At 60.8% G+C, this 40,509-nt stretch carries 29 protein-coding genes and 1 pseudogene (1 of these 30 only partly in view); 10 read left to right on the top strand and 20 right to left on the bottom strand.

Translation table 11 applies throughout. The features are described from left to right. Window positions 1-29 precede the first annotated feature (29 nt). Both ccmI and MM194_RS08735 read left to right on the top strand, forming a co-directional pair. The gene (gene ccmI / locus MM194_RS08740) at window positions 30-1,310 is read left to right on the top strand and encodes a c-type cytochrome biogenesis protein CcmI (RefSeq protein ID WP_241343349.1); all 1,281 of its coding nucleotides are present in this window, start codon (window positions 30-32) and stop codon (window positions 1,308-1,310) included. Between the two features lie 81 nt (window positions 1,311-1,391). Continuing rightward, window positions 1,392-2,201: a VacJ family lipoprotein gene (locus tag MM194_RS08735; protein ID WP_033130845.1), complete on the top strand. Its 810-nt coding sequence runs from the start codon at window positions 1,392-1,394 to the stop codon at window positions 2,199-2,201. A gap of 103 nt (window positions 2,202-2,304) precedes the next feature. On the opposite strand, the gene sodB is transcribed toward MM194_RS08735, so the two are convergent. Beyond that, window positions 2,305-2,889, bottom strand: a complete 585-nt coding sequence (sodB, locus tag MM194_RS08730; protein WP_033130846.1) for a superoxide dismutase [Fe] — start codon at window positions 2,887-2,889, stop codon at window positions 2,305-2,307. Window positions 2,890-3,175: 286 nt separating this feature from the next. Between sodB and MM194_RS08725 the strand changes: the two genes are divergently transcribed. Beyond that, window positions 3,176-3,520, top strand: a complete 345-nt coding sequence (locus MM194_RS08725; protein ID WP_033130847.1) for a Grx4 family monothiol glutaredoxin — start codon at window positions 3,176-3,178, stop codon at window positions 3,518-3,520. 100 nt (window positions 3,521-3,620) lie between these two features. Here MM194_RS08725 and MM194_RS08720 read toward each other — a convergent pair whose 3' ends face one another. Beyond that, a complete protein-coding gene (locus MM194_RS08720; RefSeq protein WP_241343348.1) occupies window positions 3,621-4,649 on the bottom strand; it encodes a hypothetical protein in 1,029 nt (342 codons plus the stop codon). Window positions 4,650-4,956: 307 nt separating this feature from the next. On the opposite strand from MM194_RS08720, the gene MM194_RS08715 reads away from it, so the two are divergent. From MM194_RS08715 to MM194_RS08705, 3 genes are all read left to right on the top strand, one after another. Next, window positions 4,957-6,195, top strand: a complete 1,239-nt coding sequence (locus MM194_RS08715; RefSeq protein ID WP_241343347.1) for a uracil-xanthine permease family protein — start codon at window positions 4,957-4,959, stop codon at window positions 6,193-6,195. A gap of 191 nt (window positions 6,196-6,386) precedes the next feature. Further along, a complete protein-coding gene (locus tag MM194_RS08710; RefSeq protein ID WP_241343346.1) occupies window positions 6,387-7,124 on the top strand; it encodes a dienelactone hydrolase family protein in 738 nt (245 codons plus the stop codon). A 276-nt stretch (window positions 7,125-7,400) separates the two neighbouring features. Continuing rightward, window positions 7,401-7,979, top strand: a complete 579-nt coding sequence (locus MM194_RS08705; RefSeq protein ID WP_238566407.1) for a hypothetical protein — start codon at window positions 7,401-7,403, stop codon at window positions 7,977-7,979. A 118-nt stretch (window positions 7,980-8,097) separates the two neighbouring features. Here MM194_RS08705 and MM194_RS08700 read toward each other — a convergent pair whose 3' ends face one another. The 17 genes and pseudogenes from MM194_RS08700 to MM194_RS08620 form a co-directional block, all read right to left on the bottom strand. Further along, window positions 8,098-9,099, bottom strand: a complete 1,002-nt coding sequence (locus tag MM194_RS08700; protein ID WP_241343345.1) for a beta-propeller fold lactonase family protein — start codon at window positions 9,097-9,099, stop codon at window positions 8,098-8,100. 150 nt (window positions 9,100-9,249) lie between these two features. Further along, window positions 9,250-9,861 (bottom strand): LysE family translocator, encoded by a 612-nt coding sequence (locus MM194_RS08695; protein WP_241343344.1) that lies wholly within the window; start codon window positions 9,859-9,861, stop codon window positions 9,250-9,252. Between the two features lie 129 nt (window positions 9,862-9,990). Next, the gene (gene mscK / locus MM194_RS08690) at window positions 9,991-13,311 is read right to left on the bottom strand and encodes a mechanosensitive channel MscK (protein WP_241343343.1); all 3,321 of its coding nucleotides are present in this window, start codon (window positions 13,309-13,311) and stop codon (window positions 9,991-9,993) included. Between the two features lie 148 nt (window positions 13,312-13,459). After that, on the bottom strand, window positions 13,460-14,872 hold the full coding sequence (gene pykF / locus MM194_RS08685) for a pyruvate kinase PykF (protein WP_241343342.1): 1,413 nt from the start codon (window positions 14,870-14,872) through the stop codon (window positions 13,460-13,462). A gap of 417 nt (window positions 14,873-15,289) precedes the next feature. Further along, the gene (locus tag MM194_RS08680; protein WP_241343341.1) at window positions 15,290-16,420 is read right to left on the bottom strand and encodes a cupin domain-containing protein; all 1,131 of its coding nucleotides are present in this window, start codon (window positions 16,418-16,420) and stop codon (window positions 15,290-15,292) included. A 152-nt stretch (window positions 16,421-16,572) separates the two neighbouring features. Next, window positions 16,573-17,943, bottom strand: a complete 1,371-nt coding sequence (purB, locus tag MM194_RS08675; protein ID WP_241343340.1) for an adenylosuccinate lyase — start codon at window positions 17,941-17,943, stop codon at window positions 16,573-16,575. Window positions 17,944-17,979: 36 nt separating this feature from the next. Next, a pseudogene (gene hflD / locus MM194_RS08670) lies at window positions 17,980-18,588 on the bottom strand (high frequency lysogenization protein HflD); the annotation flags it as partial. Between the two features lie 23 nt (window positions 18,589-18,611). After that, window positions 18,612-19,718, bottom strand: a complete 1,107-nt coding sequence (mnmA, locus tag MM194_RS08665; RefSeq protein ID WP_241343339.1) for a tRNA 2-thiouridine(34) synthase MnmA — start codon at window positions 19,716-19,718, stop codon at window positions 18,612-18,614. Window positions 19,719-20,036: 318 nt separating this feature from the next. Further along, entirely contained in the window at window positions 20,037-20,504 is a 468-nt protein-coding gene (locus MM194_RS08660; protein ID WP_241343338.1) for an NUDIX hydrolase, read from the bottom strand. Between the two features lie 26 nt (window positions 20,505-20,530). Beyond that, entirely contained in the window at window positions 20,531-21,511 is a 981-nt protein-coding gene (locus tag MM194_RS08655; RefSeq protein WP_241343337.1) for a pseudouridine synthase, read from the bottom strand. Between the two features lie 105 nt (window positions 21,512-21,616). Continuing rightward, window positions 21,617-22,384, bottom strand: coding sequence for a PTS sugar transporter subunit IIA (locus MM194_RS08650; RefSeq protein WP_033130332.1), 768 nt, complete (start codon window positions 22,382-22,384; stop codon window positions 21,617-21,619). Continuing rightward, window positions 22,385-22,690: a PTS fructose transporter subunit IIB gene (locus MM194_RS08645; protein WP_033130333.1), complete on the bottom strand. Its 306-nt coding sequence runs from the start codon at window positions 22,688-22,690 to the stop codon at window positions 22,385-22,387. A gap of 222 nt (window positions 22,691-22,912) precedes the next feature. Then, complete coding sequence (uhpT, locus tag MM194_RS08640; protein WP_241343336.1) at window positions 22,913-24,319, bottom strand: hexose-6-phosphate:phosphate antiporter; 1,407 nt, start codon at window positions 24,317-24,319, stop codon at window positions 22,913-22,915. A 449-nt stretch (window positions 24,320-24,768) separates the two neighbouring features. Then, entirely contained in the window at window positions 24,769-26,673 is a 1,905-nt protein-coding gene (locus MM194_RS08635) for a fructose-specific PTS transporter subunit EIIC (RefSeq protein WP_241343335.1), read from the bottom strand. Between the two features lie 601 nt (window positions 26,674-27,274). Further along, the gene (locus MM194_RS08630) at window positions 27,275-29,071 is read right to left on the bottom strand and encodes a DUF262 domain-containing protein (protein WP_241343334.1); all 1,797 of its coding nucleotides are present in this window, start codon (window positions 29,069-29,071) and stop codon (window positions 27,275-27,277) included. A 566-nt stretch (window positions 29,072-29,637) separates the two neighbouring features. After that, entirely contained in the window at window positions 29,638-29,919 is a 282-nt protein-coding gene (locus MM194_RS08625; protein ID WP_241343333.1) for a hypothetical protein, read from the bottom strand. A gap of 185 nt (window positions 29,920-30,104) precedes the next feature. Then, window positions 30,105-31,319 carry an ROK family protein gene (locus MM194_RS08620; protein WP_241343332.1) on the bottom strand — a complete coding sequence of 405 codons (1,215 nt, stop codon included), beginning with the start codon at window positions 31,317-31,319 and terminating at the stop codon, window positions 30,105-30,107. A gap of 119 nt (window positions 31,320-31,438) precedes the next feature. Here MM194_RS08620 and MM194_RS08615 point away from each other — a divergent pair, with 119 nt between their 5' ends. From MM194_RS08615 to MM194_RS08600, 4 genes are all read left to right on the top strand, one after another. Next, window positions 31,439-34,717 (top strand): DUF5107 domain-containing protein, encoded by a 3,279-nt coding sequence (locus MM194_RS08615; RefSeq protein ID WP_241343331.1) that lies wholly within the window; start codon window positions 31,439-31,441, stop codon window positions 34,715-34,717. A gap of 71 nt (window positions 34,718-34,788) precedes the next feature. After that, entirely contained in the window at window positions 34,789-36,240 is a 1,452-nt protein-coding gene (locus MM194_RS08610; RefSeq protein WP_277605081.1) for a sugar porter family MFS transporter, read from the top strand. Further along, the gene (locus MM194_RS08605) at window positions 36,237-37,094 is read left to right on the top strand and encodes an aldose 1-epimerase (protein ID WP_241343329.1); all 858 of its coding nucleotides are present in this window, start codon (window positions 36,237-36,239) and stop codon (window positions 37,092-37,094) included. Before MM194_RS08610 ends, MM194_RS08605 begins: the two co-directional genes overlap by 4 nt. Window positions 37,095-37,457: 363 nt before the next feature. Beyond that, window positions 37,458-39,743 carry an Ig-like domain-containing protein gene (locus MM194_RS08600; protein WP_241343328.1) on the top strand — a complete coding sequence of 762 codons (2,286 nt, stop codon included), beginning with the start codon at window positions 37,458-37,460 and terminating at the stop codon, window positions 39,741-39,743. A gap of 163 nt (window positions 39,744-39,906) precedes the next feature. Here MM194_RS08600 and MM194_RS08595 read toward each other — a convergent pair whose 3' ends face one another. Then, window positions 39,907-40,509 carry the 3' portion of a hypothetical protein gene (locus tag MM194_RS08595; protein ID WP_241343327.1) on the bottom strand. Its footprint extends 195 nt past the window's final position, so 603 of the gene's 798 nt are visible here — the last part of the coding sequence; its start codon lies beyond the right edge, outside the window — the gene reads right to left on this strand; it ends in the stop codon at window positions 39,907-39,909.

Genomic DNA, 40,509 nt, shown 5'->3' with positions numbered 1-40,509 from the left:
GCCGCCCTGCTCAAAGAGGAAGAGAAACCATGACCGCTTTTTGGATTGTGACTGCGGCCCTGCTGGCGCTGGTGAGCCTGGCGCTGATCCTGCCGCTGTGGCGCGGTGAGGGCAGCCAGAGCATCAGTCGCTCGGCGCTCAACAAACAGCTCTATCGCCAGCGTGTGCTGGAGATCGGTGAGGAGCGTGACCAGGGCGTGCTGGCGGAGGAGTCGGAATCCCTGGTGGAGCTGCAGCGCAGCCTGCTTGACGACATCCCCGACGTGGAGCAGAGCGCCCGCAGCGGCAAGAGCCTGGTGTGGATCCCGGGGGTGCTGGTGTTGGTGGTGGTGAGCCTCGGCCTCTACTACCAGCTGGGTGCCTGGCAAGAGGTGAGCCGCTGGCAGGATGCCAACAGCCGGCTCGGGGAGCTGAGTAACCGCATCCTGGTGGAGCGCGATGCCGAGGTGACCGAGCAGGATCTGCTGGACTTCACCCTGGGGCTGCGCACCCGCCTCAAGGATGAACCGAACGATTACCGTGGCTGGCTGCTGCTGGGTCGGCTGACCCTGGATGGCAACGATCCCGAGATGGCCCGCGAGGCGCTGGAGCGGGCCTATGGCCTGGCCCCGCAAAAAGCCATGGTGGCGGTGCCCTATGCTCAGGCGCTGATGATGACGGGGGAGGAGGCGCAGGCGGCACAGCTGCTGCAGGCCGCCATCGCCCAGGATCCGAAAAACATCGAGGCGCGCTCCGTCTATGCCTTCATGGCGCTGCAGAAAGAGGACTTCCAGACCGCGCTCGACCGCTGGCGGGCCATGTTGCCGCTGCTTGAGAAAGGCTCGACCCGCCATGCCATGGTGGAGCGCTCCATCGAGTATGCCGAGCAACAGCTGCGCCAGCGCGGCATAGCCCCGACCGCCGCCCCGGCCACCCTGAGTGAACAGGCTGTATCGCAGGCACCGGCTCAGATGCTGGCGGTGAAGGAAGGGGAATTCCCGCTGCACATCACCCTGGCACCGGGCATTCAGTTGCCGGAAGACGCTCACCTGTTCGTGTTTGCGGTGATCCCCAACGGTCCGCCCATGCCGATCGCGGTCAAGCGTATTCCGGGTCCCGGCTTCCCGCTGACCCTGTCCCTCGGTGATGGGGATGCCATGATGGAGGGCAGCAAGTTGGCTGCCTATCCTGAGTTGCAGTTCAAGGCCCGTTTGTCCCGTGGCGGCAACGTCATGAACAAGGAAGGGGCCTTCGAAGGGGTCTCCGTCACAGTACCGACGACCTCAATTCCTACAGCGCCGATTGACATCCGCATCGATCACGCCCTCTAATACCCTCTTGGCCCGACCCCGGGATGGGGCGGGCCGCCTATAATTCAGACTGATTCAAAATAAAAAGCTTAGGACTTTCATATGTATCTGCGTTCAGGAGCATTGGCAGTGGCACTGCTATTGGGGGGCTGTGCGGGTGGCCCTCCCAAGCCGGGCCCAGAGAGCCTGGATCTCGAAGAAACCCCAAACCGTCCCGAGGCCAGCAGCACGGCCAGCGATCCCCGTGACCCCTTTCAGGGCGCCAACCGGGCCATGTGGGCGGTCAACTACGATGTGCTTGAACCCTATGTGGCCCGTCCTGTGGTGCACGGCTATGCCCGCTACGTGCCGCAGGGGGTGAAGGACGGCATCGACAATTTCGTGGATAACTTCGACGAGCCGAGCAGCATGGTCAACCACCTGCTCACCGGTGACTTGAAAGGCGCGGGTACCAACTTTGGCCGCTTTACCCTCAACACCACAGTGGGTCTGCTCGGGATCTTCGATGTGGCCAAGCATGCCGGCCTCGAGCGCAACATGCTGGAGATGGATACCGTGCTCGGCAAGGCCGACATCGGCGATGGCGCCTACATCATGGTACCTGTCTACGGCCCGACCACTACCCGGGAGCTGGTCGGCGATACCATAGATACCATCTACTTCCCCTATGCCCTGCTGACCTTCCCGCTGCGGGTGGTGCACTGGGCGCTAGACGGGGTGGGGACGCGAGCCAAGCTGATCGATCAGGAGCGGATCATCGACAACGCGCTCGACCCTTATGCGCTCACCAAGGACTTCTACCTGCAGTACAACGATGGCAAAGTGAGTGGTCGCCAGCCTGAGCTCAAGCAGCAGAAGGGCCAGGAAGATGACAGCAACCTGGACGAGTATCTGGACGAGATAGACCAGTAACCCTTCCTGAAGCACAAGAGAGGCGTCCGTGGGCGCCTCTCTTGTTTTATTGCTACCATAAAAAACGCCCCGCGATGCGGGGCGTTTTGGTAAGAGCGGGCTATCAGGCAGCCAGATTCTTGGCCACGAATTCCCAGTTGACCAGGGTCCAGAAGGTTTCCATGTACTTCGGACGCAGGTTGCGGAAATCGATGTAGTAGGCGTGCTCCCACAGGTCGACGGTCAGCAGCGGGGTTGTCCCGGCTTCGGTCAGCGGGCAGCCGGCGTTGGAGGTGTTGACGATGGCCAGGGAGCCATCGGCTTTCTTCACCAACCAGGTCCAGCTAGAGCCGAAGTTGCCGATGGCAGACTTGGTGAACGCATCCTTGAACTCGGCGAAGGAGCCGAAGGCCTTGATGATGGCATCGGCCAAGGCGCCGGTAGGCTCGCCACCGCCGTTCGGGGAGAGGCAGTGCCAGTAGAAGGTGTGGTTCCAGATCTGGGCGGCGTTGTTGAAGATGCCGCCAGTGGAGGTCTTGATGATCTCTTCCAGAGACTTGCCTTCAAACTCGGTACCCGGCACCAGGTTGTTCAGGTTGACCACGTAGGTGTTGTGGTGCTTGCCGTGATGGTATTCCAGGGTCTCCTGGGAGATGTGCGGTTCCAGAGCATTGATTGCATAGGGCAGAGCGGGAAGTTCGAAAGCCATTTTCTACTCTCCATTGGCTGGGCCGTGCGAAGGCGACGGTTGCAAGACATTGCGTATTCTTTTCTATTTTGAAAAGAATTGTTGTTAAAATAGGGGGCCGGAAGGCCCAAAGCCAAGGGATTGTAGCAGTATCAAAGATGGGCTAACAACTCTTGATTCTCGCCATGACTTGGATCAAGCTGCCGCTTATTGACCCATATCTTCTTGCACTTCGCATGGTTTGCCAGTTTGTGGTCTGCCCGGTTTGCAGTAGAATGGCCGCCGAAATCGCTCTAGTGAGGCACCTATGGAAACTATCGAAAAGATCAAACAGCAACTGGCTGACAACCCCATCATCCTCTACATGAAGGGATCCCCCAAGCTGCCCAGCTGCGGTTTCTCTGCCCAGGCTTCCCAGGCCATGATGTCCTGCGGTGAGCCCTTTGCTTACGTCGACATCCTGCAAAACCCGGACATCCGTGCCGAGTTGCCGAAGTTCGCCAACTGGCCCACCTTCCCCCAGCTGTGGGTGGAAGGGGAGCTGGTCGGTGGCTGCGACATCATGATCGAGATGTTCCAGGCCGGTGAGCTGCAGACCCTGATCAAGGAAGTGGCCGCCAAGCACAAGCAAGATGAGACCGCCGCCGAATAAGGTCGCATCCGGATCATGCAAAATGGGGAGCTAATGGCTCCCCATTTTCTATCATGGTGTTATCTACTGCTGGCCACACAAGCCGGCCACTCGCGGTTTGTTACTGTTTTTTAGGTGGCAGCAGCAGGCTGTCGTCGAGGGTGCCATCCCCCCTGAGCTTGTTGCCGTTGGCATCGACCGCATCCACCCCGTTGTCGTCGAGGGTGCCATCCCCCCTGAGCTTGTTGCCGTTGGCATCGACCGCATCCATCCCGTTGTCGTCGAGGGTGCCGTCCCCCCTGAGCTTGTTGCCGTTGGCATCGACGGCGTCTACGCCGTTGTCGTCCACTCGGCCACCGGCGTGACGCTCTCCGCCCGCATGTTTGTCACCACCGGCATGGCGATCGCCCCCGGCGTGCTCGCCCTTGCCATTGTCATTACTGCCATGGCTGCTGTCGTTGCCGCTGCTTCCACTGTTGTTTCCACCACCTCCGCTGCTGCCACTGCCACCGCTTTCTCCGCCGCTACCCCCGTCCCCCCCTTTGTTGTGAACGATCAGCGAGTTGGCGATATAGCTGTGGCTGCCATCCAGGATCAGGTTGAACAGCGCCGTGGTGGGGGGGCACTCGACGGAGTACAGCGACTCGACCAACAGTTCGCACGATTGGGGGGCCAGCGCCAGATTGCCGGTGATAGCGCCCGTCGTCGGCCCGCACAGGATGCGCATGCCGGTGAACAGCGGCAGCACGGTCAGGGTCGGCAGCTCGGTGCGGGTCATGGCCGGGGAGATGGCCGCCCAGCCGCGGGAGCTCAGGAAGGGGTGCTCCGCCGTGAAGAAGGGAGGCAGATGGTTGAGGCCGTAGAGCTTCCTGTTGCCCAGCATGACCCGCTCTATGGTCAGGATCCGGTTGACCTGGCCGTACTGGTCTTGCACCCGCTCTCCCGCCTGCAGGCTATCGATGGGCCGCTCGCTCCCGTCGGCCATCAGGATGCGGGTGCCGGCGATGAAGCAGGACTTGGCATGGGCCTGGCTCAACTGCCATTCGTGGTGGGCGAAGTCATAGCTGAACGGGCTGGCAAACAGGGCGAGTGCGATGGCCGATCCCAGTAGCAGTTTGCGCTGGCTGGGTTTGAAGGGGGGCTGTGGCATGGGGGACTCCTTGTCCGGCTGGGTTGACGGAATCAAGTATAGAGCGACCCTCCTCCGAGACCCGGATCGACTGTTGACAAAACGATCTCGCTGGAAAAACGTTTTGCGTTGGCCATAAAAGTGCGTAAAATCGCGTATTCGATGCTTGTAGCAACGAATCCCGCCTAAAAAGCCAGTTTCATGCCCTCCCCAAGCAGTAAAAGGTAACAAATGACGCCTTGTTGCGCATTTCACGCCTTGAAAATGTGTTGTGATGACTGAAAAGTGTCAATTATTCCTGTCAGTCATCAAAAAATTAAGGACACCCATGTTTTCCTTGGTCAAGCAAAGTGTCGCCGGGCTGCAAATTCTATTTGTCGCCTTCGGTGCCATGGTTCTGGTGCCCCTGCTCACCGGATTGAACCCCTCCATGGCCCTGCTTGGCGCCGGTGTAGGCACCCTGCTGTTCCAGCTCTGCACCCGTCGTCAGGTGCCGATCTTCCTCGGCTCCAGCTTCGCCTTCATCGCCCCCATCATCTACGCCACCCAGACCTGGGGACTGCCGTCCACCATGTTCGGTCTGTTTGCCGCCGGCTTCATGTACTTCATCCTGGCGGCGCTGATCCGCGTGCGGGGCATGGGCTTCGTGCACAAGCTGCTGCCACCCGTGGTGATTGGCCCGGTGATCATGGTGATCGGTCTGTCGGTCGCCCAGGTCGCCTGCAACATGGCGATGGGTCGGGCCGGAGGTGAGCAGGTGGTGGCGCCTGCCACCGCGCTGACCTTGGCGGGGATCTCCCTGGCGGTGACCCTGATCGCGGCCGTGTTCTGCAAGGGCTGGATCAAGCTTATCCCCATCCTCTCCGGCGTCATCGCCGGTTATGTGGCCGCGGTGCTGATGGGCCAGGTGAGCTTCGAGGGCATGGCCAACGCCCCCTGGCTGGCGCTGCCTCACTTCGAGACCCCGGAGATCAACTGGGCTGCTGCCCTGTTCATGCTACCGGTGGCCATAGCCCCCTGCATCGAACACATTGGTGGCGTGCTCGCCATCGGTGGCGTGACCGGGCAGGACTACACCAAGAACCCGGGTCTGCACCGCACCCTGGCCGGTGACGGCATCGGGGTCTGCTTCGCCGGCTTCATCGGTGGTCCCCCCGTCACCACCTACGCCGAAGTGACAGGCGCCGTGATGATCACCCGCAACTTCAACCCGGTCACCATGACCTGGGCCGCGGTGTTCGCCGTCATCCTGGCTTTCTTCGGCAAGTTCAATGCGCTGCTCACCTCCATCCCCATGCCGGTGATGGGCGGTATCATGCTGCTGCTGTTCGGATCCATCGCCGCCATCGGTCTCAAGACCCTGGTGGAGTCCAAGGTGGATCTGGGCCTGTCCCGTAACATCGCCATCGTCGCCGTGACCCTGACCGTGGGTGTCGGCGCGCTGGAGATGAAGATAGGTGACTTCGCCCTGGCGGGCGTGGGTCTGGCCTCGGTGGCCGCCATCCTGCTGAACCTGATCCTGCCTGCGCACTCCGAGACTGGCGCCATGGATGCCGCCAAGGATTAAGGCGCTGCCCATCCTCCATCCGTGTTCGCCAAGAGGCCACCTTAGGGTGGCCTCTCTTATTTTTGGCTCAGCCTCATCTAGCCCGGTTTCCCCCGGTTCGGTGGCCTGTCGCAGGAGCCGGCGTCCCGACACACGGCCCTAGAGCCTGGCGACTACAATCATGGGCGTCGTTCACGATCGAGGAGATGGCGATGAAGAAGGTATGGATCCTGGCCCTGCTGGGGCTGATATGGGGTGGAGCGGCCCAGGCTGGCGCGGTGCGCTACGCGGTCGATGGGCAGCCGTTTGAGGGCTACTACCTGGCGGCCGGCAAGCAGGCCCCGCTGGTGCTGCTGGTACACGACTGGGACGGCCTGACTGAGTACGAGATCAAGCGGGCCGAGATGCTGGCGGCGCTCGGTTACAGCGTGTTCGCGGTGGATCTGTTCGGGGCAGGGGTTAGGCCGACCGCCGTGGAGGAGAAGAAGAAGCTCACCGGCGCTCTTTATCAGGACAGACCCAGGATGCGCAAGCTGCTCGCCGGGGCCCTGGCCGAGGCGGGCAAACTCGGTGGCCGCCTCGACAACGCGGTGGCGCTCGGGTACTGCTTCGGCGGGGCCGCCGTGTTGGAGCTGGCTCGCAGCGGCGCCGATCTCAAGGGCGTGGTGAGCGTGCACGGTGGGCTTGAGACCCCAGCTGGGCAGGATTACAAGCAGACCAAGGCCAGCCTGCTGATCCAGCATGGCAGCGCGGATCAGGCGGTGTCGCTTGATCAGTTCGCTGGGCTTATCTCCGAGCTGGAGAGCGCGGGCATCAAGCATGAGGCGATCAGTTACAGCGGCGCCCCCCATGCGTTTAGCGTCTTTGGCTCCGAGAATTACCGCGCCGATGCCGATGCCAAATCCTGGCGGCGCTTCACCGAGTTTCTCGGCGAGGTGACCAAGGGGTAGGGCCACCTTTGGTGGCTGCCATGACCAAGCCGCTAATGCCTTGTATCTGCACCTGTTTAGGATGCAGCTGGCGGGAGGGCCCGCAGAAGTTCAGTGGAAGCTGGTTATACTCATTCAATGAGGTATTCGTATCTGGTGAGAGTCGATGAGGCACCGGACTCTGATCACTGATAGTGGGTCACTGGAATTGCCTCAGACTTGTCCTGGATAAGGAGATGGGCTGTCCATACAGGATGAAAGCCTTATCCCTGTGGTTATATGCGAAGGAGTAATGACATGCGTGACTTGCGTCTATGGAGTCCGATTTTGATCATGGTGCTGCTGCTGGGTTGTGCCTCCAAGGGAGACACCCCTACCGAGCAGCGCAACCACATTCAGCAGATGCGTCAACAGACGCTGTCCACGCTGTATGGACAGAATCCGAACATCAGGCAGGAAGTGGCAAGATCCAAGGGTTATGCCGTCTTTGCCAATGTTAACAACAACCTGCTACTGATCAGTGCGGGCAGCGGCTATGGCGTGCTGCGTGACAACCGGACCGGCCGTGATACCTATATGAAGATGGCAACCGCCGGGATGGGGGTGGGTATGGGGATCAAGAAATTCCAGGCCTTGATCATCTTCAACGATGCCACCGCCCTGGACAGATTCATCACCAGCGGCTTCGATGCCAGTGCCCAGGCGGATGTGGCGGCGAAATCCGCCGACGATGGCAAGGTGGTGGTCAGCGAGGCGGCCAACGCCGACTTCCAGAAGGTGAAGATGTATCAGCTCACCGAGAAGGGTGTCGCGGTGCAAGCCACCATGCAGGGTTACAAGTACTGGCCGGATGACGAACTCAACGGCACCAAATAATACCCGTATTGCTTGCAACCTCTGAAGACGCGGTGCTCTGGTGAGCACCGCGTCTTGTTATTCAAGGCACTCATTCCCCTGCTGGCACATGGACCCGATGGGGCATGCCGCCGGTACCTCACTCCAGCGCCAACACCCTCACCCACATGGCCCCTCTCCCAACTGGCTGGCGGGATAACAGCGTCAGAGACCCCGTCTCGGGGGCGATGCTGTGCAGGGCCAGATCCTGGGATTCCTGCCCGGTGACCACCAGATAGTGGCCGCTGTGGTCGATGGCAAAACCGCGGGGGCAGGGCTCGGTCGGGAAGTGGGCGAGGGCGGTCAGCTTGCCATCTTCTTCATCGACTTCAAACAAGGTCAGCAGGCTGCTGGCCCGCTCACAGGTATAGAGATAACGGCCGTTCGGGGTGAGGTGAATGTCCGCCCCCCAACGTTCCCCCTCATAGCCTGCCGGCATGATGTCCAGACTCTCCCGCGCGCTGATGCATCCATCCGCCGCCCTGTGGTAGCGATTGAGAGTGCAATCGAGTTCGTTGAGGCAGTAGAGATCGCCATTGGTCGGGTGCAGCGCCAGATGACGGGGCCCGGCGCCAGTGGCGGTGTGAATGTCCCCCAGGGGATGGGGCTCCAGCCGGTTTTGTTCATTCAAGGTGAAGCGGCGAATGACATCCTCCTTGAGGCAGGCGACCAGCAGCTCCTGATGGCCTTGCTTATCGTGCAGCAGGGTCACCGAATGGGCGGCCATCAGCTTATCGATGCGCTGATGTGGCGCCAGCACCCGACCGGCGGCATCCATGGGCGAGACGCTGACGTGGTTGAAGGCGTAGGAGGCGGCGAAGAACAGCTTGCCCCGTGCGTCGGTGCAGGTGTGGGAAGCACTGCCCGCGAGCGGGGCCGATACCGGCGTCCCGAGCCGACCGTCCGCCGCTATGGGGTAGCTCAGCACCTTGAAGTCGGGCCGCACGCCTGCGTAGAGCCAGCGTTTGTCCGGGCTGATGACCAGCGGCTGCACCTCCCCCCCGGTCTGTACTTCTTGCAGCGGGACCAGCTCATGGTCCTTCAGTTGAAAGACATGAATAAACCCGCTCACCGGGTTGGCGACATAAACCACTTGCTGCATGGCAGGCTCCTGATAGTGACGGGGGCGATGATGGGGTTGCCGCCATGTCACTGGGAAAAGGGATAAGGATCTGACGGGATGGTCGCATGGATAGGACCTGGTATCCAACAAGCCTTGCACCACGCTATGGACCTTCCTCTACGGAGATGGTCAGCCTAACTGCCCCCAGATCTCGTGGATGACGGGCAGCACCGACAGGGCCAGCAGCGCCGCCATGGCGTGGTTGAAGTAGCGGCGGGCGCGGGGGCTCGTCAGCCAGCGCTTGAGCAGGGTGCCAAACAGCAGCCAGGCGCCGACGCTGGGGAAGGAGACGATGAAGAAGGTCAGGGCTATGGTCAGATTCTGCTGGTAGAAGCCGGCACCGGCACTGGTGAAGGCGGCGATGGCACCGGTGGCGACCACCCAGGCCTTGGCATTGACCCATTGGAACAGGGCGCCCTTGAGGAACCCCAGGGGGCGGGCAGAGGCGTCTCCCGTCACCTCGTCGGCGGAGCGGGCAATCAGCCAGGCCAGGTAGAGCAGATAGAGGGTGCCCACACACTTGATGACGAGGTGCAGGCTGGGGAAGAGGCTGAACAGCTGGCCGAAGCCCAGTCCTACCAGCAACAGCATCAGGGTGAAGCCGACGCAGATCCCCATGAGCAGCGGCAGGCTGCGCCTGATCCCGAAGTTGGCACCGGCGCTCATCACCATGATGTTGTTTGGGCCTGGAGTGACCGATGCCGAGATGGCAAAGAGCACCACGGCGTAGAGATAGTCCATTGCGATCCTCGTGGGTGACATTCCGTTGTCTTCCCTATATTGGGGGCTTGCTCCCGCTTTCAAGTCCGGCTGCCCGGGTAAAAAACAGGCTCCAATGAGGAGCCTGTTTGCATGGGCAGGAGGTCGGGATCAGGCCGGCTTGCCACCATTGGGCGGCGGCAGGGCCGGGCGGGACTCTATCTTCTGCTCATCCCCTTGTCTGTTTTTGATGTGGACATCCATCTGGTTGAACGCGATGTCGATGTTGTGTTCACGGAACAGCACATCTATCCGGCGGTTCAGCTCATCGATGGCCGGGTTGCGATCACCGAGCTCGCTCACGAAGAAGCGCAGCTCGTGATCCAGGGTGCTGGCGCCGAAGGTGAGGAAGTAGACGATGGGGGCAGGATCCTTCAAGACCCGGCTGTTCTCCGTGGCGGCCTGCATCAACAGCTTGCGGGTCAGCTCCAGATCCGAGCCATAGGCCACCCCGACCCGGGCGATGACCCGGGTGACGGTGTCGGACAGGGACCAGTTGACCAGTCGCTCTATCATCAGCTGCTGGTTCGGGATGATCACCTCCTTGCGGTCGAAGTCGGTGAGGGTAGTCGAGCGGATGCGGATCTTGTTGACCGTCCCCGAGATGGTGCCGATGGTGACTGTGTCGCCGATCCGCACCGGACGCTCGAACAGTATGATGATGCCGGAGATGAAGTTGGAGACGATCTGCTGCATGCCAAAACCGATGCCCACCGAGAGACCGGCGGCCAGCCATTGCAGTTTCTCCCACTGGACTCCCAGCATGGCCAGCGCCGTCAGGCTGCCTATCCCGATCAACGCATAGTTGAGCATGGTGGTGAAGGCGTAGGCGGTGCCCTGGGCGAGGCGCAGCTTGGAGAGCACCAGCACCTCGAGCAGGCCTGGCAAGTTGCGGGCAAGGGACAAGGCCGCGCCGAACAGGAACAGGCCGGTCAGCACATCGCTCAGGCTGATGGGATAGAGCACCGCATTGGCGCCGGTGCCCTCACTCTTGTGCCAGAGCACCACGCTGTCGAGATAGGTAAATACGGCGACCAGATCGGACCAGAGCCAGTAGAAGGCGACGCCGAACACCAGCAGCAGCATGATCCGGGTCAGGCGCAGGGACTGCTGGCTGGCATCCTCCAGATCCATGGGCTGCTCTTCGATGGCCTCGCCCCCTTCCGCATCCTCCTGGGACCTGTGCTCCCGCTTGGCGACGGCGCGGCGATAGGCCAGGCGGCGGGCCGCCAGCTCAAGACCCCGCAGGGCGGTGCGGTAGACCAGGCCCCAGATGATGATGAGGTAGAAGGATTCGATCAGCCGGCCGGTCAGCTTCAGGGCCGTGTAGTAGTACCCCAGCGCCGCCAGCACCATGAGCGCCAATGGGGCCAGCGCCAGGGCGACCGCCGTCAGGGTCTGCACCATGCTGGCCTCGCCCTTGATGCGGGCGCGGGAGATGGGCAGCACCAGGTAGGCGGTCAGGCCGAGCAACAACAGGGTCAGGGCCTGCCCGATCACGTCGTTGCCAAGAGACGAAGGTTCTACCACGGCCTTGGTCGACAGCATGATGAGCGGCAGCAGGGGGAACCAGAGGTAGCGCATGCTGTTGCGCTTGGCTTGCAGCTCGGCTCGTGGCAGGCGGAAGTGAGACTCGCCAATGCCGCCGGGACGCATCACCGACAGGTAGACGCTGAACACCAGATAGCCCATAGCCAGGTTCAGGGTGATCTGGAAGATGAGCTTGGGGCTCAGCAGACCACAGTACGTCAGCCAAAGGCCGGCGGCCAGGATGAAGAGGCTGCCGGGCAGGCGCTGCAGCACGGTGTAGAGCAGGGCGCGCGGGGTGTGCCACTGGCTGTCCTGGCGGAAACGGCCGAGATCCTTGGTGATCGCCTGCTGGCGCTTGAGGAAGGTCGGCCGCTTCCACAGCAGCAGACCACCCACCAGCAGCAGCGGGAAGGCGAGCAGGGAGACCGGCAACAGCACCTCGCCCCAACCGCTCCAGTCGGGTTTGAGCACCCAGTCGGAGGCTTGCTTGTAGGCCTGGGCAGGCCAGTTGATGAACCACTTGCCATCGATGGGCTTGTTGCTGCTGACCCAGAAGATGTGTTGTTGCAGGGTGAACTCGATGGAGGCATAGACCCGGGTCAACTGCTGCTGGGTCAGCTGCAAGCTGATGGCATTGGTCAGCTGGCTGTCGAGCTGGCGGTTGAGCTGATCGAGCAGGCTGATGCGGGTGTCGAGCAGCTTGGCGAGGCTGGCCTTGTCTTCCTCGCTGACCGGCTCGCTGCTGCTGGCTACCAGGTTGTCCAGGTATTGGGTCTTCTGAAACAGCTGATCCCGCTGTTGGCTCAGTTCGAACTGGGCCAGGTGCAGGTCGGCTATCTGCTCCTCCAGGTTCTTCACCAGGGTGGAGGGCGCGGCCTCCAGCTGTTGGTAGAGCTGGTAGAGGATGCGCGACAGCAGCAGGTTGCCCTTGAGCATCTGCACCTGTTCGTTGAGGTTGCGCTCGGTCTGGGTGCCGCGCTCCAGCCAGCTCTTGGCCTGCAGGTTTTTCTGTGCGAGCGAGTTCAGGTTGGTGGTGGCCGCGATCAACTGCTGGCTGAGCTGGTAGTTGATCTCCTGCTCTTTTTGCACCAGCGGGTTGTCTGCGATGGCCACCAGCTCACCGGTCTGTTCGGCGGCCTTCTCGGTGTCGCCGAGGCGTTTGGCGCTGCTCTGCTCCTGCAGCGCCAGCAGCTTATGCTCCTCGCTGGCGAGGCGCGCGCTCTGGTAGTCGCGCTGCTTGACCGCGAGATCCTGCATGCTGGTGCGGTTATCCAGCTCCTTTTGCAGGTTCGCCAGTTGCAAGTCCAGCAACACCAGCTCGGTATTGAGCTTCATCTTCTCGGCGCTGCTGATGCTGTCACCGGAGTTCAGGCGGGAGCGGATCTCCTGGCTGCGCTGATAGGCGCGGCTCATGTTGGCCTGGGCCCGCTCGGGCAGGGTCTGCAGGCTGGTGATCTGACTGCCGATGGTGCCGAGGGCCTCCTGGGCCTCCTGCAGGTTGGCCATGATCTCGGTCTGGCGACTCTCCAGCTCTGCCAGGCTCATGCTGGCGTATTCGCTCTTGAGCTGTTCCGGGCTCTTGTCCTGGCTGAGGCCATCGAGCTTGGCGCCGATCTCTTTGAGCTCGGTGGGCAGGGTGCGCAGTCGCTGGGTCTGGGCCTTGGCCTTGGCCTGCTCCTTCTCGATGTTGTCGAGCAGACTCAGGGTGTCGGTCAGCAGCTTCTGATCGGCCTGCTGGTTGACGGTGAGGGTCTCCGACTTGCCGAGGGCATCGAGCGCTCGTTGTACCGTGGCGCGTTGGGGCAGATCCTGCGCCATGGCTTGCGGGACGCAGAGGCTGATGAGTAAACAGAGCAGCGGCAACAGGGTGGCCGAGACTCTTCTGAACTGTGTTGAGGGCATATAACTTCCGGGTTATTACGCGAAATTTGGGAGGTTTCCCTCGAGGGGGGAAATCCGCGTGAATTCTAACACCGGCCGGGAAGGGGAAGCAGAGGGCAACATAAAAAAAACGGCGCCCGAAGGCGCCGTTTCATCGGTTCAGTACGAATTAGAGTACGTGAACGGAGGCGGTGTTGGTCGTGCCGCTCGGCACCAGGGCACCGGAAACCATGACGACGACGTCACCCTTCAGACCCATGCCGCTGGCCAGCGCCGCTTCTTTACCGATGCGATAGAAATCGTCGGTAGAGGCGATGCTGTCAACCACGTGAGCCATCACACCCTTGGTCAGGACCAGCTGGGCGGCGGTTTTCTGGTTGGTGGTGACGGCCAGGATCCAGGCTTTCGGGAAGTACTTGCGAATGGCCTTGGCAGACTTGCCGCCTTCGGTGGCAACCACGATCAGCGGGGCATCCAGCTTCTCGGAGGTCTCTACCGCGCCTTTGCAGACGGCTTCGGTGATGCGCAGCTTGTTGCTGTCGTTGGCAGCAGACAGGTTGGACGGCATCACGGCGTCGGTGCGCTCGCAGATGGTGGCCATGATGGTCACGGCTTCCAGCGGGTATTTACCCTTGGCGGACTCACCGGACAGCATGACGGCATCGGTGCCATCCAGCACGGCGTTCGCCACGTCGCCAGCTTCGGCGCGGGTCGGACGCGGGTTCTTGATCATGGAATCCAGCATCTGGGTGGCGGTGATGACCACTTTACGTGCCTTGTTGCACTTGGTGATGATCATCTTCTGGGCGAAGATCACCTCTTCAACCGGGATTTCCACACCCATGTCGCCACGGGCGACCATGATGCCGTCGGATACGGCCAGGATCTCGTCGAAGTTGTCCAGGCCTTCCTGGTTTTCGATCTTGGAGATGATCTGGATGGCTTCGCCACCGTGGGCCTTCAGGTGCTCACGGATTTCCAGCACGTCTTCTTTCTTGCGGATGAAGGACGCAGCAACGAAATCAACGCCTTGCTCGCAACCGAAGATGAGATCGCGCTTGTCTTTCTCGGCCAGGGCCGGCAGCTTGATGGAGACGCCCGGCAGGTTGACGCCCTTGTTCTCGCCCAGGTCACCGTTGTTCAGCACCTTGCAGATGACTTCACGTTCGGTGATTTCGATGACGTCCAGACCGATCAGGCCGTCATCCACCAGGATGCGGTTGCCGACGCGCAGGTCGCTGGCGAAGCCGGCGTAGGTCACGGCGACCTTGTCTTTGTTGCCAACCACGGTCTGGTCGGTGGTGAAGGTGAAGGTCTGGCCAGCGACCAGAGAGACATCGTTGCCACCTTCCAGCTTCATGGTACGGATTTCCGGACCCTTGGTATCCAGCAGAATGGCTGCGCGGGTGCCGGTTTCGGCCATGACTTCACGCAGGTTGCTGATACGGGTGCCGTGCTCGGCGTAATCACCGTGGGAGAAGTTCAGACGCATGACGTTCATGCCGGCATCCAGCATCTTGGTCAGCATTTCTTTGGATTCGGTCTTGGGACCGATGGTGCAGACGATTTTGGTCTTTTTCATGGGAGTCTTCATGGTTAAGGAGTTTCCGCCGAGCAATATACACCAGTTTTTGGATACTTTTTATGATCCAGAAACAACGTTTTGAGCTAAAACCGCCTCATTTCACAAGATAACGTTTTCGCTCACTGTTGATTTTAGGGGCTAAAATAATTGGTTTCCCAGATCTCAGCCCATTTGGTTCCCCTTCCTCGAGCGTATCGGCTTCGAACGGATGTTGTTAAATAACCAACAACGACGTCAGGGCTGAGGGGGAGATCGGCGGTTTATGGCCGAGCCGCCACCAAGTGTAGTGAGGAGGCCGTCGGTTGCCAGCGGGAGGGGCATAAAGGAAGCTCGTTGAGGGAAAATAAGGCGCCGTTGTCACCAGCGGCGCCTCTCATTTATATGATCAGCAGCGGATGATCCCGTGGCTTGGGATCAGCCGAAGAACCAGTAGCCGCGGTTGACCAACCGGGTCAGCAGTTGCAGGAAGCCGGCCTGATCGGCGAGCTCCACCATGTCGACCTGGGTGATGATGTCCTTGTCACACAGCAGCGAAATGGCGGCAGCGTCTTCGCTCTGCAGGGTCCAGGCTTCGCCGTCGATGTAGCACTGCTGGTTGTCGCCGCTGAACCAGACGGAGCGCAGGCCCGGCACCTTGATGGCGGGCTCGCCCTGAGTCAGCAGATCGGCGATTTCCTCGGCGCTGTAGTCAGGCTCGACCGGGTTCACGTCCAGATCGTGCTTGGCCTCGGAGATCATGGTGCCGAACCACTCCTTGAACAGGGTCTCGTCGTCCAGCGCCTGTTGCATCAATTCGCGCAGGCGGTGCATCTCGTGGGGCAGGATCTCGCCGTGACGGGCGCGGGGCTTGAGGTCCGGATCGCCATAACGCTCGGTACGCACCTCGTTGTCGATCAGGTGATCGGCAAACGACGAGATGAGCGCCTTGGCGTCCGGCGCGCGGAAGCCCACCGAGAAGTTCAGGGAGGGCTCGATGGCGTAGCCTTCGTGGGGGAATCCGGGCGGGATGTAGAGGATGTCGCCCGGCTCCATGATGACGTCGATGATCGCCTCGAACGGCTCGCAGTGCAGCAGGGCCGCGTGGGCGGCGAACTCGCTCCGGGGCGTTGCATCGCCGACGCGCCAGTGGCGCTTGCCCTGACCCTGGGTGATGAAGACATCGTAGTTGTCGATGTGGGGGCCGACGCCGCCATGAGGAGTGGAAAAGCTCACCATCACATCGTCAAAGCGCCAGCCCGGGATGAACTGGAACGGCAGCGCCAGCTCGTTGACCTCGGGGGCCCAGTGGTTGCAGGCCTGCACCAGCACGGTCCAGTTCTCTTCCCCCAGGTGATCGTAAGACTCGAAGGGGCCGTGGGCGGCTTCCCACTTGCCGTCGAAACGGGTCACCAGGCGGGATTCGATGACCTCCTCCATGGCCAGGCCCGCCAGCTCGTCCGGGCTGATGGGATCCTGAAAGTCTTTGAAGCCACCCTTAATGAGGAGCGGGCGCTTCTGCCAATGGTGCTCGAGGAAGTGGGCAATATCCAGATTGAGTTCGTACATGGTGCTTCTCGTATCTTGTGAGAGATCTTGCCCAAACTTGGCTTGGGCAAGGGCTCTGAAATGGCCCGATAGCCTATGACGCTATCGAATGGGCCAAAATCAACGGGGGCCCTGCCGTCATGACAGAGCCCCCGCCGGTTCGGTTTAGCCGCTTACTTCAGCAGATCGACCAGACGCTGGGCCTGACCGAGGTAGTTGGCCGGGGTCAGCTTCTTCAGCTCTACCTTCACCTCTTCTGGCAGCTCCAGGGTGTCGATAAAGGTGCGCATGCCTTCGGCGTCGACGCGGCGACCACGGGTCAACTCTTTCAGCTTCTCGTAGGGCTTCTCGATGCCGTAACGGCGCATCACAGTCTGGATAGGCTCGGCCAGCACTTCCCAGTTGGCGTCCAGATCGGCGGCCATGGCCGCGCTGTTGGCTTCCAGCTTGGAGATCCCCTTCAGAGTCGCCTGATAGGCGATCAGGGAATAGCCGACGGCGACGCCGAGGTTGCGCAGTACGGTCGAGTCGGTGAGATCACGCTGCCAGCGGGAGATAGGCAACTTGGAAGCCAGATGCTGGAACACGGCATTGGCCAGACCCAGATTGCCTTCGGAGTTCTCGAAGTCGATGGGGTTCACCTTGTGGGGCATGGTGGAGGAGCCGATCTCGCCAGCGATGGTGCGCTGCTTGAAGTGACCCAGCGAAATGTAGCCCCATACATCGCGGTCGAAGTCGATCAGGATGGTGTTGAAGCGGGCCATGGCGTCGAACAGCTCGGCGATGTAGTCGTGCGGCTCGATCTGGGTGGTGTAGGGGTTCCAGGTCAGGCCCAGAGAAGTGACGAACTCCTCGGAGAACTGGTGCCAGTCGACGTCCGGGTAGGCGCTGACGTGGGCGTTGTAGTTGCCGACCGCGCCGTTGATCTTGCCCAGGATCTCGACCGCCATGATCTGCTTGTACTGGCGCTCCAGGCGATAGGCGACGTTGGCCATCTCCTTGCCCATGGTGCTCGGGGTCGCCGGCTGGCCGTGGGTACGGGACAGCAGCGGCATGTCGCGGTACTCATGGGCCAGGCGCTTGAGTTCGCTGATGAGCTTCTCGCAATAGGGCTTGATGACCTCGTCGCGGGCGGTTTTCAGCATCAGGCCGTGGGAGTTGTTGTTGATGTCTTCCGAGGTGCAGGCGAAGTGGATGAATTCGGAGATGGCGGCCAGCTCCGGGTCCACTTCCACCTTCTCTTTGAGGAAGTACTCCACCGCTTTCACATCATGGTTGGTGGTGCGCTCGATCTGTTTGATGCGGGCGGCGTCACTCTCGTTGAAGTTGAGGACGATGCCGTCGAGCAGGGCGCTCGCGGCCGCGCTCAGGGCTGGGACTTCCGGGATCCCGGCGTGGCTTGCCAGTTTTTGCAACCAGCGAACCTCGACTTCGACGCGAAAACGCAGCAGGCCGAATTCGGAGAAGATAGGACGCAGGGCATCGGCCTTGTCGCCATAACGACCGTCAATCGGGGAAACAGCAGTCAGCGCGGACAGCTCCATGGGGTGAACTCCTGATGTGTGTGGGGGGTTAGAAACTCAAAAACGTTTGGCCAGTTCCACCATCTTCTTGCGCGCGAAGATGATCTGGGTGCGGCTGCCGCCAAGCTGGCGCCACAGCACGCAGGCACGGATGCCCGCCAGCAGCAGGGCGCGCACCTTGTGCTGCACCAGCGGCTGTTGCAGGAACAGCGGGGTGCCCGCAATCTGGATGCGCGGCCCTATGGGGCTGATGAGATCGCTGTAGATGCTCGCCATGTTGGCCAGGATCTGCTCGTCGAGCAGATCGAAATGCTGTTGCTGGCGGCCGATCTGGCCGATCCGCTCCCCCAGCATGTTGAGGATGTCCTTGCGCTTGGCGAGCTTGCGCTCCAGCGCAATCAGGCTGACCACGTAGCGGGTCAGCTCGGCGTTCTTCTGGTTGCTGGTGCCGAGTTGCTCCACCAGGGCGCGGTAGCCGTCGCGGATCGCGAGGTGGCTGCCGAACACTTCCAGCGGCTGTTTGGGATTGGTCACCAGCACGCTTTGCAGGCTTTCGCGCAGGGAGGCCTCGTCACAGCTGCCATCACGGGCCACTTTTTGCACCAGATAGGCCGCCTGGCAGATGCCGGCGAAAGCCATTGTTCTGTCTTGGAATTTGTCGCTCACGTCTGCTGCCTTCTGTTAAGGATTCAAACCGGATGGCTGAAACGCTGTTCGATGATGCCGCCGCCCAGACACTCTTCCCCGTCGTAGAAGACGGCAGACTGCCCCGGGGTCACCGCCGCCTGTTTCTCATCGAAGATGACCCGAATGGTCTGGTCGTCGATGGGCTGGATGAGGCAGGGGATGTCTTCCTGGCGATAGCGGGTCTTGACGGTGCAGCGGCGCGGCGCGCGGATGGGGGTGCGATCCACCCAGTGCAGCTGGCTGGCGATGAGACCGTCGGAGTAGAGACGGGGATGCTCGCCCTGCGCCACCACCAGCACGTTGCGCTCCACTTCCTTGTCCACCACGTACCAGGCCTCCTCGGTGGCGTCTTTGCGGCCACCGATGCCGAGCCCCTTGCGCTGACCCAGGGTGTGATACATCAGACCCTGGTGCTCGCCGATCACCTTGCCATCCACGGTTTCGATGGGGCCGGGCTGGGCGGGCAGGAACTTGGCGAGGAAGTCCTTGAACTTGCGCTCACCGATGAAGCAGATGCCGGTGGAGTCTTTCTTCTTGGCGGTGACGAGATCGAGCTGCTCGGCGATGCGGCGCACCTCCGGCTTCTCCAGATCCCCGACCGGGAACAGGCTCTGACCGACCTGAGCTTCGCTCAAGGTGTAGAGGAAGTAGCTCTGATCCTTGTTGCCATCGAGACCGCGCAGCAGGCGCGGACGGCCAGTGCTGTCGTCACGGCGCACATAGTGGCCGGTGGCGATGTAGGTGGCACCCAGCTCTTCGGCGGCAAACTCCAGGAACGCCTTGAACTTGATCTCCTTGTTGCACAGGATATCCGGGTTCGGGGTGCGGCCCGCCTTGTACTCGGCCAGGAAGTGCTCGAACACGTTGTCCCAGTACTCGGCGGCGAAGTTGATGGTGTGCAGCTTCATGCCCAGCTTGTCGCAGACGGCCTGAGCGTCAGCCAAATCCTGGGAGGCAGAGCAATACTCGTCCGTGTCGTCTTCTTCCCAGTTCTTCATGAACAAACCTTCGACCTGATAACCCTGCTGCTGGAGCAAGTAGGCCGAGACGGAAGAATCCACGCCGCCGGACATGCCGACGATCACCTTGATTTGGCTGTTGTCTGTCATTAGTCGAAGTTACCAGTTCGTTTAAACGGGGCGTATTCTACCAGAGTTTTGCGCCCCCGGTCACATCTCCCTGCCGCCGTTCCCCTCGGGAGCCCGGCGACGGGAAATCGTTTTTCTGTTTGTCGGCACCATGATGAAAGAAATGGCACCAAATGATCCTAAATGGCCTGTTCAGGAGCTGTCACGAGAGGTCGGAAGCTCGGTAAAGAGCAGCGCAGGAACCGGAGTGTGTAAATACACATGAGCTTTCCTGATTACAAACAAGCGAGCAGCACATGAGCCTTGATCACGGCCTCGCAGTAAGATCGTGGACAGGCTTCAAATAAAGGCCTTGAGCGCCGACAGTGGCAGGCGGGTGCCCCCCAGATAATCCTGGATGCACTGCCACACCAGCGGACTTCTCAGGGCCGGTTTGCACTCGGCGATCTCGTCCAGGGTGAGCCAGTGGCAGGCCAGCACGTCGCCGTCGGGATCCTCTGGATGGTGCTGACCCGGTGCCTTTTCAAGGTCGAACACCAGGGCGGTGCGCACGAAGGTGGCCTCGCTGTCCGCCGGTTTGAACAGATAGACCCCCAGCCAGGCGTTGGGACGGGCGCAGAGCCCGGTCTCCTCTTTCAGCTCGCGGCAGGCGGCCTCGATCAGGTTCTCACCAGGCTCCACATGGCCGGCGGGCTGGTTGAAGCGGCGCTTGCCCGCGATTTCCTCCTCCACCAGCAGGAAGCGGCCCTGCCAGTGCACCAGGGCGGCCACCGTCAATCTGGCGGGCAGCGGGGGGTGATCAGTCATAAGGACTCCTTGTCTCTCGTGTTCATTCAAGATTGGCCGTTGCCGTTGCCGTTGCCGTTGCCGTTGCCGTTGCTGGCGCGAGCCGGACGGCGGGCGGTGCCGCGGCCGGTGCTGCGGGGCTTGCCGTCGGCCGGCTTGGCGGGATGGGACGGGGCGAGGCCGAGCTCGGCGCCATGGGGCCTGCTATTCGACGATGCGCCAGCAGCGTCTCGTGCTGCCTTCGGCCTATTTTGATTGCGCAACTTATCGTAAATCTTATTGTTTGTAGTCGATTTCACCGACCGATCCGGCGTTCCCTGGCCGTCCCGGCGCGATGTATTGGCGCGCGGGAGCGCTGCCAGCTCGGGGGCGGGCAGGCTGCAGCTCTCGCCGCACGCCAGATCGTCCAGGGTCCAGTCACCGATGGCGTAGCGAATGAGGCGCAGAGTGGGGTGACCTATGTGGGCCGTCATGCGCCGCACCTGGCGGTTGCGTCCCTCCACTATCTTGATCTCGAGCCAGCAGGTGGGGATCTCCTTGCGCTCGCGGATCGGCGGATTGCGCGGCCAGACGGCGGGCGAATCCATGATCCGCGCCCCGGCGGGCAGGGTCATGCCGTCGTTCAGCTCGACTCCTGCGCGCAGGGCTGCCAGTTTCTCTTCGCTCGGCACCCCTTCCACCTGCACCCAGTAGGTCTTGGGGGTCTTCTCCCCCGGTTGTGTGAGGCGGGCCTGCAGCTTGCCGTCGTTGGTGAGCAGCAAGAGCCCCTCACTGTCTCTGTCCAGTCGGCCAGCGGCATAGATGCCGGGCTCACGGATGTAATCCTTGAGGGTCTCCCGTCCCGCCTCGTCGGTGAACTGGCAGAGCACCATGTAGGGCTTGTTCAGCAGCAGCAACTTGCGATCGGCTGGCGCCAGCTCCGGCTTGCGCTCCGTGCCGGTAGCTTGGCGAGCCTGCTGAATGCGGGGCTTGACTGCCCCCTTGGCAGGGCGCTGGGAGAGGGAGAGACGGGGACGGGCAGATTTCATCGCATGCACACCAAAAGCAGAGGATGCGCGATTGTATCACAGGGGGATCGGCTGGCAGATGAACGAAGCTGGCTCACGCCAGCGCAAAAACGTCGATGAGCCTGATCAGCTCAGCAGGCCTTCGATGACGATGGCCTGCCGGGCGGGGGAGGAGCTTGCGTGCAAGAGCGCCATGCTGACTGTCTCGTCCATCAGGGCGCGGGCCAGTCGGGTGAGGGGGCGCAGCTGTTCGGGGGCGAGGCCGCTTGGGATGGCCAGCAGTATGAGGGTGCTGACCGGGCCGAGCGCCGATCCCCAGTGGATGGGCTCATCGCAGCTCAATAGCGAGAGGGTGGGCTGGCGGATGGCGGGGCAGATCACATGGGGCATGGCCAGCCCCGGCCGGATGATGGTGGCGGCCAGCTGCTCGCGCGCGTGAATGGCCTGCTCCAGCGCGGGTCTGTCGCGCACCCGCTCCCCGGGCAGCAAGTCCACCAGCACCCTCAGGGCCAGGGCCTTGTCGAGGGGGGCGTTGGCGTGGCCGAGTTGAGCGAGGGAGAAGCAGTAATCGGGCAGGGCGAGGCCAAGGCGCTGCTCGGCCTGGGCGGCCGTGCCCGGCCGACCGAGCGGCTGGCCCAGCTCCCCGCACCAGCAGGTAAAGGCCATGTGGGCGAGCTCGGCGTCCAGCCCCTCGATCAGCAGTTGGCAGAGATCCCCGGGCTGGGTGGCCAGGGTGAGCAGGGCGAGCTGGTTGGCCGCCCCCACGCTCTGGCGACGGGTCATGTTGATGAACTGGATGTGGGACTTGAACAGCCCGGCCAGCCGGCAGAGCTGCTTGGCCTGGGTGATGGTCAGGCCCTGGCGGCAGCAGAAGGTGAGCTCGCGGCGCAGCATTCAGGCGCCGCTGATGGACGCTTTGAGCACGGCTATCGCATCGAGCAGCACGGCCTCCAGCGGGACCTGGCGCAGGGGGCAGCCGAGGAAGCGATCCTTCTGTTCGATCTCGATATCGGAGGCGATCAGCACCAGATCGGCGACGGCGATGTCCCTGGCGGTCAGCACGTTCTCCAGTCCCATGGCGCCCTGGGTTTCGACCTTGATCTTCAGTCCCAGCTTGTCGGCGGCTTTTTGCAGCGCCTCGGCGGCCATGTAGGTGTGGGCGATACCGGTGGGGCAGGCGGTGACGGCGAGGATCTTCATGGGCTCTCGAAGCAAATTGAGGTGGGGCAACAAGATAGCGCCAAGGGCCTGATTTTGCCAAAGGTGCGGGCGAAAAGTGGGATCTTGGCGGTGCAGTGGTGGCAGGATGCACCGTGGGTGGCTGCAATCTGGTGTCATTTGCTGACAGTGGCGGCCCAACATAAAAAACGGCCCGCCAAAGGGCGAGCCGAATGCACACTACGGAGTGAAACACTTTGTCTATCAGGCGGTCTGGGTGGCCAGCTCGGCGGCTTTCAACTCGCGCTTGATACGGCGGATCTTGCGCTCCTCGGCGACGGCCACGCAGGCCATCAGCACCAGGCAAGCGGCGGCGGCCATGTCCAGCGCCGCGAAGGTGCCGGTCCAGCCGGTCAGGCCGAAGATGGGGGTGCCGTCGGCTATCATGCCCAGACCCAGCTTGGCGAAGCTGTCACCGATGAGGTAGGCAAAGGTGCCCTTGACGCCATCGGCCACGCTGATGCCCTGCTTGGGCACGAAGCCCACGGCGGCGACGCCGATCAGCAACTGCGGGCCGAACACCAGGAAGCCCAGGGTGAACAGGGAGCCCAGGAACATGAACTGGGTGGTGGCGTGCTGATAGAGGCCCAGGGTCGCGATGATCAGCGCCAGTGCCACACAGGCCACCAGGCCGCGGCGCCCGTTCGCCAGATCGGAGAGATAACCCCACATCAGGGTACCGACCAGGGCGCCCACTTCGAAGAAGGTGAAGCCCTGGATGGCGACTTCCTTGGAGAAGCCGAGCTCCTGATGGGCGTAGACGGTGGACCACTGGTCGATGCCGATGCGCACCACGTACAGGAAGATGTTGGCGAAGCAGAGCAGCCAGATCACCTTGTTCATCAGCACGTACTTCACGAAGATCTGGCCCTTGGTCAGCTTCTGCTCCTCGGTGGCGATGTCCTCTTCGCTGGCCACCTCGTCAAACAGCTCCTCCACCTTGCCCAGACCATAGGCCTCCGGTGAATCGTTGCCAAAGCGCAGGCCGATAAAGCCGACGACCAGGGCGATGATGGAGGGGAAGATGAACATGCCGAGCACGTTGCCATCAAACAGGTAGTTGGCACCGAACAGCGCCACCCCGGCCGCCCCGGCGCCACCCACGTTGTGGGAGAGGTTCCACATGCCGAGGTAGGTGCCGCGCTTGTTGCGGGGGGTCCACTTGGTGATGGTGGAGTAGCTGCAGGAGCCGCCACAACTCTGGAAGAAGCCGCTCAGCGCATAGAAGAAGATCATAAAGTAGAGGCTAAAACCCGTGCCGCCCATGCTGGCGCTGAAGCCGAGCATGCAGAGGGCGGAGAGGATCAGCATCAGCGGCAGGAACTGCTTGGTGTTCTTGCCGTCGGCATAATAGGAGACGACCGTCTTGCCCACCCCGTAGGTGATGGAGAAGCCGAGGCCTATCATGCCGAGCTCGGTCATGGAGAGACCGTACTCCTGGATCATGTCATTCTGCGCAATGTTGAAGTTCTTGCGGATCAGATACATGGTCAGATAGCCAATGAATACAACCAGATAAGATTGCATGAATGGCTTGAACCAGAGCTTGCGCCGGGCTTCGACCGGCAGGTCCAGGGTGGGGATCCGGACCTGTTCGAGCAGTTTAAACATCTTCGTTCATCCTCTGCGAGATAGACGCTATTCCCGCCGCGTTCCTCATTTGTGTATTGAACTCGTTCAATCTGTTATGGGAGGTCACGCCACGGGAAGGGCGACAGGAAGAGGGCGAACTGCAGAGCGCTCCCCTGTCGATTGAACCCATGCCCGAACGCACCTTGGCGTGCCGGGTAACTACATCAGGTAGGTCGACTGTAAAGAGGCGGGCTGTGGATGGCGTGAGAGCCATGCCTAGGGGGATTAGGAAAATTTCCTAGTTTGGCGGCTTGTGGCCGTGAAGCGTGAAGGGGATCACAGAGTTTGCTCAAGAGTCCGAGAGCCTGGATGGGTGCGCCGCCGCAGGGGCTGGCGCCGTCAGGCTCGCAAAAAGGGGGGCGTGCAAAAACAAGGAGGCCACCCGGGGGTGGCCTACTGTCATCTCAAGTGCCTGTGGTGGCCAAGGTTCATGCCGCCTTGGCCAGTTCCATCTGGTCGGTTTTCTTCACCCGCAGTTTTTTCAGGGCAACCGCCACCACGCCGGTGACTATGGCGCCACAGATCATGCAGAGCAGGGCCAGCAGCGGCTTGTTGACCGCACCCAGCAGGGCGACGATGGGGCCACCGTGGGCGACGCTGTTGGTGATGCCAAACAGGAAGGCCATCACGGCGGCTGTCATGCTGCCCAGCACGTTGGCGGGAATGACGGCGAGCGGGTCACGGGCGGCGAACGGGATCGCCCCCTCGGAGATACCCACCAGACCCATGGCACCGGCGGCCTTGCCCGCTTCGATCTCTGAGGCATCGAAGATCCCCAGCTTGCGACCGAGCACGGTAGCGAGCGACATGCCGAGCGGCGCCGCCGGTATGGCGCAGGCCATGGCGCCCATGAACTGGGTCTGGCCCGAGGCAATCATGCCCACCGAGAACAGGAAGGCCACCTTGTTGACCGGGCCGCCCATGTCAAAGCCCGCCATGCCCCCGAGCACGATCCCCAGCAGCACCAGGCTGCCGCCGCTCATGGAGAGCAGCATGGCGTTCAGGCCGGTCATCATGTCGGCGATGGGCGCACCAATGATGAAGATGAAGACGGCGGCGATAAAGAGCGACCCGACGATGGGGGCGATCAGGATGGGCACCAGGGGCTGCACCATCTTGTGGTACTGGCGGGTGGCTATCCAGCGCACCAGATAACCGACCAGGAGGCCTGCGATGATGGCACCGATGAAGCCGGTACCGGCGTCGGCGCCGTAGAAGCTGCCGTTGTTGGCTATCCAGCCGCCGATAAAGCCCGGCGCCAGGGCGGGTCTGTCACCTATGGCGTAGGCGATATAGCCCGCCAGAATGGGGATCATCAGGGTGAAGGCGGCGACGCCCACGTTGAGGATCTGGTTCCACATGCTCCCTGCCGGGATCTGCATGCCGCTCGGGGTCGGATCCCCGCCGATGGCGAGCGCCAGGGCGATCAGCAGGCCCCCGGTCACCACGAAGGGGATCATATGGGAGACGCCGTTCATCAGGTAACGGTAGAGATCGGAGCTGCCGCCAGCGCTTTTCTCCTCGCTCTTGCGCTCATCCTTGTCCGCCACATAGGCGGGGGCCTTCAGCGCCTGCTCGATCAATCCCTTGCCATCCTTGATGGGGGCTTTCACCCCTGTCTTGATGAGCGGCTTGCCGTTGAAGCGGGCCATGTCCACCTGCTTGTCACAGGCCACGACTATGGCGCTGGCGCGGGCAATCTCGGCCGCGGTCGGGCTGTTCTTGACGCCGATGGAGCCATTGGTCTCTACCTTCACCTCGTAACCCAATTCCTTGGCGGCGCGCTCCAGGGATTCCGCCGCCAGATAGGTGTGGGCTATGCCGGCCGGGCAGCCGGTGACACCTATGATGAAGCCCTTGTCGGCGGCGGGGGCGGCTTGCTCCTCTCTCTTCTCAAGCAAGAGTGCCAGCGCGGCGGCGGGGGTCTTGGCCGCCAGCAGGGCGTCGATAAAGCCCTCTTCGATCAGCTTGGCGGAGAGCTCGGCCAGCACCTCTATATGGTGATTGGCGCCGCCCGCCGGGGAGGCAATCATGAAGAACAGTCGGGACGGCTTGCCATCCTCGGCGCCGTAATCGATACCGCTGCGGCTGATGCCGATGGCCACCGCCGGAGTGCTCACCGCCGCGCTCTTGGCGTGGGGCAGGGCTACGCCTTCCTCGAAGCCGGTGTTGTCCAGCTCTTCCCGGGCCCACAAGTCCTTGATGAACTGCTGCTCGTCGCTGACCTTGCCTTGGGCGACCAGCAAGCGGGTCATCTCGCTGAAGACCTCCTCCTTGCGGCTGGCCTTTAAATCGAGCGCGATCAGTTGCTCGTTGATAAGGGTGGTGATCATGGCGTTCTCCCTGCTCCCTTGATGGAGCCTGTTGGCATGCCGTGCACACGGCATGCAGACAAAATTGACACGACTATTATCGCGCCGGGGCGCAAGCAACCCTATCGGACAAATGTGCGAATGACTGGATTTTTGTGCGGTAAAATCCCGAGTGTGAGCGGGATCTCAAAGCGAGGAATTGGGCACTATTAGCGAATTCAATTGGTTTTTACATATAAAATCATGTCGTTAGCAGGAATTTCCTTGCGACCGTATTGCCGTGGCCCTACCAGTCTGGACGGGAGAGAGAAGCTTCTTCTGTAAATTTGTGAGGGTAGATGATGGGGCGAGATGTGAGCCAGCGCACATAAATGGCTGTCATCAGGGGAGCTTGGGGGAGTGCAAGCTGGAGAAATGGGCTTGGTTGCAGCAGGCCACCCTGGCGCTGTAGAAGCGCCGGGGTGGCTGTTTTGAGCAGAGGTTGGACTTCACTGCGTATCGGTTAAGTTGGTGCTAGGAATTAGTCAAACAAAGCAGATGAACTCAATAAAAAATTACGGTCTTATAAGGAATATAGATAACCTTTTTCTTATATCCCAGTATATTAACATTTATTTCCACGTTATTTATTAAACCTTGAAAATAAAGAAGGGAATTTTTCAGGCTCAACATCAATAACCTGGTTACCTTGTCTTTCGACATATTTTTTTCTATACAGTGATGGTTGCTCTTGTCCTTCTACTTCAAAAACAAATACAGTCTTATCAAAATAACTAACACATTTCATATGTGAGTTTACATATGATTTCAGTGGTTCAGATAGGTCAGAGTTTTTTACTTTATCTGTAATGAGTTGGAAAAATTGATCTAAAGTCTTACCCAATCGCTCAGCTTCATGCTCAACCCCCGTAATTTGGAAGTTGTTAAAAGTTATCGGCTTTACTCCAAAAAGTTCATGAACACGGAGAGCTGTTGCACTTTTGTCCGCGACACCAACTATTACGTATCCCTTATGGCCCCTTTGGATGTTAGATATTGCAGCACATGTCTCTAATATTTTATCGAAAGACCGTTCATCAAACCTTGGATTATCAGAAAGTTCTATAAAACCTTGCTTGAAGTCATATGCAGGCTGCTCAGTCTTTGAATTCATCAGCAAGTTTTGCAGTTTGGTAACCCAATGGACTTTGGCTGGGTCTGGATTGTTATCAATTTCAAAATACTGAAGAAGCATTCCCATTACAGATTTAACAGCTGAGGCTCGATTATCTGCCCCCCATCGACCGCCTTCCTGAATAACAATATTCTTCCCTTTGTTATTCAGAGCATTTATTGCGCCATTAATGTCAGAGAGAGTCATTCCCCTACGAACAATTAGGTCATGCATGGCCAGAAATACTGCTTGGAAGTATCTTGGCACTGGGTTACCTGTACTATTTTCTGGGAAAAGGAGAGTTGAAAATGAAACACCTGCATGTTCCAAGAGAAGAGACAGTGTGTCATGCACCCTTTGATAGTCTAAATCTACAAGGTCTGGATTGCGTCTACGAATTGCTTGATCCATACCATCAAATCGTTCAAGACTGACACCCTGAAGAGGGTATGTTGCTCCGTAGTAGTCATCAAAAAGTTCGGTTCTGGACGCTATAGGGGTATCAGAGACCATATAGGAAATTAAGTCGGCAACTAACTCCTCATCACGACTTTGGCGGATATTATCTTTTGTTAAAATATTATTTTTTACCCAAAAAATCTCATCCACATTAATGCCGTATGATAAGTCTCTATTCGTAATACTGATTTCCTTCATTGAATTAAGATAAAGAATATTAGAGTTTGACGTATCCCCCCTCACACGTGAGGATATTATTCTTACGCAATCAGCAAATGAATTTGTAGCTCCAGCAGAACGTAATTCTTGCCTAGATAATTGGCGACCACCTGAGTTTATTCGTCTGAAAACTTCATCAACGGATTCGCCGTCTGCAAACTCATAGATTGATAGTGGTACAGGATAAGCTGCGATAGAAAGGCAATCTTCCCTTGCCATGACAGGAGTTTTTTGTATAAGAACCCCCCTGTCAAGCAAGTCTTTTGTAGTGGCAAATGTATTCAAATCAAAGAAGGTATCTCTTACAGAAAAATCATTATTTATAAATGATGTTATTGCATCCATGCGTTGCATTCCATCAATGATCTCCAAGGACCCTTCTCTGTTGCCCTTTGGATCTGCCAAAAGAATTATTGGCACAGGGAACCCATTAATTATAGAGTCAATAAAGTTTTGCTTTTCTTCAATTGTCCATATCAATTTTCTTTGATATCGACGGTTAACAGTGTATTTTTTATCGACATAGTTAATAAATATTCTTTCAACTTGCTCACCGCGTACGGTTAATTCCTGTTGAAGTGAAGCCATATTCCCCCCCTAAATAGTCAGTCAAATAAAGAAGTATGTTTTTTCTAAAGTCATTTGTTTTCTATCGGCTACAATATCACTATTTTGACTTTTTTGAAGACCCCGAATAACAATTTTTGGCGCTTATCCCAGTACTAGAATGATGACGACATAGATGAGTTGAAGTTTTCACACTTACTTTTTTAAACTCGCCATATCCTGCATTCCGCTTCGATTATGGTTGAAGGGTTGACTAGCACAGCGTAACCGGACTTTCATGAAAGCATTATTTTTCCATTTAGTAATGGTTACCGCCCCTAAGTTCCAGCCCTCAGCCTGCTTTTTTTTACCTGTGATTGACCTGCAATGGCGTGACAGATCTGTGTCATGAATATGACTCCACCATGGCATTGGTAGCCAATTGAAGCATTTTAACCAATGGTATATGGGGATAACAGGTTGAGCCGATGAAAACCGGCTCGGGATCAACAAATTGTTTGTGCACGTGGTGTGATTGGCTTGCGCTGGACTGGCCCTAGTTGCCGCAGACTAGCCAACCGCTTGATGATCCGGTCTTGAGAGGTGGCTCAATACTCGAGAAATTTCTCGCCGCAGCGCTCGCAGATCAGATGCCGCACATGGGTAGTCTGATAGGCCAGAGTCGAGCCGAATGCCCAGTTGGTGAGGGTGCTGGCACGAAAGGCTTGCCAGAAGGCCTTGCGCGGGTCTTTGGGCATGATGTCCTGACTGTGATCGCGAGGGACCAGCACCACTATATGGCGGGTGCGCTCCCCGCACTGGTCGCAGGGATGGATTTCGCTCTGCTCCTGCTGTTCACTCTGTTTTTGCTGTTCACGCTGGGCTGTCATGATGCACTGGCTCCTGCTCTGGATGGTGCGCTCATCATATTCCTCTCCACTTGGCTCTCCTACTCCCCATACGGAGTTCTGCAATCGGGAGCGGGCTCACTTTTTATCTGCCGGGTTATCTGCCGGGGGAAGGGGCGGCAAGTTTCCCTGGTTGAAATCAGCATCATCTGTCGGGGCAAGAAGCGTCACTGGCTAAAGCCTGCCGCGTCACGCCGCGCCAGCGCCCGCTCCACGTAGAGATAGCCGATGCCCATCACCTGCTGGGGGCGGGTGAGCTCGCCGAAACGCAGCTGGGTCGCATTGACGGCGTCGCTGCAATCGAAGGGGTTGGCGCCGGTCTGACTGATGATGGTCTGCAGCCAGGGCTCGCCGAAGTCGCAGCTGCGGCCATACAGGTAGATGCGGTTGATGTTGAGGATATTGAGGAAGTTGTAGAGGCTCAGGCCAATGGCGCGGGCGCCTTCGTCCACCAGGGCGCGGATCATGGGATCCCCCTGATGGTAGAGCGCGAGCAGCTGGGCCGTGTCGAGCTCCCCGCCCGCCGGCGCCGGGTTGTCGGCGCTGGCTTGCTGCTTGAGAAAGACCCTCGCCCGCTTCTTGATGGCAAACAGCGAGGCGACCGTCTCCAGGCAGCCGTAGCGGCCGCAGGCGCAGGCGCTGCCGTCCGGATTGATGATGGTGTGGCCTATCTGGCCGCTGCCAAAGAGGGAGCCCCTGTAGATCTGGCCGTTGATGATGAAGGCGGAGCCGATGCCGTAGTCGACGTTGATGACGCAAAAATCCCCGCCATTTTCCCGGCCCTGCCACTTCTGGGCCAGCGCCAGCATGATGCAGTCGTTGTCCACCATCACCTCGCAGCCGAGGCGCTCCTCCAGCAGGTACTTGAGCTCGACCGGCGCGTGCCAGGGGGCCTGCGGCATGGTCTGGGAGACCCCGGTGGCCGGATTGACCTGGCCGTGTACCGCCAGCGCCAGCCGGATCGTCAGGCCCTTGTGGCGGCGCTTGTGCTGGTAGTAGTGCGCCTCGATCAGGCGCAGCAGCTCATCCGGGGTCTGCGGCGCTATCTTCTGGCCGCTGAACTCATCCAGCGGGGTGATCAGGTTGTCCACCAGTATGCTCTCCAGGCTGGTGGGGCTGATGTTGAGGCAGAGGATGGCCCCCTTGCCGCTGGCGATGCGGTAGCTGCCACCGTTGATGCCACGCAGGGAGAGGTTCTGCTCGCTGTGGCTGATGGCGTCGTCGGCCACCAGCTCGTCGAGGATCTTGCTGACCGCCGGGATGGAGAGCTCGCAGTGGCGAGCCAGGGTGGACTTGCTCGCCTCTTTGAGCTGGTAGAGCAGCGCCAGCAACACCTGTTTGTTGTGGTGGCGGACTTTCTGGTTGTTCAGGCCGACGATCATCTGTTCACTAAACTCCGCTTACTGTATTGCGTGATCTTTAAGCAAAAATCGCTGTAATGACCATTCTAAACTGGCCTCATCCAAACGTTTACTAATAAATGTTGAATGAGGCGAGATTGATGAGAACTGATGTAAGAGTCTGGGTCGAAGCCGTCACCCTGCCGACCTACGAGGTCGGTGCCGAAGATCCCAACCCCATGTTTCTCGAGAAGCGGGTCTATCAGGGCTCCTCGGGGGCCGTCTATCCCTATGGGGTGATCGACACCCTCACCGGTCAGAAGCAGATGAAGTCCTATCAGGCGGTCTGGCTGGAGAATGACTTCATCAAGGTGATGTTGCTGCCGGAGCTCGGGGGCCGCATCCACCGCGCCTACGACAAGGTGATGCAGCGCGACTTTGTCTACTACAACGAGGTGATCAAGCCGGCGCTGGTGGGGCTGGTGGGGCCCTGGATCTCCGGCGGCATCGAGTTCAACTGGCCCCAGCACCACAGGCCCACCACCTTCATGCCGGTGGATGTCAGCATCCAGGAGCGGGAGGGCGGCGCCAAGACCGTCTGGCTTGGCGAGGTGGAGGCGATGCGCGGCCTGCAGGTGATGGCCGGCTTCACGCTCTACCCGGACAAGGCGCTGATCGAGATCACCGGCAAGGTGTTCAACGGCAACGACACCCCGCGCCACTTCCTCTGGTGGTCCAACCCGGCCGTCAAGGGCGGGGACGATCACCAGAGCGTCTTCCCGCCGGATGTCACCGCCGTCTATGACCACGGCAAGCGCGACGTGAGCGCCTTCCCCATCGCCCGCGGCACCTACTACAAGGTGGATTACTCCGCCGGGGTCGACATCTCCCGCTACCGCAACATCCCGGTACCCACCTCCTACATGGCGGACAAGTCAGACTACGACTTCGTCGGCGCCTATTGCCATGGCGAGCGGGGCGGCCTGCTGCACGTGGCGGATCACCACGTCTCCCCCGGCAAGAAGCAGTGGAGCTGGGGCAACTGCGACTTCGGTCTGGCCTGGGATCGCAACCTGACCGACGACAACGGCCCCTATATCGAGCTGATGACCGGGGTCTATACCGACAACCAGCCCGACTTCACCTGGCTGGATGCGGGGGAGGAGAAGGTGTTCGTCCAGAACTTCCTGCCCTACAACACCCTGGGCACCCTGCAAAACGCCAACACCCGCGCCGCCATCAAGCTGGAGCGCACCGATGACGGCCTGCTGTGCGGCGTCTACGCGGTGGCGCCGCTGGGCGGGGCGCGCTTCGAGGTGAGCGACGAGGGGGGCGTGCTGTTTACGCAACCTCTGGATCTGCAACCGGGTCAGGCCTGGCTTGAGCCGCAGGCCATCACTAGCGAGGGACGTTTGCAGGTTCGGCTGCTGGATGAGAAGGGCCAGCCGATCCTGAGTTATCTCGAGCATCAGCCCGCAGGCGAAGCCCTGCCGGATCCGGCCACGGCACCCTTGGCCGCGGCGGATCTCGACTCGGTCGATGAGCTCTACTTCATCGGCCAGCACCTGGAGCAGTACCTGCACGCCAGCCGCTCCCCCTTTGACTACTACCTGCGGGCGCTGGCGCTGGACGGGGGCGACTATCGCTGCAACCTGGCGCTGGCGACGCTGGAGTACAACCGCGCCAACTATGGGCAGGCGCTGGCGTACGCCAACCAGGCGCTGACCCGGGCCCATCGCCTCAACAAGAACCCCCAGTGCGGCAAGGCCAGCCTGCTGCGCGCCCATATCGAGGAGCGCCAAGGCCTGCTGGACGCCGCCTTCGACGACTTCCACAAGGCGACCTGGAGCGGCAACGGCCGGGATGCCGGCTTCCTCGGCCTGGCCCGCATCGCCATGGTGCGCCGCGACCCGGTGCAGGCGCTGCAATTTGTCGAGCGCAGCCTGGCGGTCAACGGCACCCACTACGGCGCCATCGCCCTCAAGGGGCTGGCGCTGCTGGAGTGTGGCGAGCGGGAGTCGGCTCTCGCCTACATAGACGAGCAGCGGGTCCGTTACCCGCTTCACTATCAGCTCGCCTTCCTGCGTTGGCAGGGGAGCGGGCAGGCGGCGGATCTCGAGGCGCTGCGGGCCCTGTGCAACGGCCGTGGAGTGAACCTCTGCTTCCTGGCGAGCAACCTGCTGGAGCTGGGTCGTCCCGAGCTGGCGATGGCGCTGCTGGTGGCGCTGCCGGTGGAGGAGAGCCTGCCACTGCTGTTCCAGGCCAGCCTGCTGCCGGCAGGGGAGCAACAAGAGGGGCTGCTGCAGCGGGCCGAGCGGGCCTTTGCCAGCAAGGTGCGCTTCCCCAACACCCTGGGGGAGGTGGCCATGCTCGAGCGGCTGCCCCACAGCGGCTTCGCCCGCTACCTGCTCGGCTGCTTCCACTACAGCAAGCGCCGCTATGAGCCGGCCATCGCCCTGTGGCAAGGGGTGTGCGAGCAGACCCCGGAGTTTGCCCCGGCCTGGCGCAACCTCGGCATCTATCACTTCAACAAGAGCTGCGATCTGGCGGCGGCCGAGCAGTGCCTGAGTCGCGCCTTCGCGCTCAAGCCGGACGATGCCCGCCTGCTGTTCGAGCTGGATCAGCTGCACAAGCGCTGCGCCATGGCCCCCGCCGAGCGGCTGGCGCTGCTGGAGGCGCACCGGGAGGTGGCCCTCAAGCGCGACGATCTGACCGCCGAGCTGCTCAGTCTCCAGCACATCGAGGGTCGACTGGAGGCGGCGGCCGAGATCTTGCGGTTGCGCCAGTTCCACCCCTGGGAAGGGGGCGAGGGCAGGGTCACCGGCCAGTACCTCATCAACCAGCAGCGCCGGGCACTGGCACTGATGGCGCAAGGGCAGCATGAGCAGGCCATACCGCTGCTGCAGCAGGCGTTGCACTATCCCCTCAACCTGGGGGAGGGGCGCCTGGTGGGGCAGAGCGACAACGACATCCACTACCTGCTGGCGCTCTGCCACCTCGCCTGCGACCAGCAGAGTCTGGCCGAGCAATGTCTGCGGCAGGCCTGCCTCGGTCAGGGTGAGCTGGGGGCCAGCCGTTACTACAACGATCAGCCGGTGGATTACCTCTTCTATCGGGGCATGGCGCTGGCCCGCCTCGGCCACAAGCAGGAGGCGCAGCGTCTGTTCGAGGGCATGGTGGCCTGGGCCGGGCAGGCCATGGACGAGCGGGTCGGGGCGGATTTCTTCGCCGTCTCCCTGCCCGATCTCATCGTGCTCGATGACGATCCCCAGCACAAACACCGCCAGCACTGCCTGTTGGTGCTGGCCCTCGGCCAGCTGGGGCTGGGGGAGCAAGCGCGCGGTGAGCAGAGCCTGCGCGAGCTGCTCGCCCTGAACCCGGCCCATGACAAGGGGCACCTGTTCAGCCTGCTCTGCCGCCAATCTCAGCTCCACTCATAACAAAAACCGGCGCTCCGCCACGGTGCGGAGCGCCCCAGTACCCTACAATCACAAGATAGCGAGAGTGAGTCATGAAAAGTTCGCGAAATCAAATGGATACGGGTGGGCTCAATATGGGCTACATCTGGATGATCTGCCTGGTGGCCGCCTGCGGTGGCCTGCTGTTCGGTTACGACTGGGTGGTGATAGGCGGGGCCAAGCCCTTCTATGAGGCCTATTTCGCCATCACGGATCCGGCCCAGTCCGGCTGGGCCATGAGCTCGGCGCTGGTGGGCTGCGTGCTGGGGGCCGCCATCTCCGGCTGGTCGTCCGATCGCTTTGGCCGCAAGAAGCCGCTGATCCTGGCGGCCGTCCTGTTCACCATCTCGGCCTGGGGCACGGCCGCGGCCGGCAACTTCGATCTGTTCGTGGTCTATCGCATCATCGGCGGCATCGGGATTGGTCTCGCCTCGGCGCTCTCCCCCATGTACATCGCCGAGATAAGCCCGGCCGACAAGCGGGGCAAGTTCGTGGCCATCAACCAGCTCACCATAGTCCTGGGGGTGCTGGCGGCCCAGCTGGTGAACCTGATGATCGCCGATCCGGTGGCCAGCAGCGCGACCCAGGCCGATATCCTAGCGACCTGGAACGGTCAGTCCGGCTGGCGCTGGATGTTCGGCGCCGAGCTGGTGCCCGCCCTGGCGTTTCTGGTGCTGATGTTCTTCGTGCCGGAATCCCCCCGCTGGCTGGCCAAGGATGGGCAGTATGAGAAGGCCTCCCGCATGCTCGGCAAGATAGGCGGCGATGCCTATGCCAAACAGACCCTGGCCGAGATCCGCCAGACCCTGGTGGGGGAGACCCACAAGGTCTCCCTGGCAGAACTCGGCAAACCCTCGGTGCGCCCCATCCTCATCATCGGCATAGTGCTGGCGGTGTTCCAGCAGTGGTGCGGCATCAACGTCATCTTCAACTACGCGCAGGAGATCTTCGCCTCCGCCGGCTTTGACATCGACAGCACCCTCAAGTCCATCGTCGCCACCGGCCTCATCAACCTGCTGTTTACTCTGATCGCGCTGCCCATGGTGGACAAGATCGGCCGCCGCAAGCTGATGCTGATTGGCTCGGCGGGGCTCACCATCATCTACGGCATGATGGCGGCGGCCTACGCCAGCGGCGTGCTGGGCCTGCCGGTGCTGCTGCTGGTGCTGGCGGCCATCGCCATCTATGCCCTGACCCTGGCGCCGGTCACCTGGGTGCTGCTCTCGGAGATCTTCCCCAACCGGGTGCGGGGTCTGGCCATGTCGGCGGGTACCCTGGCGCTCTGGATCGCCTGCTTCGTGCTGACCTACACCTTCCCGCTGCTCAATGCCGGACTGGGGGCCGCGGGTAGCTTCCTGCTCTATGGCCTCATCAGCTTCGCCGGCCTCATCTTCATCTACCGCAAGGTGCCCGAGACCAAGGGCGTGACCCTGGAGGCGCTGGAAGCCCAGCTGGCCCAGGGCAAGGTGGAGCTGACCCAGGCCAAGGCGAGCACCTCTGCATGAAGGTGCACAACCTGAACAACCCGCATCTTCGGATGCGGGTTTCAACCCAGGGGGCCTGCTTGCTGGGGCTGGAGGATGACAAAGGGCGCCCGCTGCTGCGGGACACCGACCCCGAGGCCCCCTGGCAGCCGGGGCAGAGCGCCCTGTTTCCCATGTTGCCGCTGGCCAACCGGGTGGCGGGCAATGGCTTCGAGCTGTGGGGGGAGGCGCAGCCCCTGCCCGAGAGCGACGCCGATCCCGACTTCTTCCTGCACGGAGAGGGGTGGCTGCGGCCATGGCAGACGGTGGCGCAGACCGGCAGCTCGGTGACGCTGCAGCTCACCGGCCATAACGGCCCCTTTCACTATCTGGCGGAGATCGACTATCGGCTGCAGGGGGCAAGCCTGGTGGCGCGCATCGGCTTGACCCATCTGGGGGAGGCGCCCTGCCTCTATGGCGCGGGCTTTCACCCCTTCTTCTGGCGCGATGAGCAGACCCGGCTGCGCTTTTTGGCGAGCGGGGTCTGGCAGGAGGGGGCGGATCACCTGCCGACCCACTGGAGCAGTGCATTGGCGCCCAACCTCGACTTTCGTCAGTGGCGGCGGCCACAGGGCTGGCTCAACCACTGTTATGGCGGCTGGCGCGGGCAGGCCGAGATCGAGCATCCTGGCCGCTATCAACGCTTGCAGATCTCCAGCGATGGCGGCTTCCTGATGCTCTATCAGCCCGACGAGGGCAGCGGCTTCGTCTGCCTTGAGCCCCAGAGTCACGCCGCCAACGCCCACCATATGGCCGGTCACCCCGGTCTGCGGCTGCTGACGCGCGGCGATCGCATGAGCCTCGGCATGACCATCAGCCTGCTGGCGACGCCATGAGTCGGTGCCTCGTCCCATCCCCATTTAGAGGCCCGCAAGGGCTTCGGCTCATACATCGGATAACGTGTGCCTTGGTGACCCATCTCCCGGGCCGGTGAGCCGACGGCCGGGGTCATCCCGGTCTCGGCCTTCACGCCAGCGCCGGCCGACATCCCCGGACTGGTCTGTCCTTATCTCCTTTCTTAACCCGCTCTGAATGCGCCGCGACTTTCGATGGACGGCGGCAGGGCCCATTGCTCTACTCCGCGAAAGGTTCAAATCGCTGCCGCGAGAGGCAGCACCGGCTCACCGTGGGTGAACCGGGTAAGGGAGTGCTTTAGGGAGGAGTGAACAATGACATTAGGCAAGTGCTTGATAATAGGATTGACAGCCCTTGCGCTGCTGGGGTGTGGTAATGACGATGAGGGGGGCTCAACGGAAGACGCTCATCCCCTCTCTTCGCTGCAGATAAGCCCGGGGGAGGCCAAGGTCCCCGTCGGTTTTGAGCAGCAGTTTCAGGTTATGGCTATCTGGGATGATGGCATGGTGCAGGATGTGACATCGCATCCCAACATCGTCTGGAGCAGCAGCGACAGTACAGTGGTCACCATAGATGACGATGGGCTCGCCAAGGGAATAAGCCCGGGGACGGCGCTCATCACCACGACAGGCACCGCCAACGGCGAGCCATACAGCGCCACCGCCAGGGTGGAGGTCATCGACACCTATGTGAGTGAATTACAGTTGACGCCATCTGTCGCCACCGTACCAGTGGGCCTGAGTCAGTCCTTTATGGCCATCGCCACCTTTTCCGACGGCCAATCGCGGGATGTGACCAACGCCTCGGCCCTGAGCTGGCACAGCAGTGATGACAGCCGCGCGGTTGTCAGCAACGAAGAGGGCAACAAAGGGGTGGCCACCGGACTGGCGACCGGGATCCTGACCCTCGAGGCCGTCGCCACGTCCAATGGCACACCGCTCCAGGCCTCGGCCCCGCTGGAGGTGACGGATGCCGTGATCACCGGGCTGGATATCCATGCCCCGCAAGATCCGCTGCCGATGGGGTTGAATGCGCAGATGAGTGTCTTTGCCAGCCTGTCGGATGGCAGTGCCCCCATCGATGTGACCGATCATGAATCCATCATCTGGCTCAGCAGCGATCCGGCGGTGGCGAGCATCAGCGACACCGGGTTGGTTACCGGGTTGGCACAAGGGAGTGCCACCATAGAAGTAAGCGGAACAGTCAATGGTGTCTCCTTCAATGCGACCGAGCAGCTCAGGGTGAGCTCGGCCGTTGTCATTCGGCTCGAGATGCAACCGGCGAACGGAACGGTCCCGGTGGGGCTGCAGACGCTCTTTAACGCCATTGCACATCTGTCCGATGGGACGTCGTTTGACGTCACCGACAACCCCCTCATTCAGTGGCACAGCAGCCAGCCGGTAGTCGCGACCGTCAGTAGTCTCGAAGGCAGCAAGGGTCTGGTGACGGGCCAGGCGGCGGGAGTCGCCACCATCACCGCAAGCGGGACGATCGATGGCACGCCCTTCACGGCATCGGCTCCCGTGACAGTGTCATCCGCCGTGGTGACCAGTCTGGCGGTCACCCCGCAGACGGCGTCGGTGTCCATCGGTAACCGGCAGCAGTTCCAGGCCATGGCGACCCTCTCTGACGGTGGCTCACAAGATGTGACCCGCGACACTACCCTGACCTGGCACTCCGATGCGCCCGCAGTGGCGACCATCAGTAATGTGGATGGTAGTCGAGGGGAGGCCAGCGGCCTGACCGAGGGGTTGGCGCTCATCACCGCCAGCATGGGCGGTGTCGCCAGCACGGCGGCGCAGCTGTCGGTCACGCAACCGGCATCCATCATCATAGAGCCGATGCTTAACCAGATTGCCTCGTTGCAACTGAGCCCGGAGGCGTTCGCGTTCTGGAATGCGACCTCCATCAATTCAGCTCAGGGGCAGAGTGCCCTCAAGGAGCTGACCGGGCAGGTCTACAACCAGTTCCGCGACGAGTTTGACTTCATCACCGTGGTGATGAACAACGAGGAGGTTCCCTCGGGCATGCCCACCGGCGAGTTCACTCATGCCAGAAACGACGTCGAAGGCATAGGGCTCTCTCTGTTTGATAACACGGCGGACTTCCACTCGGACGGCAAGCTGCAGGGCATCTCTTTCCTCTACAGGAAGAAGTACCTCTCCACCTCGGCCTATGGCCCCATACTGCACGAGATGACCCACCGTTGGGCGAACTGGGTGGTGCCGAGCAGCTATCCGGGTCACTGGGGCAACGAGCTGGGTATCGTCGGGCAGTTGAACAACGTGAGCGCGAACTACGCCGATATCGAGCTCTATCTGATGGGGCTGATGGACTCCGCCGAGATGACGGATCCGGCCAGTCTGAACGCCTATGCACTTATCCCGGCCGACCAGAAGCCCAGGGTGCCAGGCGCCACCACCGCGCAGCGGGAGTTTAGGGTGTTGCTGTTGGTGCTGTCGGATCGGTCGCTCACCGCCACCGAGATCAAGAACTACAACAATGGTGCCACCTTGCTGGCCCGAACTGATAACCCCTCCCAGCAGGGCACCAACTTCCACAAGATGACGGGAGGCAGAGGTACCCTGGTGGTGAGCGGGCTCGACACACTGGTCAAGCCGACCCCTTAAGCCGGCGGAGTACCAGTCGCGCTCATCTGATCGAGCCGCGAACAGACGGGTGACACGGCCGATGCCGACCGCCCGTGAGGGACAAGCATCCGGAGCCAGTAACTGGCTCCGGATTTTTTATGGCGATGGCAAAGGGCGCCGGGCTAACGGTGAGTGGGTCACCTCAGGGGCGGCTCGCTTCATCTTGGGAGGGCTTTTTGAGCTGATAGCGGGTCTGCTCAATCTGATCGAAGCGCAGGATCAGGGTATCGCCTCCCTTGAGGCGATAGGCACAATGGCTGCCATTGCAGGCGATGCGGATATGGGGTTCATCCCCCAACAGGGGCGACTGGCTATGGGCCTCGCTCATCGGCCAGGTGCCTGTTTCAACTCTCTCGATCTGGCTGCGGGCCAGCTCTTCCCCCATGGGTTTGATGTGTTCGGATGCCATGATGACCAGCAAGGGAGGCACGACAAAAACAGCGAGCTTGAAAATAGAGTTTCCGAGCCAGAGCATGGCGTTGAAGGTAAAGGGGGCTGGATAGTTATTGGCGATTTTCCCTCCCTTCAGCACGAGGGGGCACAACACAAAGAAGCGAATAACCCACCAGGAGAGTGTTAGCCGCCACTTCACGGCAAACAGCATGATAAAGAGAGCAAGAAACAGAGTTCCTAGCGCAGCGAGTAATGGAACTACATAGGGTAAAAGCAGCTGAATTAGCAGAAAGAAACCGGTAAAAAGCGTGATATCGGCGGATGGAGAAAACTCTGTTGAGTCCAGTCTGAA

It is taken from the genome of Aeromonas sp. MR16 (assembly GCF_022549315.1).
GTDB classification, from domain to species: Bacteria; Pseudomonadota; Gammaproteobacteria; order Enterobacterales; family Aeromonadaceae; genus Aeromonas; species Aeromonas aquatica.
The sequence above is the reverse complement of the archived record's forward strand: the minus strand, read 5'-3'. Positions and strand labels throughout refer to the sequence as shown.

What these genes read in the sequence shown, in the direction of transcription:
- MM194_RS08645 (WP_033130333.1), bottom strand. Translation starts at nt 22,690, where the DNA reads ATGAAGATCCTCGCCGTCACCGCCTGCCCCACCGGTATCGCCCACACC.
- MM194_RS08720 (WP_241343348.1), bottom strand. Translation starts at nt 4,649, where the DNA reads ATGCCACAGCCCCCCTTCAAACCCAGCCAGCGCAAACTGCTACTGGGA.
- MM194_RS08710 (WP_241343346.1), top strand. Translation starts at nt 6,387, where the DNA reads ATGAAGAAGGTATGGATCCTGGCCCTGCTGGGGCTGATATGGGGTGGA.
- MM194_RS08725 (WP_033130847.1), top strand. Translation starts at nt 3,176, where the DNA reads ATGGAAACTATCGAAAAGATCAAACAGCAACTGGCTGACAACCCCATC.
- sodB (WP_033130846.1), bottom strand. Translation starts at nt 2,889, where the DNA reads ATGGCTTTCGAACTTCCCGCTCTGCCCTATGCAATCAATGCTCTGGAA.
- MM194_RS08695 (WP_241343344.1), bottom strand. Translation starts at nt 9,861, where the DNA reads ATGGACTATCTCTACGCCGTGGTGCTCTTTGCCATCTCGGCATCGGTC.
- MM194_RS08620 (WP_241343332.1), bottom strand. Translation starts at nt 31,319, where the DNA reads ATGATCGTCGGCCTGAACAACCAGAAAGTCCGCCACCACAACAAACAG.
- uhpT (WP_241343336.1), bottom strand. Translation starts at nt 24,319, where the DNA reads ATGTTTAAACTGCTCGAACAGGTCCGGATCCCCACCCTGGACCTGCCG.
- purB (WP_241343340.1), bottom strand. Translation starts at nt 17,943, where the DNA reads ATGGAGCTGTCCGCGCTGACTGCTGTTTCCCCGATTGACGGTCGTTAT.
- MM194_RS08705 (WP_238566407.1), top strand. Translation starts at nt 7,401, where the DNA reads ATGCGTGACTTGCGTCTATGGAGTCCGATTTTGATCATGGTGCTGCTG.
- MM194_RS08660 (WP_241343338.1), bottom strand. Translation starts at nt 20,504, where the DNA reads ATGACTGATCACCCCCCGCTGCCCGCCAGATTGACGGTGGCCGCCCTG.
- MM194_RS08650 (WP_033130332.1), bottom strand. Translation starts at nt 22,384, where the DNA reads ATGCTGCGCCGCGAGCTCACCTTCTGCTGCCGCCAGGGCCTGACCATC.
- MM194_RS08700 (WP_241343345.1), bottom strand. Translation starts at nt 9,099, where the DNA reads ATGCAGCAAGTGGTTTATGTCGCCAACCCGGTGAGCGGGTTTATTCAT.
- MM194_RS08610 (WP_277605081.1), top strand. Translation starts at nt 34,789, where the DNA reads ATGAAAAGTTCGCGAAATCAAATGGATACGGGTGGGCTCAATATGGGC.
- MM194_RS08635 (WP_241343335.1), bottom strand. Translation starts at nt 26,673, where the DNA reads ATGATCACCACCCTTATCAACGAGCAACTGATCGCGCTCGATTTAAAG.
- MM194_RS08630 (WP_241343334.1), bottom strand. Translation starts at nt 29,071, where the DNA reads ATGGCTTCACTTCAACAGGAATTAACCGTACGCGGTGAGCAAGTTGAA.
- MM194_RS08615 (WP_241343331.1), top strand. Translation starts at nt 31,439, where the DNA reads ATGAGAACTGATGTAAGAGTCTGGGTCGAAGCCGTCACCCTGCCGACC.
- MM194_RS08680 (WP_241343341.1), bottom strand. Translation starts at nt 16,420, where the DNA reads ATGTACGAACTCAATCTGGATATTGCCCACTTCCTCGAGCACCATTGG.
- ccmI (WP_241343349.1), top strand. Translation starts at nt 30, where the DNA reads ATGACCGCTTTTTGGATTGTGACTGCGGCCCTGCTGGCGCTGGTGAGC.
- MM194_RS08605 (WP_241343329.1), top strand. Translation starts at nt 36,237, where the DNA reads ATGAAGGTGCACAACCTGAACAACCCGCATCTTCGGATGCGGGTTTCA.
- mscK (WP_241343343.1), bottom strand. Translation starts at nt 13,311, where the DNA reads ATGCCCTCAACACAGTTCAGAAGAGTCTCGGCCACCCTGTTGCCGCTG.
- mnmA (WP_241343339.1), bottom strand. Translation starts at nt 19,718, where the DNA reads ATGACAGACAACAGCCAAATCAAGGTGATCGTCGGCATGTCCGGCGGC.
- MM194_RS08655 (WP_241343337.1), bottom strand. Translation starts at nt 21,511, where the DNA reads ATGAAATCTGCCCGTCCCCGTCTCTCCCTCTCCCAGCGCCCTGCCAAG.
- MM194_RS08715 (WP_241343347.1), top strand. Translation starts at nt 4,957, where the DNA reads ATGTTTTCCTTGGTCAAGCAAAGTGTCGCCGGGCTGCAAATTCTATTT.
- MM194_RS08735 (WP_033130845.1), top strand. Translation starts at nt 1,392, where the DNA reads ATGTATCTGCGTTCAGGAGCATTGGCAGTGGCACTGCTATTGGGGGGC.
- MM194_RS08625 (WP_241343333.1), bottom strand. Translation starts at nt 29,919, where the DNA reads ATGACAGCCCAGCGTGAACAGCAAAAACAGAGTGAACAGCAGGAGCAG.
- pykF (WP_241343342.1), bottom strand. Translation starts at nt 14,872, where the DNA reads ATGAAAAAGACCAAAATCGTCTGCACCATCGGTCCCAAGACCGAATCC.